The 57,671-nt window shown below is 71.0% G+C and carries 47 protein-coding genes and 1 pseudogene (1 of these 48 only partly in view); 28 read left to right on the plus strand and 20 right to left on the minus strand.

What is annotated here, in order from left to right:
- The 5 genes from ABGB18_RS17200 to ABGB18_RS17220 form a co-directional block, all read left to right on the plus strand.
- Positions 1-172, plus strand: the 3' portion of a protein-coding gene (locus ABGB18_RS17200; protein WP_347696501.1) for an acylphosphatase. The gene continues 116 nt to the left of window position 1, outside the view; the window shows 172 of its 288 coding nt (coding positions 117-288); its start codon lies beyond the left edge, outside the window; the stop codon is at positions 170-172.
- A 190-nt stretch (positions 173-362) separates the two neighbouring features.
- Positions 363-557 (plus strand): hypothetical protein, encoded by a 195-nt coding sequence (locus ABGB18_RS17205; protein WP_090938435.1) that lies wholly within the window; start codon positions 363-365, stop codon positions 555-557.
- A 178-nt stretch (positions 558-735) separates the two neighbouring features.
- On the plus strand, positions 736-4,503 hold the full coding sequence (locus ABGB18_RS17210) for an AAA family ATPase (protein WP_347696502.1): 3,768 nt from the start codon (positions 736-738) through the stop codon (positions 4,501-4,503).
- 144 nt (positions 4,504-4,647) lie between these two features.
- Positions 4,648-5,820 (plus strand): signal recognition particle-docking protein FtsY, encoded by a 1,173-nt coding sequence (gene ftsY, locus ABGB18_RS17215; protein WP_347696503.1) that lies wholly within the window; start codon positions 4,648-4,650, stop codon positions 5,818-5,820.
- 290 nt (positions 5,821-6,110) lie between these two features.
- On the plus strand, positions 6,111-7,787 hold the full coding sequence (locus ABGB18_RS17220; protein ID WP_347696504.1) for a tetratricopeptide repeat protein: 1,677 nt from the start codon (positions 6,111-6,113) through the stop codon (positions 7,785-7,787).
- On the opposite strand, the gene ABGB18_RS17225 is transcribed toward ABGB18_RS17220, so the two are convergent.
- From ABGB18_RS17225 to ABGB18_RS17235, 3 genes are read right to left on the minus strand one after another with little or no spacing between them, the layout of a single operon-like run.
- Complete coding sequence (locus ABGB18_RS17225) at positions 7,754-8,572, minus strand: ABC transporter ATP-binding protein (protein WP_347696505.1); 819 nt, start codon at positions 8,570-8,572, stop codon at positions 7,754-7,756. The genes ABGB18_RS17220 and ABGB18_RS17225 overlap by 34 nt on opposite strands.
- Positions 8,569-9,615 (minus strand): iron chelate uptake ABC transporter family permease subunit, encoded by a 1,047-nt coding sequence (locus tag ABGB18_RS17230; RefSeq protein ID WP_347696506.1) that lies wholly within the window; start codon positions 9,613-9,615, stop codon positions 8,569-8,571. The genes ABGB18_RS17225 and ABGB18_RS17230 overlap by 4 nt, the downstream gene beginning before the upstream one ends.
- Positions 9,612-10,646, minus strand: a complete 1,035-nt coding sequence (locus ABGB18_RS17235) for an iron ABC transporter permease (protein WP_347696507.1) — start codon at positions 10,644-10,646, stop codon at positions 9,612-9,614. The genes ABGB18_RS17230 and ABGB18_RS17235 overlap by 4 nt, the downstream gene beginning before the upstream one ends.
- A gap of 92 nt (positions 10,647-10,738) precedes the next feature.
- Between ABGB18_RS17235 and ABGB18_RS17240 the strand changes: the two genes are divergently transcribed.
- The 6 genes and pseudogenes from ABGB18_RS17240 (at position 10,739) to ABGB18_RS17265 (ending at position 14,973) form a co-directional block, all read left to right on the plus strand.
- Positions 10,739-11,704, plus strand: a complete 966-nt coding sequence (locus ABGB18_RS17240; RefSeq protein ID WP_347696508.1) for an iron-siderophore ABC transporter substrate-binding protein — start codon at positions 10,739-10,741, stop codon at positions 11,702-11,704.
- Positions 11,705-12,154: 450 nt separating this feature from the next.
- Positions 12,155-12,739, plus strand: coding sequence for a sigma-70 family RNA polymerase sigma factor (locus ABGB18_RS17245; protein WP_347696509.1), 585 nt, complete (start codon positions 12,155-12,157; stop codon positions 12,737-12,739).
- Between the two features lie 68 nt (positions 12,740-12,807).
- Positions 12,808-13,032, plus strand: a pseudogene (locus ABGB18_RS17250) (cupin domain-containing protein); the annotation flags it as partial.
- A 120-nt stretch (positions 13,033-13,152) separates the two neighbouring features.
- On the plus strand, positions 13,153-13,458 hold the full coding sequence (locus tag ABGB18_RS17255) for a hypothetical protein (RefSeq protein WP_347696510.1): 306 nt from the start codon (positions 13,153-13,155) through the stop codon (positions 13,456-13,458).
- 29 nt (positions 13,459-13,487) lie between these two features.
- Positions 13,488-14,267 carry a polysaccharide deacetylase family protein gene (locus ABGB18_RS17260; RefSeq protein ID WP_347696511.1) on the plus strand — a complete coding sequence of 260 codons (780 nt, stop codon included), beginning with the start codon at positions 13,488-13,490 and terminating at the stop codon, positions 14,265-14,267.
- Between the two features lie 55 nt (positions 14,268-14,322).
- A complete protein-coding gene (locus ABGB18_RS17265) occupies positions 14,323-14,973 on the plus strand; it encodes a DUF2461 domain-containing protein (RefSeq protein ID WP_347696512.1) in 651 nt (216 codons plus the stop codon).
- A 478-nt stretch (positions 14,974-15,451) separates the two neighbouring features.
- Here the strand turns inward: ABGB18_RS17265 and typA are convergent, their stop codons facing one another.
- Together typA and ABGB18_RS17275 are read right to left on the minus strand one after the other, a co-directional pair.
- Positions 15,452-17,302: a translational GTPase TypA gene (gene typA / locus ABGB18_RS17270; protein WP_347696513.1), complete on the minus strand. Its 1,851-nt coding sequence runs from the start codon at positions 17,300-17,302 to the stop codon at positions 15,452-15,454.
- Positions 17,303-17,360: 58 nt separating this feature from the next.
- Positions 17,361-17,909 (minus strand): TetR family transcriptional regulator, encoded by a 549-nt coding sequence (locus tag ABGB18_RS17275; RefSeq protein ID WP_347696514.1) that lies wholly within the window; start codon positions 17,907-17,909, stop codon positions 17,361-17,363.
- 239 nt (positions 17,910-18,148) lie between these two features.
- Here ABGB18_RS17275 and ABGB18_RS17280 point away from each other — a divergent pair, with 239 nt between their 5' ends.
- The 5 genes from ABGB18_RS17280 (at position 18,149) to ABGB18_RS17300 (ending at position 25,128) form a co-directional block, all read left to right on the plus strand.
- Positions 18,149-18,871 (plus strand): AMP-binding protein, encoded by a 723-nt coding sequence (locus tag ABGB18_RS17280; RefSeq protein ID WP_347696610.1) that lies wholly within the window; start codon positions 18,149-18,151, stop codon positions 18,869-18,871.
- Between the two features lie 52 nt (positions 18,872-18,923).
- On the plus strand, positions 18,924-21,362 hold the full coding sequence (locus ABGB18_RS17285; RefSeq protein ID WP_347696515.1) for a LuxR C-terminal-related transcriptional regulator: 2,439 nt from the start codon (positions 18,924-18,926) through the stop codon (positions 21,360-21,362).
- A gap of 88 nt (positions 21,363-21,450) precedes the next feature.
- Entirely contained in the window at positions 21,451-21,831 is a 381-nt protein-coding gene (locus tag ABGB18_RS17290) for an AMP-binding protein (protein WP_347696516.1), read from the plus strand.
- 146 nt (positions 21,832-21,977) lie between these two features.
- Positions 21,978-24,365 (plus strand): LuxR C-terminal-related transcriptional regulator, encoded by a 2,388-nt coding sequence (locus ABGB18_RS17295; protein WP_347696517.1) that lies wholly within the window; start codon positions 21,978-21,980, stop codon positions 24,363-24,365.
- 10 nt (positions 24,366-24,375) lie between these two features.
- Positions 24,376-25,128 carry an alpha/beta fold hydrolase gene (locus tag ABGB18_RS17300; RefSeq protein ID WP_347696518.1) on the plus strand — a complete coding sequence of 251 codons (753 nt, stop codon included), beginning with the start codon at positions 24,376-24,378 and terminating at the stop codon, positions 25,126-25,128.
- 186 nt (positions 25,129-25,314) lie between these two features.
- Here the strand turns inward: ABGB18_RS17300 and ABGB18_RS17305 are convergent, their stop codons facing one another.
- Positions 25,315-26,748, minus strand: a complete 1,434-nt coding sequence (locus tag ABGB18_RS17305) for an aldehyde dehydrogenase (protein ID WP_347696519.1) — start codon at positions 26,746-26,748, stop codon at positions 25,315-25,317.
- Between the two features lie 121 nt (positions 26,749-26,869).
- Positions 26,870-29,836, minus strand: a complete 2,967-nt coding sequence (locus tag ABGB18_RS17310) for a M14 family zinc carboxypeptidase (protein ID WP_347696520.1) — start codon at positions 29,834-29,836, stop codon at positions 26,870-26,872.
- 260 nt (positions 29,837-30,096) lie between these two features.
- On the opposite strand from ABGB18_RS17310, the gene ABGB18_RS17315 reads away from it, so the two are divergent.
- Positions 30,097-30,993, plus strand: a complete 897-nt coding sequence (locus tag ABGB18_RS17315; RefSeq protein ID WP_347696521.1) for a hypothetical protein — start codon at positions 30,097-30,099, stop codon at positions 30,991-30,993.
- Between the two features lie 151 nt (positions 30,994-31,144).
- The gene (locus ABGB18_RS17320; RefSeq protein WP_347696522.1) at positions 31,145-31,783 is read left to right on the plus strand and encodes a TetR/AcrR family transcriptional regulator; all 639 of its coding nucleotides are present in this window, start codon (positions 31,145-31,147) and stop codon (positions 31,781-31,783) included.
- Between the two features lie 103 nt (positions 31,784-31,886).
- Here the strand turns inward: ABGB18_RS17320 and ABGB18_RS17325 are convergent, their stop codons facing one another.
- Entirely contained in the window at positions 31,887-32,810 is a 924-nt protein-coding gene (locus tag ABGB18_RS17325; protein ID WP_347696523.1) for an aldo/keto reductase, read from the minus strand.
- A gap of 80 nt (positions 32,811-32,890) precedes the next feature.
- Between ABGB18_RS17325 and ABGB18_RS17330 the strand changes: the two genes are divergently transcribed.
- The 4 genes from ABGB18_RS17330 to ABGB18_RS17345 all read left to right on the plus strand — a co-directional run bounded on the left by ABGB18_RS17330 (position 32,891) and on the right by ABGB18_RS17345 (position 38,446).
- The gene (locus tag ABGB18_RS17330) at positions 32,891-33,250 is read left to right on the plus strand and encodes a MerR family transcriptional regulator (RefSeq protein ID WP_347696524.1); all 360 of its coding nucleotides are present in this window, start codon (positions 32,891-32,893) and stop codon (positions 33,248-33,250) included.
- 35 nt (positions 33,251-33,285) lie between these two features.
- On the plus strand, positions 33,286-34,737 hold the full coding sequence (locus ABGB18_RS17335; RefSeq protein ID WP_347696525.1) for a penicillin-binding transpeptidase domain-containing protein: 1,452 nt from the start codon (positions 33,286-33,288) through the stop codon (positions 34,735-34,737).
- A gap of 162 nt (positions 34,738-34,899) precedes the next feature.
- The gene (locus ABGB18_RS17340) at positions 34,900-37,254 is read left to right on the plus strand and encodes a tetratricopeptide repeat protein (RefSeq protein WP_347696526.1); all 2,355 of its coding nucleotides are present in this window, start codon (positions 34,900-34,902) and stop codon (positions 37,252-37,254) included.
- A gap of 421 nt (positions 37,255-37,675) precedes the next feature.
- Positions 37,676-38,446, plus strand: a complete 771-nt coding sequence (locus tag ABGB18_RS17345; protein ID WP_347696527.1) for an AMP-binding protein — start codon at positions 37,676-37,678, stop codon at positions 38,444-38,446.
- Positions 38,447-38,492: 46 nt separating this feature from the next.
- Here the strand turns inward: ABGB18_RS17345 and ABGB18_RS17350 are convergent, their stop codons facing one another.
- The 8 genes from ABGB18_RS17350 to ABGB18_RS17385 all read right to left on the minus strand — a co-directional run bounded on the left by ABGB18_RS17350 (position 38,493) and on the right by ABGB18_RS17385 (position 47,313).
- Positions 38,493-39,500, minus strand: a complete 1,008-nt coding sequence (locus ABGB18_RS17350) for a 2-hydroxyacid dehydrogenase (protein ID WP_347696528.1) — start codon at positions 39,498-39,500, stop codon at positions 38,493-38,495.
- Positions 39,497-40,120 carry a histidine phosphatase family protein gene (locus ABGB18_RS17355; RefSeq protein ID WP_347696529.1) on the minus strand — a complete coding sequence of 208 codons (624 nt, stop codon included), beginning with the start codon at positions 40,118-40,120 and terminating at the stop codon, positions 39,497-39,499. Before ABGB18_RS17355 ends, ABGB18_RS17350 begins: the two co-directional genes overlap by 4 nt.
- On the minus strand, positions 40,117-41,544 hold the full coding sequence (locus ABGB18_RS17360) for an FGGY family carbohydrate kinase (protein ID WP_347696530.1): 1,428 nt from the start codon (positions 41,542-41,544) through the stop codon (positions 40,117-40,119). Before ABGB18_RS17360 ends, ABGB18_RS17355 begins: the two co-directional genes overlap by 4 nt.
- Positions 41,541-43,016, minus strand: coding sequence for an FGGY-family carbohydrate kinase (locus tag ABGB18_RS17365; RefSeq protein ID WP_347696531.1), 1,476 nt, complete (start codon positions 43,014-43,016; stop codon positions 41,541-41,543). The genes ABGB18_RS17360 and ABGB18_RS17365 overlap by 4 nt, the downstream gene beginning before the upstream one ends.
- Positions 43,016-44,257 carry a sugar ABC transporter permease gene (locus ABGB18_RS17370; RefSeq protein WP_347696532.1) on the minus strand — a complete coding sequence of 414 codons (1,242 nt, stop codon included), beginning with the start codon at positions 44,255-44,257 and terminating at the stop codon, positions 43,016-43,018. The genes ABGB18_RS17365 and ABGB18_RS17370 overlap by 1 nt, the downstream gene beginning before the upstream one ends.
- A 46-nt stretch (positions 44,258-44,303) precedes the next feature.
- Positions 44,304-45,113 (minus strand): ATP-binding cassette domain-containing protein, encoded by an 810-nt coding sequence (locus ABGB18_RS17375; RefSeq protein WP_347696533.1) that lies wholly within the window; start codon positions 45,111-45,113, stop codon positions 44,304-44,306.
- A gap of 10 nt (positions 45,114-45,123) precedes the next feature.
- Complete coding sequence (locus ABGB18_RS17380) at positions 45,124-46,212, minus strand: sugar ABC transporter substrate-binding protein (protein ID WP_347696534.1); 1,089 nt, start codon at positions 46,210-46,212, stop codon at positions 45,124-45,126.
- A 132-nt stretch (positions 46,213-46,344) separates the two neighbouring features.
- Entirely contained in the window at positions 46,345-47,313 is a 969-nt protein-coding gene (locus tag ABGB18_RS17385) for a sugar-binding domain-containing protein (RefSeq protein WP_347696535.1), read from the minus strand.
- Positions 47,314-47,512: 199 nt separating this feature from the next.
- Here ABGB18_RS17385 and ABGB18_RS17390 point away from each other — a divergent pair, with 199 nt between their 5' ends.
- On the plus strand, positions 47,513-48,310 hold the full coding sequence (locus ABGB18_RS17390) for a hypothetical protein (protein WP_347696536.1): 798 nt from the start codon (positions 47,513-47,515) through the stop codon (positions 48,308-48,310).
- An 88-nt stretch (positions 48,311-48,398) separates the two neighbouring features.
- Entirely contained in the window at positions 48,399-49,679 is a 1,281-nt protein-coding gene (locus tag ABGB18_RS17395; protein WP_347696537.1) for a TniQ family protein, read from the plus strand.
- Positions 49,680-49,931: 252 nt separating this feature from the next.
- Here ABGB18_RS17395 and ABGB18_RS17400 read toward each other — a convergent pair whose 3' ends face one another.
- Together ABGB18_RS17400 and ABGB18_RS17405 are read right to left on the minus strand one after the other, a co-directional pair.
- Complete coding sequence (locus ABGB18_RS17400; protein WP_347696538.1) at positions 49,932-50,399, minus strand: hemerythrin domain-containing protein; 468 nt, start codon at positions 50,397-50,399, stop codon at positions 49,932-49,934.
- A 559-nt stretch (positions 50,400-50,958) separates the two neighbouring features.
- On the minus strand, positions 50,959-51,930 hold the full coding sequence (locus ABGB18_RS17405) for a winged helix-turn-helix domain-containing protein (RefSeq protein ID WP_347696539.1): 972 nt from the start codon (positions 51,928-51,930) through the stop codon (positions 50,959-50,961).
- Between the two features lie 64 nt (positions 51,931-51,994).
- Between ABGB18_RS17405 and ABGB18_RS17410 the strand changes: the two genes are divergently transcribed.
- From ABGB18_RS17410 to ABGB18_RS17420, 3 genes are all read left to right on the plus strand, one after another.
- The gene (locus tag ABGB18_RS17410) at positions 51,995-53,197 is read left to right on the plus strand and encodes an MFS transporter (protein ID WP_347696540.1); all 1,203 of its coding nucleotides are present in this window, start codon (positions 51,995-51,997) and stop codon (positions 53,195-53,197) included.
- Positions 53,198-53,297: 100 nt separating this feature from the next.
- Entirely contained in the window at positions 53,298-54,446 is a 1,149-nt protein-coding gene (locus tag ABGB18_RS17415) for an MFS transporter (RefSeq protein ID WP_347696541.1), read from the plus strand.
- A gap of 18 nt (positions 54,447-54,464) precedes the next feature.
- Positions 54,465-55,133, plus strand: coding sequence for a hypothetical protein (locus ABGB18_RS17420; protein ID WP_347696542.1), 669 nt, complete (start codon positions 54,465-54,467; stop codon positions 55,131-55,133).
- On the opposite strand, the gene ABGB18_RS17425 is transcribed toward ABGB18_RS17420, so the two are convergent.
- Both ABGB18_RS17425 and ABGB18_RS17430 read right to left on the minus strand, forming a co-directional pair.
- Positions 55,102-55,635 (minus strand): cysteine dioxygenase family protein, encoded by a 534-nt coding sequence (locus ABGB18_RS17425; protein WP_347696543.1) that lies wholly within the window; start codon positions 55,633-55,635, stop codon positions 55,102-55,104. The two genes, ABGB18_RS17420 and ABGB18_RS17425, sit on opposite strands and share 32 nt — an antisense overlap.
- A complete protein-coding gene (locus ABGB18_RS17430; protein ID WP_347696544.1) occupies positions 55,632-56,501 on the minus strand; it encodes an amidohydrolase in 870 nt (289 codons plus the stop codon). The genes ABGB18_RS17425 and ABGB18_RS17430 overlap by 4 nt, the downstream gene beginning before the upstream one ends.
- Before the next feature lie 178 nt (positions 56,502-56,679).
- Between ABGB18_RS17430 and ABGB18_RS17435 the strand changes: the two genes are divergently transcribed.
- Entirely contained in the window at positions 56,680-57,669 is a 990-nt protein-coding gene (locus ABGB18_RS17435) for a LacI family DNA-binding transcriptional regulator (protein WP_347696545.1), read from the plus strand.
- The last annotated feature ends 2 nt before the right edge of the window (positions 57,670-57,671 follow it).

Here is a 57,671-nt window from a genome sequence, read left to right on the forward strand (position 1 = left end):
GGCGCGAAACACCGAGGACGGCCGGGTCGAGGTGGTCGCCGAGGGCTCGCGCGAAGGGTGCGTCAAGCTGCTGGAGCTGCTCAGAGGTTGCGACACGCCGGGAAGGGTGGATGGAGTAGTGGAACGGTGGAGCGAACCCCGAGGTAGTTTGGGCGGGTTTGTGGAGAGGTAGCGCCTTCCGTTAAACCGCCCAAATAGGGTATAGTTGTATGTCGGGAGTGCCCATCAGTAGGGCTCAGCGGTTCGTTCGACTTGACCGCCCACACTGCCGGTGCGACTCTTGTTAGGTACCACGCGCACCCCTCCCGCGGAATAGAAGTGCGCGAACCAGTCTGGTCACTCAGCGTGGAGGACCCTTTACCATGGCGAAGGCTCTACTCGGCCACGTCGGCGGTCCTGACCCTCGAATGGTCTCGGAGATGCGCCGCCTGCAGCAGCGTATCCGGGACTTGGAGGCAGAACTCATCCGACTTCAGGCCACGAATGACGCTCTTGCGGCGCAAACCCGCGACGAGGCACTAAGCCGCATGCAGGAGCGCGAGCCGGCACTCACCTGAGAGTGATCGGAGCGCAAGACCCCAGGGACGTCTCGGTGAGGGGCGTCCCTCGCTATTTGCCCACTTCGCAAAACCTTCCTTTGCCCTGCTCGGCGTGGTCCGGCCTCGACGTGCCCGCGCCGGGCAGCCGGTACCAGTAGGCTTTTCCGAAGGTCTTCGGGCGGGAAGGGGGTCGCTGTTGTACTTGAAGACCCTCACCCTGCGCGGATTCAAGTCCTTCGCCTCGGCCACCGCCCTGCGTTTCGAGCCCGGCATCACCTGCGTCGTCGGCCCCAACGGCTCCGGCAAGTCCAACGTCGTCGACGCCCTAGCCTGGGTCATGGGCGAGCACAGCGCCAAGTCGCTGCGTGGCGGCAAGATGGAGGACGTCATCTTCGCCGGCACCTCCTCCAGGCCGCCGCTCGGGCGCGCCGAGGTGACGCTGACCATCGACAACTCCGACGGCGCGCTGCCGATCGACTACACCGAGGTCACGATCAGCCGGCTGATGTTCAGGTCCGGGCAGAGCGAATACGCGATCAACGGCGACACCTGCCGCCTGCTCGACATCCAGGAGCTGCTGTCCGACTCGGGCATCGGCCGCGAGATGCACGTGATCGTCGGTCAGGGCCAGCTCGACGCCGTGCTGCACGCGGGGCCCGAGGACCGCCGGGCGTTCATCGAAGAGGCCGCGGGCGTGCTCAAGCACCGCAAGCGCAAAGAGAAGGCGCTGCGCAAGCTCGACGCCATGCAGGCCAACCTGACCCGGGTCCAGGATCTCGCCACCGAGCTGCGCCGCCAGCTCAAGCCGCTGGGCAGGCAGGCCGAGATCGCCCGCAAGGCCGCCGTCATCCAGGCCGACCTGCGCGACGCCAGGCTCCGGCTGCTGGCCGACGACGTGTGCATCCTGCGCACCACGCTGGAGCGCGAGGCCGCCGACGAGGCCGCGATCACGGCCAGGCGCACCCAGGTCGAGACCGAGCTGGCCGAGGGCCAGCGGCGCGAGAGCGCGCTGGAGGCCGCCGAGGCCGAGGCGCAGCCGCGGCTGAGCGCGGCGCAGGAGACCTATTTCAGGCTCTCGTCCCTGCGCGAGCGCATCACCGGCCTGGAGCAGCTCGCCGCCGAGCGGCACCGGCACGCGCTCGACGCCGCCGCCATCGAGCGCCGCGGCCGCGACCCCGAAGACCTCGAACGCGAGGCCGCCGAGGTGCGCGAGCGCGAGCTGATCCTCAAGGCCGAGCTCGAACAGGCGCAGGAGCTGCTGGAGGCGGCGATAGAGCGGCGGACCGAGACCGAGTCCGAGCTGGGCGCCGAGGAGCGGCGGCTCGCGCTGGCCGCCAGGGCCGCCGCCGACCGCCGCGAGGGCCTGGCCAAGCTGCGCGGCCAGGTGGACTCCGTACGCAGCCGCTCCCGCGCCGCCGAGGAGGAGATCGGCCGGCTCCGGCAGGCCGTCGCCGGCGCGGCCGAGCGCGAGCGGCAGTCCCGGGAGGAGCTGGAGGAGGAGCGGCTGGCCGAGCCCGCCGTCGATCCCGCCCTCGCCGAGGAGCTGTCCACCGCGCAGGCCCTGGTCGAGGAGGCCAGGGCGGCCGCCGACGAGGCGCGTGCGGCGGCGGAGGAGGCCAAGTCGGATTTGGCGGGACCGCGTGCCGCGCTGCAGGCCGCCAAGGCGGCGATGAGCACGGCCCGCGCCGCCGACCAGGAGGCCCAGCGCGCGGTGGCGGCCCTGGCCGCCCGGCGCGACGCGCTGGAGCTGGGCCTGGCCAAGGGCGACGGCGGCGCGGCCCTGCTGGAGGTCGACCTGGACGGGGTGCTCGGCCCGCTCGCGGCCTCGATGCAGGTCACGCCGGGGGCCGAGCTGGCGGTGGCCGCCGTGCTGGGCCCCGTCGCCGAGGCGATCATGGTCAAGACCCTGGACACGGCCGTCGAGGGCCTCGACCTGCTGCGCGCCCGTGGTGCGGGCCGGGCGACGCTCCTGGTGGCGCTGGCGGGTGGCGCCGAGGACGAGGGTCATGGGGACGGCGGGCCGGGCGTCGACAGGGGCGTCGCGCCTGACGACAGGCCCACCGAGCGCCGCGTCGGCGGGGCCCGGCGCCCGCGTGCGGCGGCCCCCGAGGGCGGCCGGTGGGCGGCGGACCTGGTCACCGTCCCCGACCATCTGCGGCCCGCCCTGGACCACGTGCTGGCGGACGTCGCGGTGGTGGACGACCTGGAGGTCGCGCGGGGGCTGGTCGCACGCCGCCCGGATCTGCGGGTGGTCACCAAGCAGGGCGACCTGCTCGCCGCACACCTGGTCAGCGGCGGGTCCGAAGGTGGCGCATCCGTGCTCCAGGTGCGGGCCGCGCTCGACGAGGCCATCGCGGACCTGGAGGCGGCCGAGACCCGGGCCGGGGAGAACGCCGCGGCCCTGGAGGAGGCGGCCGCCCAGGAGCAGGCCGCGCAGACGGCCCTGGAGGCCGCGCAGGCCCACGTCAACGAGGCGCAGACCGCCGTCACCACCGCCCAGGCAGGGGTGAGCGCCGCCCAGGGGGCGCTCGACCAGGTCAGGAGCCGCCAGCGGGAGGCCGACCAGCGCACCGCCGCGGCCGCCAAGCGCCTGGCCCAGCTCGAAGCCGCCGCCAACGCCGCCCGCGACGAGGCCGAACGCCTGTCCGGCAGCGTGACCAAGGCCGAGGAGGCCCGCACGGAGGGTCAGGAGGAGCTGGCCGAGCTGGAGATCCGGCTGGCCGAGGCCGAATACGCCCAGGAGCTGGAGTCCGAGCCGACCACCGACCGCCGCGACGACCTGGCGAGCGACTGCGAGGCCGCCAGGCAGCGCGAGATGGACACCCGCCTCCAGGTGCGCACCGCCGAGGAGCGCGTGAAGGGCATCGAGGGCCGCGCCGACGGCCTCCTGCGGGCCGCCTCCCGCGAGCGCCAGGAACGCGCTCAGGCGGCCGCTCAGCGCGCCAGGCGCCGCCGGCAGGCCGCTGTCGCCGAGGCCGTCAGCAAGGGCGCCAAGCAGGTGCTCAGGGCGCTCGCGACGTCCATCGAGCTCGCCGCCAGGGAGCGCGACGAGGCCGACCTGGCCAGGGTCGCGGTGGACGCCGAGCTCAAGCAGGTACGCCTGCGCGTCCGCGAGCTCGGCCAGGAGCTGGACAAACTGGTCAACCGCGTGCACGGGAGCGAGGTCGCCCGCACCGAGCAGCGGCTGCGGCTGGAGCAGTTGGAGCAGCGGGCCCTGGAGGAGTTCGGGGTCGAGGTCGAGGCCCTGATCTCCGAATACGGCCCCGACGCCCCCGTGCCGGGCGACCCGCCCATCCCCTTCGTGCGCGAGGAGCAGGAAAAGCGGGCCAGGGCCGCCGAACGCCAGATGAACCAGCTGGGCAAGGTCAACCCGCTGGCGCTGGAGGAGTTCGCGGCGCTGGAGGAGCGGCACGCGTTCCTCAACTCGCAGCTGGAGGACCTCAAGAAGACCCGGCGCGACCTGCTGACCGTGGTCAAGGAGGTGGACGACCGGGTCGAGCAGATGTTCGCCTCGGCCTACGAGGACGTGGCCCGCGAGTTCGAGCAGATCTTCACCAGGGTCTTCCCCGGCGGCGACGGCCGGCTGGTGCTCACCGAGCCCGCCGACATGCTGACCACCGGCATCGAGGTCGAGGCCAGGCCGCCGGGCAAGAAGGTCAAGCGGCTGTCGCTGCTGTCGGGTGGCGAGCGCTCGCTGACCGCGGTGGCGTTCCTGATCTCCATCTTCAAGGCGCGGCCGTCGCCGTTCTACGTGATGGACGAGGTCGAGGCGGCGCTCGACGACACGAACACGCAGCGGCTGCTGACCTTGTTCGAGGAGCTGCGGCAGAGCTCGCAGCTCATCGTGATCACCCACAACAAGCGCACGATGGAGATCGCCGACGCGCTCTACGGCGTGTCGATGCGCGGTGACGGGGTGACACAGGTGGTCAGCCAGCGGTTGCGGGAGCGCGAGTCCGCCTGATCGGCCCGTGTCTGCGGGATGCGAACCGTCTGATCGGCTCGTGCGTGCGGGGCCCGAGCCAATCTGTATCGCGGGACGCGACTCGGGCTGATCGGTGTGGCCTTGGGCATGACCATGCCGGTCGATCTGGAAAACTGACATCTTGTGGATGGTTACCTCGGCGTCATCGTGATCGTGGCCGTCGTCGCCCTGCTGGCGGCCGGCGGTCTCCTCCTGCTATTCCGGCCGGGTCGCAAGGCGCCCCCACCGGTCAAGCCGCCCGAGACGCCCACGCTTCCCGAGGAGAAGCGGCCCGCGGGGGCGGGTGAGGAGGGCGAGGGCGCGACCACAACGCTGCCGCCGCCCGCGGCGCCCGTCACGCCGGTCGAGGTGGCGCCCGAGATCGAGGTTCCGCCGCCGTCCGCGGGCCGGATGGTGCGGCTGCGCTCGCGGCTGGCGCGCTCCCAGAGCGCGTTCGGGCGCGGGCTGCTGGAGCTGCTGTCCCGCGACCGGCTCGACGACGAGGTGTGGGACGAGATCGAGGAAAGCCTGATCACCGCCGACGTGGGCGTCTCGCCGACCCGCGCCATGGTCGAGGAGCTGCGCACCAAGGTCAAGGTGCTCGGCACCCGCACCCCCGACGAGGTGCGCAAGCTGCTGCGCGAGCAGTTGCTCGCCCAGGTCAACCCCGACCTCGACCGTACGCTGCGGGTGCAGAAGCACGGCGACCGGCCCGCGGTGGTGCTCGTCGTGGGCGTCAACGGCACCGGCAAGACCACCACCACCGGCAAGCTCGCCCGCTCGCTCGTGGGCGACGGCAAGAAGGTCGTGCTCGGGGCGGCCGACACCTTCCGCGCGGCCGCCGCGGACCAGCTCCAGACCTGGGGCGAGCGGGTGGGCGCCGACGTGGTGCGCGGCCCCGAGGGCAGCGACCCGGCCTCCGTGGCGTTCGACGCGACCGCCCGGGGCATCGAGGAGAAGGTCGACGCGGTCATCGTCGACACGGCGGGCCGGCTGCACACCAAGACCGGGCTGATGGACGAGCTGGGCAAGGTCAAGCGGGTCATCGAGAAGAAGGCCACGGTCGACGAGGTGCTGCTCGTCCTCGACGCCACCACCGGCCAGAACGGCATGCGCCAGGCCCAGGTGTTCGGTGAGGTGGTCAACATCACCGGCATCGCGCTGACCAAGCTCGACGGCACCGCGAAGGGCGGCATCGTGATCTCGGTGCAGCGGGAGCTGGGTGTGCCGGTCAAGCTCGTGGGGCTGGGCGAGGGACCCGACGATCTGGCGCCGTTCGACCCCGAGGTTTTCGTGGACGCGATTCTGGGTGACTGACGTTTTGAGGGGTTGTCGGCTTATTACGGACTAGGCCGAATTCTTATGTAATAGATCCCTTACCGGGTTGGAACTTGATCGACGACTTCGCCATGTGCTGCCATGTATCGGTCATTCGAGATCGCCTAGTCACCGAAGTATACGAAGGGATGCCGATGAAGAAGATCGTCGTACACCGGCCGGGAACTGTGCGCCCGGCGGCGGCGGCCGCTCCGCGACACACTCCCTGACCCTTGAGGCGGCCGGCGTCTCACGCCGAGACGTCGGCCACGGAAGGAGGGTTTCCCGGAGTGAAGTCGATCGTCCTTGACGCCGACCGCCGGATCGGCGGACCCTACACGCTCGCCGCCGGCCTGCTCCACCACCTCGTCCCCGAGGCGCTGGAGCACCGGCCCGAGCTCGTCGCCGCCCACGACATCGAGCTCCGCGTCGCCGCGCCCGGGCTGCGCGAGGTCGTGCCCGTGCGCAGGAGGTCGCTGGCCGACGAGCTGCCCAGGGCGCAGCGCATCCTGATCCCCGGGGTGCGGCGCAGCCTGCGGATCGCCAACGGGCTGGCCGAGTTCGTCCACGAGCACCTGAGCCGCACCGCGCCGCTGGCCGTGACCGTGACGAACCTGGCCGAGGCCGACCACACCGACGCCGAGCTGGTCGAGGTGCTGCGCAGGCGGGTCGGCCCCGGCCTGCTGGAGATCGTCGAAGGGCCGTCGGCGCCCCGTTGCGGGCCGCCGGTAGCGGACTTCGACCGGTTCCGCGACGAGGGGTTCCACCACGCCATGGCGGAGTCGGGGCTGGAGGCGCTGCGCGGGCTGGCGTACGAGGCTGATCCTGAGAGGTGGCGGCTGCTCGTGCAGCGGGTCGCGGCCGCGCTGGAGGCCGTCGAGCGCGAGGACGAGGCCCGCGAGCTCTACGACAGGGCGCGGCGGGAGAGCACCGACCCCAAGCACCGAGCGACCATCGCCTACGGCACGGCCATGCTCCTCGTACGCCACCACGACCCGGCCCGGCGCGACCCCGACCAGGCCCTGGCCTGGATCAACGAGGCGGTCACCATCGCCGGCCTGCTGCCCGACCCCCGCGAGCGCGCCTTCCACCTGGGCTTCGACCTCAACGGCAAGGCCCTGGTCGAGCTGCGCAGAGGCCGCCCCGAGGCCGCCCTGGAGCTCGTCCAGCAGGCCATCGACCTGGCCGAGCGCCACCTGGGCGACGAGCACCCCGTGCACCGGCTGGTCCTGTACGCCAACCGGGCCCAGCTCCTGGCCGGCGCCGGGGACCCGCGGCAGGCGCTGGCCGACTACACCACCGCGATCGGGCTGGATCCCGGCTATCCCGACTACTACCTCGAACGCGGCAACCTGCTCAACCAGCTCGGCCGCAGGGAGGAGGCGCGGGCCGACTACGAGAGCGTGATGCGGCTCAGCCCGCCGTTCCCCGAGGCGTACTACAACCGGGCCGAGCTGCGCTTCGCCGAGGGGGACGTCGCGGGCGCGCGCGTCGACCTGGACCACACGCTGGAGCTGGACCCGGAGTTCGTGCCCGCCTACGTCAATCGCTCCGGCATCCTGGTGGCCCTCGGCGAGCACGCCGCGGCCAGGCTGGACGTGGAGCGAGGCATGCGGGTCGAGTCGCGCAACCCCTATTTGCTGTGCGTACTGGGGCAGGTGGAGCTGGCCGAGGGGCACCATCCGGAGGCGCGGAATGCCTTCGACGCGGCCCTGGAGCTGGCCCCCGAGCTGGCCCCGGCCTGGGCCGGCCGGGGCGAGCTGGCGTTCGAGCTCGGCGACCACGGGAGTGCCGCGGCCGACCTGACCCGGGCGATCAAGCTGGGGGAGACGGCCGAGCTGCTGTTCAACCGGTCGGTGGTGCACCGGGCGGCCGGGCGGCCGGAGAAGGCCAGGGAGGACCTGGTCAGGGCCGCGGAGCTGGCGCCCGGCGACTACGAGATCTCGGAGGCGCTGGCCGGGCTGTGAGTGTGGTGCGGGCGGCCGATCGGCACGACCAGCGGCGTGCCCGCCACCGGGTCCGCGATGACCTTGGCGTCCAGCTCGAACACCTCGCGCAGCAGCTCCTCCGTCAGCACCTCGTGCGGGGTGCCCGCGGCGATCACCCGCCCGCCGCGCATGGCCACCAGCCGGTCGGCGTAGCGGGCGGCGAGGTTGAGGTCGTGCAGCACCATGACGACCGTGCGGCCCGCCTCCTGGTGCAGGTGCCGTACGAGCTCCAGCACCTCCACCTGGTGCGCCAGGTCGAGGAACGTCGTCGGCTCGTCGAGCAGCAGCAGGTCCGTGCCCTGGGCGAGAGCCATGGAGATCCACGCCCGCTGCCGCTGCCCGCCCGACAGCTCGTCCAGCGGCCGCTCCGCCAGGTCGGCCAGGCCCGTCATGGCCAGGGCCTCGGCGACCGCGCCCTCGTCGTCCGAGGACCACTGCCGGTACCACGTCTGGTGCGGATGCCTGCCCCGGCACACCAGGTCGGCCACGGTGAGGCCCTCGGGGGCGACGGGCGCCTGGGGGAGCACGCCGAGGATCTTGGCCACCTCGCGGGTGGGGATCCGGTCGATGCGCTTGCCGTCCAGCAGCACCTCACCGCCCTGGGGCTTGAGCAGGCGGCCCAGGGCGCGCAGGAGGGTGGACTTGCCGCAGCCGTTCGGCCCGATGATGGTGGTCACCGTGCCCGCCTCGATGGTCAGGTCGAGGCCGTCGACGATGACGTTGTCCCCGTACCCGAGCTTGACCCCGGCGGCCTGCAGCCTCATTTGCGGGACCTCCAGATCAGGTGGATCAGGTATGGCGCGCCCAGTACGGCGGTGACGATGCCGACGGGCAGTTCGATGGGGGAGAACGCGGTCCTGGCGATCAGGTCGGCGGCGGTGGTGAGCACGGCGCCGATGATCGCCGAGCACAGCAGCGGCGGGTGGGCGGAGCGGGCCAGCCGGAGCGCGATCTGGGGCGAGGCGAGCGCCACGAACGCGATCGGGCCCGCCGCCGCGGTGGCCACGGCGGCCAGCAGCACGGCGGCGAGGATCATCAGGGCGCGGGCCGGGTTCACCCGCACGCCGAGCGCGGTGACCGTGTCGTCGCCGAAGCGCAGGGCGTCGAGCGAGCGGGTGCCGAGCAGGGCCAGCGGCACCAGCACGGCCAGGGCCAGCGCCGTGGGCACCACGTGCTCCCAGCCTCGGCTGTTGAGCGAGCCGCTGATCCAGACCATGGCGCGGCCGGTGTCGTTGACGTCGCCGACGGTCAGCAGCCAGAACTTGATGTTGGTGAACACGGCGGACACGCCGATGCCGACCAGCACCAGGCGGTAGCCGTCCAGGCCGCGCCGCCAGGCCAGGCCGTAGACGATGGCCGCGCCGGCCAGGCCGCCGAGCAGGGCCAGCGCGGGGATGCCGAGGCTGGTGAGCAGGCCGCTCGTGCCGCCGTTCGCGGTGCCGGTGAGCACCACGCCGGCCACGACCGTGACGGAGGCGCCGGTGGTGACGCCGAGGATCTCGGGGCTGGCCAAGGGGTTGCGGGCGATGGACTGGATGATCGCGCCGGACAGTGCGAGCGCGGCCCCGACCAGCGCGCCGGTGAGGGCGCGGGGCAGGCGCAGCTCCATGACGACGAAGTGGGCGGGGCTGTTGACGTCGATGGCGCCCGAGATCACGTCCGCCAGGCTCATCTGGATGTCGCCGATGCGCATGTTCAGGGCCATGAGCAGGCCGAGCAGGACGACGCCGATCAGGGCGACGACGACGGCGCGTACGCGTACCCGCCAGGACAGGACACGGGTGCGGAGGGGGAGGGTTGTGGTCACAGGCGTACCGGCTTCCTGCGCCGTACCAGGGCGACGAAGAACGGGGCGCCCATGAGCGCGAGCACCACGCCGACCTCCAGCTCTCCCGGCGGGGCCACCACGCGGCCGATCACGTCGGCGATCAGCAGCAGCCCGGCGCCGATCAGCCCCGAGTACGGCAGCAGCCACCGGTGGTCGGCCCCCGACAGCGGGCGGGCCAGGTGCGGCACGATGAGCCCGATGAAGGCCAGCGAGCCGCAGGCGGCCACGGCGGCGCCCGAGAGCAGGGTGACCGCGGCGACGCCGATGGTGCGGGTCAACATGATGTTCTGGCCGAGGCTGCGGGCGACGTCCTCGCCGAGGGACAGGGCGTTGAGCCCGGGCGCGTTCATCATGGCCAGGACCAGCCCGACCAGGATGAACGGCGTCACCTGCCACACCACGTCGCCGTTCCTGCCGGAGATCGAGCCCGCCTGCCAGAAGCGGAACACGTCCATCGCCTGCTCGTCCAGCAGCACGACGGCGGAGGTGAGGGCGGCCAGCAGAGCGCTCACGGCCGTGCCGGCCAGCGCCAGCGTGACCGGGGTCGGCCCGCCGCGGCCGCCCACCATGCCGAGCGCGAACACCGCCACGCTCGCCACCAGCGCCCCCGCCAGCCCGAACCAGATGTAGGCGAGCAGGTTGGAGACGCCGAGCAGGATGATCGAGGACACCATCGCGAACGCCGCCCCCTGCGTGACGCCGAGCAGCCCGGGGTCGGCGAGCGGGTTGCGGGTGTGGCCCTGCATGAGGGCGCCGGCCACGCCGAGAGCGATCCCGGCGAGCACGCCGAGGACGGTCCTGGGCACGCGCAGGGAGCGGATGACGAGGTCGTTCTCGGTGCCCGTGGGCGCGGTGAGGGCGTGCCAGGCGTCGCCGAGCGGTACGGGCTTGGAGCCGATCGTCACGCTCAGCACGATCGCCACCAGGACGACGGCGAGCAGCGCTAACAGGGTGGTGAGCCGGCGGTGACGGATGCCGTGGAGGCGCGGCGCCACAGCGGTTGCGCTCACCCGTATCCTCCTCACGTTGCCGGACCACGCTGCAGTATGCCAGCTTAGGCAGGGCTAACCTAATTAAGGGTTGCCTTACCGAAAGGGATCCGATGAGACCGTTGCGCGTGCTGACCGGGGTTCTTCTCGTGGCGGGACTCACCGCCTGTGGCTCGCCCGCCGCCGGACCGGAATCCGGCGCCGCCCCCTTCAGGACCGTCAAGCACGCGATGGGCACGACGGTGATCCCGGCCCAGCCCAAGCGTGTCGTGGCGCTCGACCAGAGCTTCGTGGACGCGGTGCTCACGCTGGAGACGCCCGTGGTGGGATACACGACATACCGGTCGATCGAGACCAAGCTGCCCGACTACCTGGGCCCGGTGGCCGCACAGTACGGCAAGGAGGCCACCCCCGTCGGAACGCTGGAGGAGCCGAGCCTGGAGAGCGTCGCGGCGCTCAAGCCGGACCTGATCGTCTCGGCCAAGGTCCGCCACGAGGCCCTGTACGACAGGCTCTCGAAGATCGCGCCCACCGTCTTCAGCGAGACCACCGGGGCGATCTGGAAGGAGAACCTCCGGCTCATGGGGCAGGCCCTGGGCAAGGAGCGGCTCGCGGACACCAAGATCAAGGAGTTTGAGGAGCGGGCGGCCAGGATCGGCGCGGAGATCAAGGAGAAGGACGGGAAGCTGCCGACGGTCTCGGTCGTGCGCTTCGCGGGCGAGCCGACGACGCGGCTGTACGTGGAGAACTCCTACTCGGGTGTGGTGCTCAAGGACGTGGGCTTCCCGCGCCCCGCGGATCAGCCGACCGACCCCGAGGCCATCGCGGTGGACGTGAGCCAGGAACGCATCGCGTCCCTGGACGCCGACCAGATCTTCGTCGCGACATATCCGGACCCGACCACCGACGGTCCCAAGGAGAAGTTCGTGAACAACCCGCTCTGGGCCCGCCTCAAGGGGGAGAAGCGCGAAGTGAGCGATCTGACGTGGATGAGCGCGGTGGGCATCCAGGGGGCGCACGCGATGCTGGACGACCTGGCCGGCTTCTTCTCCGTGGACCCGGCCAGGTCAGCCTCCTGACGACCGGCGGGGACGCCGTGCGGGAACAAACGGGCATGGAACCGATGTTGTAGTGAACCCGCAGGGTGCGTCCGCACGTCTTCCAGGTGAGGTTTACTCCCCAGTACGAGGGCAGCGGAAAAGACGTGCAGGTGCTGGCGCGGCTGCGGATCCGACGGCGTTCCCGCGTCTGCGACGGTCCAGGGAATCTCGATCCTTTACGCCATTGTGTGTGACTCTCGCCACTATTACTACAAAATTGGGTGGTTAGTGTTATGATACTGAGACTTGTCCGGCCGTGGACGTGACCATAGGCATGCACGCCGCGAGCAGATGGACGACGCCCTCCCTTCTGGCCAAGGTGGACCACCTAACGCGTCCCTTACCTGGGACTTGCCAAGATGGAACCGCCGTGAGGCGGCTTTGTGCCGAAACGGGGGGCAAGCGCAAGGGGGAAATGAATTGATCACTATGACCGATGAGCAGCGTCAGGACTGGTTCGAGCGCGACGTCGTGCCCGTGACGTCGCAGCTTTTCGCTTCCGCCATGCGCCTCACCCGTAACGCCGCCGACGCGGAGGACCTGGTGCAGGAGACTGTGGCGAAGGCATATACGTCTTACCACCAGTTCCGTGAGGGCACCAACCTCAAGGCCTGGCTGCACCGGATCCTCACCAACAACTTCATCAACGACTACCGCAAGAAGCAGCGCTCGCCCAAACTGTCCACCGCTGAGGACATCGAGGACTGGCAGTTGCACGCCGCCGAGTCGCACAGCTCGACCGGTCTGCGGTCGGCCGAGACCGAGGCGCTCGACCGGCTGCCCGACAACATCGTCATGAACGCCCTCCGGTCTCTCCCCGAGGACTTCCGCGTGGCCGTCTACCTGGCCGACGTCGAGGGCTTCGCCTACAAGGAGATCGCCGAGCGGATGGGCACCCCCATCGGCACGGTTATGTCCCGGCTGCACCGCGGCCGCCGCCAACTGCGCGGCATGCTGGAGGAATACGCCCTTGAGGAGGGCGCCGTGCGCCTGCCCGCCCAGCGCGCGGCCTGAGCGCTCAGGATCCTGTTCGCGGCGATCTCGGACACGCTGATCACGAGTGACGTGATGAGGTTGCGGTCGGCGAGCACCACGACGGTGACGCGCACCCCGCCGGCACCCGCGAGATGGCGACCGTGCTGGCCGGGGAGCTGACGCTCACGGTCTACGGCAAGACGTACAAGGTGGGGCAGGACGATGCGGCGCTCTTCACCGCCGATCGCCCTCACCGCTACGCCAACCAGGGCGAGGGGGACCTCAGGTTCATCATGGTCGTCGCCGAGCCGCGCGAGCCGCACGAGCAATAACCCGGAACGCCCTCCTGATCACGCCGTGGGGTTTCATGCTTACCCCATGTCTTGGACGGCTCTTGCCCGTTGGTGGGTACATCCCTTGTGTACGTCCGAACGTCGGCAGGGGGGTGGCGCGTGACGGAAGCCAGAGCGGCGACAGAGAAGCTCCAGGCGGAGCTTCATGGTCTGGGCGTCACCACCGCCTACGAAGTCGGCGACGATGCCACCATCTCGGTGTGGATAGGACTGGTAGTCCGTTACAGGGATGGTTTTTACCGTTGGCAGGAAGGACCGGTGAAACGTCGGCATCTGGGTACGGATCCGGTCGGATGTGCCATGCGCGTGGCGCGCCGCTACAAGGAACTTCAGGCGGATATCCCACTCTGGTGGGATGACCTGGCCAGGGAGTTGCGGGGGAAACCGGCCCAGGAGTATCCGTAGGCCCCGCATGCGGCGCTTCAGGGGGAAGCATGCGCATCTGGGCCTTGCCGCTGGTCCTGCTTGCCCTGGGGGGCTGCGTCACCCAGCCGGAGCAGGACGACGGGCCGGTCGTGCCGTTCAAACCGTTCGTGCTCGACCCGCCGGCACTGGCCAGGCGGCTGGCGTCGATACAGCCGGGCTGGCCGCGCAGCCGCAGGTTCGACTGCGCGCGGATCAAGTGCGTGGCCCTGACCTTCGACGACGGCCCCGGCCGGTATACCGGCAAGCTGCTCGACCTGCTGAGGAAGCGTGACGTCCGGGCCACGTTCTTCGTCGTCGGGCAGATGGTGGCCGAGGACCGGGGCGGGCGCATCACGCGCCGGATCGCGGAGGAAGGTCACGAGCTCGGCAACCACTCCTGGAGCCATCCGTCGCTGCCCGGGCTCCCGCAGGAACAGGTCAGACGCCAGCTCCAGCGCACCCAGGACATCGTGCAGCGGCTGACCGGGGTCCGGATGCGGATGATGCGGCCGCCGTACGGGGCCACGGACGACAAGGTCGCGGCGGAGTCGCGGCACGCGGGGCTGGCCCAGATCCTCTGGAACGTCGACACCCTCGACTGGCTCGACCGGGTGGCCTCGACCGTGACCAAGCGGGCCATCAAGGCCACCCCTGGATCGATCATCCTGTTGCACGACATCCATGGCAGCACCGTGGACGCCGTGCCGGAGACGCTCGACGTGCTCAGCAAGAAGGGGTTCACGTTCGTCACGGTCTCGGAGCTGTACGGGCGGCGGCCCGAGCCGGGCCGGATGTACACCGAGCGGTGACCGGGCGGGTCGCTCGTTTCGTCGCCTGCCGGTGCGGCATGGCACCCTTGTCGGCATGAGTTTCACCGGTTTCCCCGACGAGGCTTTCCTCTTCTACGAGGGGCTGGAGGCGGACAACTCGAAGGCCTACTTCACCCGGCACAAGCAGCTCTACGAGGAGGCCGTGCGCGCGCCCATGCTCGCGCTCACCGAGGAGCTGGCCGCCGAGTTCGGGGCCGCCCACCTCTTCCGGCCCTATCGGGACGTGCGCTTCGCCAAGGACAAGTCGCCGTACAAGACCCACCAGGGTGCTTTCGTGGAGGTGCTTCGCGGGATCGGGCTCTACGTGGAGGTCAGCGCGGAAGGGCTGTTCGCGGCCGGCGGCTGCTACTCGCAGGCCCCCGACCAGGTGGCGCGCTTCCGGGCGGCGGTGGACGAGGACCTCACGGGCAAGCCGCTGGCCTCGATCGTCCAGGAGCTGATGGCGGCGGGATACACGCTGGCGGGGGAGCGGCTCAAGACCAGGCCGCGCGGGTTCACCGAGGAGCATCCGCGCATCGCCCTGCTGCGGCACAAGTCGCTCTACGCCGGGACGAGCTTCGAGCCGGCGCCGTGGGTGCACACGGCGGAGGTCCGCGAGCGCGTGGCCGCCGCCTGGCGCGCCTTCGCCCCCCTGGTCGAATGGCAACGCACCCACGTGCGAGGCAGCGAACGGCCAGGTGCATGATGCGCCACTCCCAGAACAACCCCGGCCCGACGCACACCATGGTCACCTGACCCACCACGATCCCCGCCACCCGGGCCTTGTCGATCGCTCCAATGTCCGGCTCGACCAGCGTCGAGAGATAGCCCGACAGCTCGGTCAGCAGCGCGGCAGCGGTGGGGTGCGGGGCCTTGGCCATCGGCTGGGCGACGCGGATGCGCGGGTAGAAGTAGCCGAACATGAACCCCGAAGGAGGGCAGCGTGATCAGATAGCGGGCGTCGCGGAGCTTTCCCACAAATTGGATGATTCACGCGGTCGCGCGAATGTTCTGTGTCGTGAGGTCACCGTGTGATTACAGCTGTTCCCATGACCGTGTTTCTATACGGCGTGACCTGGGAGAGTTCATTCATCGCACATGGCCGGATGCGATTACTTACTCCGCTTACTTACCGGGGCCGCGCTTTGTCCGCAAAATGCGAAGCAAAGCGCGGCCGGTCCAGATCAGGCGCGCTTGGCGCGGGCCGCGGCCCGGCCGCGGGTGGCGGCGTCGAGCACGACCTTGCGGATGCGGACCGCCTCCGGGGTGATCTCCACGCACTCGTCCTCGCGGATGAACTCCAGCGCCTGCTCCAGCGACAGCACCCGCGGCGGGATCACCTTCTCCGTCTCCTCGCTGGTGGAGGAGCGCATGTTGGTGAGCTTCTTCTCCTTGGTGATGTTGACGTCCATGTCGTCGGACCTGGAGTTCTCGCCGATGATCATGCCTTCGTAGACCTCGGTCGTCGGCGAGACGAACAGCGTGCCGCGCTCCTGAAGGTTGAGCATCGCGAACGCGGTCACCGGGCCGGACCGGTCGGCCACCAGGGAGCCGTTGTTGCGGGTGCGCAGCTCGCCGAACCACGGCTCGTAGGAGTCGAACACGTGGTGCACCAGGCCGGTGCCGCGCGTCTCGGTCAGGAACTCCGTACGGAACCCGATCAGCCCCCGGGCGGGCACCACGAACTCCATCCTGATCCAGCCGGTGCCGTGGTTGGTCATGTGCTCCATGCGGCCCTTGCGCACGGCCAGGAGCTGGGTGACCGCACCCAGGTATTCCTCCGGGCAGTCGACCGTCAGGCGCTCGACGGGCTCGTGCACCTTGCCGTCGATGGTCTTGGTGACCACCTGCGGCTTGCCCACGGTCAGCTCGTAGCCCTCGCGGCGCATCTGCTCGACCAGGATGGCCAGCGCCAGCTCGCCGCGGCCCTGCACCTCCCAGGCGTCGGGCCGGTCGGTGGGCAGCACGCGCAGCGACACGTTGCCGACCAGTTCGCGCTCCAGCCGGTCCTTGACCATGCGGGCGGTGACCTTGGCCCCCTTGACCTTGCCGACCAGGGGCGAGGTGTTGGTGCCGATGGTCATGGAGATGGCCGGCTCGTCGACGGTGATCAGCGGCAGCGGGCGCGGGTCGTCGGGGTCGGCCAGCGTCTCGCCGATCATGATGTCGGGGATGCCGGCGATGGCGATGATGTCGCCGGGGCCCGCCTCCTCGGCCGGCTTGCGCTCCAGGGCCTCGGTCATGAGCAGCTCGGTCACCTTGACCCGCTGGATCGTGCCATCCGTGCGGCACCAGGCCACCTGCTGGCCCTTGCGCATGACGCCCTGGTGGATCCGGCACAGCGCGATCCTGCCCAGGTAGGAGGAGGCGTCGAGGTTGGTGACGTGTGCCTGGAGCGGCGCGTTCGGGTCGTAGGTCGGCGCGGGGATGGTCGACTTGATGATGTCGAACAGCGGCTCGAGGTCCTCCGAGTCGGGCATTCCGCCGTCCTGCGGGCGCTCCATGGAGGCCCGGCCGGCCTTGGCGGAGGCGTAGACGATCGGGAAGTCGATCTGCTCCTCGGTGGCGTCGAGGTCCATGAAGAGCTCGTAGACCTCGTCCACGACCTCCCTGATGCGGGCGTCGGGGCGGTCGACCTTGTTGATGCACAGGATGACCGGCATCTTCGCGGACAGCGCCTTGCGCAGCACGAAACGGGTCTGCGGCAGCGGCCCCTCCGAGGCGTCGACCAGCAGCACCACTCCGTCCACCATGGACAGCCCGCGCTCGACCTCGCCGCCGAAGTCGGCGTGGCCTGGCGTGTCGATGATGTTGATGGTCATGCCGCCGTGCTTGACGGCGGTGTTCTTCGCGAGAATGGTGATGCCCTTCTCGCGTTCCAGGTCGTTGGAGTCCATGACCCGGTCGTCGACATCCTGGTTTGCGCGGAACGCCCCGGACTGCCAGAGCATGGCGTCGACGAGCGTGGTCTTGCCGTGGTCGACGTGCGCGATGATCGCGATGTTCCGCAGGTCGTCGCGGCTGTTCAAGGGCATGATGACGTCTCGCTCTGTGGTCGGTGGGGGCGGCCGCGGAAGTCGCGGCCTTATAAGTCTAGTTGATCCCTTCTGGTGGCAGGAGCGGGACAAGATGGCGGCGAGCGTACGCGCGGGCGTCCTCGTAGTTACGAAGGGGGGTCGAGCTTTCGGGGATGAGCACGAACGACAGCGCGACGCGTACGAACAGCTCGGCCACCTCGGCGTCCCCGACGTGGGCCGTCAGATAGTCCCGGGCCGCCGCGAGGTACGGGCCCGCCTCCAGGGTGAGCTGCGGCAGGATCGTCTCGGGTTCGGTCGCGAGCAGCCTGCGGAGCAGCGGATGCGCGCGCACCAGCCGCACCGTGATCGCGAACCCCTCCGCCACCTGGTCCGCGGGCGTCGGCAGCGCCGTCATCGCCTGCTCGAACGCCTTCAGGAACCGCCTCAGCTCGCGCAGGATCACGGCCTGGATCAGATCCGACTTGCGGGAGAAGCGCCGGTAGACGGTGACGCGGGCCAGCCCCGCGTGCCTGGCGACGTCGTCCATGGTGAGCCGGCGCAGGCCCCGCTCCAGCATCCGTGCGTAGGCGGCGTCGAGGATGCGATCGAGGGAGTGGTCCCGCATGGATCAAGCGTAGGCGTGCCCGCCCCGGCGCGGGCCGCGTTCGCCCGGCTGTGGCATGCGATGAAATGTGTACTCATGGCGGGCGCCACATGTAGCGGTGGTGCGGTGGCCATGTGGTTACTCTCCGTGTCTATCGCAGGTCGCGGAGTATGCACCTACATAGGTGGTTGCACAATTGTGCGCATGGCAATCATGGTCGCGATCCTTAGATTGGCGGCATGACGTGGACTGAGCTGGTGATGGCCGCGGCACCGATTCAGGGAGACCAGACGGCTGTGAGCGATGTCAGAACCGGCGAGGTGCTGTCTTACTCGCAGTTCATGAGACGAGTCACCCGTGCCGCGGCGGGGCTGCGCCGCCAGGGTCTGCGCTACGGCGAGCACGTGCTCGTCGACGTCCCGCTCGGTGCGACGCTGCCGGTCGCGGTCCACTCGGTCGCCTGGGCGGGCGGGGTGGCGGTGCTCGGCCACACCGGTCCGGCCCGGATGATGATCACGCAGCGGCACGATCGCGCCGCCGGGGCGGACGTGGAGCAGGTCTTCTCCTTCCAGCCCGCGCCGGGCGCCAAGCCGTTCGGCGAGTTGCTCAATGACCGCACCGTCGAGTTCGGCCCGCTGGCGGGCCCGGCGATCACCCTCGACGGCGAGCGCGTGTACGACCACGACGAGCTGGCGACCGACCTGCGCAGGCTGGCCGCGCGGCTGGTGATCAGCAAGGACGACGTGGTGATCAGCGCGGTCAGCGAGCCGTTCAGGGGCCTGCGGGTGGTCGATCTCGCGATGATGTCCGGCGCCCACGTCGTGATCGCCCACGAGCCCAGCCTGGTGGGCTGCCGCGTGCTGGCCGCGGAGCGCCGGGCGACCATCGTGGTGGCACCGTATGAGCTGGCCAGAAGACTGCTCGGCGATCCCATCCTGCGTGTCGTCGACGAAAGAGCGGTCGTAAGCTCGCTTGGCCTGTGAAAAGTGCGACACTGTGGGAGAGTGTGATCTATCCGCGACGCAGGGTGACCACATGGCAGAGCCCCCACGGCACAACCTTCCAGCAGAGCCCAACCGGTTCGTGGGTCGCGAGCGCGACCTCGACGACCTGCACGGGTTGTTCGGCGAGACCCGCGTGGTGACCCTCTGCGGGGTCGGCGGCATCGGCAAGACCCGGTTGGCGCTGCGGGTGGCGGCGGGGCTGACGAGCGCCTATCCCGACGGCGTCTGGCTCGTGGAGCTGGCCAGGATCGGCCGTCCCGAGCTCGTCCCGCAGGAGATCGCCCGCGTGCTCGGCGTGCGTGAGGAGACCAACCGCCCGCTGCTCGACACCGTGACGGCCAGGCTGCGCGAGACGCACTGCCTGCTGCTGCTCGACAACTGTGAGCACCTGATCGACCGGTGCGCGGAGGTGGCGGCGGCGCTGATCGCGGCCTGCCCGCGGCTGAGCATCCTGGCCACCAGCAGGGAGCCGTTGCGCATCGCCAGCGAGCTGATCTGGCGGGTGCCGCCGCTCGACCTGCCCGACGCGGGGCCGCCCGTCGAGGCCGGTGACGCCGAGTCCGTGCAGTTGTTCATGGACCGGGCGGCCGCGGCGGGCACCAGGCTGGGCCCCGGCAGCCTGCCCGACGTGATCCGCCTGTGCCGGGCGCTCGACGGGTTGCCGCTGGCGCTGGAGCTGGCCGCGGCCCGCACCAGCCTGCTCAGCCCGGGGCAGATCGCCGACCGCATAGACGACCGGTTCTCGCTGCTCACCACCGGCGGCCGCACGGCCCCCGCCAGGCAGCGCACGCTGCTCGCGGCGGTCGAGTGGAGTTACGACCTGCTGGCGGCCAAGGAGCAGGTGCTGCTGCGCCGGTTGTCGGTGTTCGCCGGTGATTTCGACCTCGAACTGGCCGAGCGGGTGTGCGCCGAGCGGCCCATCTCCGAGGCGGAGATCGTCGATCTGCTCGGCGGCCTGGTCGACAAGTCCCTCGTGTCGTGCGACGAGAGCCGCCGGCGCTACTGGCTGCTGGAGACCATCAAGCGCTACGCGTTCGAGCGCCTCGAACAGGCCGGGGAGGTCGAGGTGCTGCGCGAGCGCCACCTCGACGTGCTGTGCGCGCTGCAGGAGCGCCATTTCGCGGCCGAGATGGTGGAGCCGGGCGTGCCCTGGCCGCGCCGGCTGGCGGCGGTGACCATGAGCAAGCAACTGCTCGACGACCAGCGGGTCGCGCTCGACTGGGCTGTCCAGTCCGGCAACGTGGCGCAGGGGCTGCGCCTGTGCGCGACCAGCACCTCGTTGCTGCCCATCGGCGGCAACCTGACGGAGATCGTCGGCTGGATCGAGCGGCTGCTCTCGCTGGACCTGACGCACGTGCCCGCCGAGCAGGTCGCGCACGCCAAGGCCTACCTGGCCTACGGGCTGGAGGCCCGCGACGAGCTGAGCCGGTCGCTGGACTTGGCCGAGCAGAGCCTGGCGGGACTGGCGCCGGACAACGTGTTCCCGCGCTGCGTCATGCACAGCCTCACCGTTGTGGTGCTGCTGCGCGTGGGTCGGGCCGACGACGCCGTGCCGCACGCGGAGCAGGGCCTGGCCCTGGCCACCCGCTCCGGCGACGCGTGGAACCAGGCGGCCGGGCTGCTCGGGCTGTCGGCGCTGGCCCTGACCCGGGGCCGGCTGCGCGAGGCGCAGCGGCACGGCGAGGAGGCGCTGGCGCGGGCCCGGGAGCACGGCCACCGCTGGATCATGGCCAGGACCGCCGCGCAACTCGGCGCCGTGGCCGAGGCCAGGGGCGACCTGGTGACCGCCAAATCCCAGTACGAGATGGCCGTGCCCTGGCTGCGCGAGCTGGGCAGCGACCTGGACCTGGCGCGCTGCCTGGCCAGGATCGGCCGGGTGGCGGCGATGCTGCACGAGTTCGGCACGGCCAGGGAACGCCTGGCGGCGAGCCTCGCGCTGGGCAGGGCGACCGGGCAGCGCCAAGGGGTGGCCAGATGCCTGGTGGGGCTGTCCGTGCTGGCCGAATACGAAGGCGACCTGGAGGGCGCCGTGCTGGCCGCGGCGGCGGCGGCCACCCTGCGCGAGTCGATCGGCCAGCACTCGGCCACCATCAGGATCGAGGAGCTGCTCACCCGCGCCCGCACCAAGCTCGGCGACGGCCGCACGACCTCGCTGTGGGCGCAGGGCCGCGCGATGAGTCCCGACGACGCCGCCCGCCAGGTGCTGGAGGGCAAGCGGCTGGTGCCCAGGGCCCGTACGGCGACCACGGCGACGGCCGAGACCGTCAGGCACTCGCTGCTGACGACCCGCGAGCTGGAGATCGCCAACCTGCTCACCCGCGGGCTGTCCAACCGGGGCATCGCCGAGGAGCTGGTGATCAGCCCGGCGACGGTCGCGCGGCACATCGCCAACATCATGGAGAAGCTCGGCTACACCTCGCGGGCGCAGATCGCGGTATGGGCCGCCGAGCATCCCGATGCCCCTGGATAGTAGGTACGGGCGCGCGTACTCTTCTGCATAGGGATCTGCATATTCCGCCCCATGTATGCATGAGATGCCCTTCCTTACCGTGGGCCCCATGGATGAGCGCATCGTCATGGTGGATTCGGGCACTGGTCTGAAGCTCACCGAGGAGCAGCTGGATGAGCGGTCTGCCGTCGCGACCGTCCAGCTGCGGCGCAGAGGAGTACGCGCGGGTGACACCGTGCTCATCTGCCTGCCCGTGGGTCCCGACCTGATGGTGGCGACCGACGCGGTGATCGCGGCGGGTGGCGTGGCCTGGCCGGTGCCGGCCGATCTGGATGCGGCCGCGCTCAGCGACCGGATCATGGCCAGCCGCGCCCGCGTGATGATCTCCGACCTTCCGCAGGCGGTGGAGGCGGCGGACGAATCACGCGTAAGGATCGTCATGAGCGTCGCCGACCTGGGCGCCCTGCATTCATATCCAGGCAGTCGCTAGATGTGCACGGAAAGTGATCCCATCGGCTGCGGAAGCAGTGGAGACTAGGCGAGGATGTGATCCTCCTCCCGCGACCCGTTGGGCTCCACATGACCGCGCATCTCCTGCACAACCTCCCGGCAGAGCCGAACCGTTTCGTCGGACGCGTGAGAGACGTGGCCGAGTTGAGCGCGCTGGTTCACGAGGAGCGGGTGATCACACTCAGCGGGGTGGGCGGCATCGGCAAGACCCGCCTGGCGTGGCGGGTGGCGGCCAGGGTCGCGCCCCGGTTCGCCGACGGCGTGTGGCTGGTCGACCTGGCCCGTGTCGGCGACCCCGCGCTGATCGTCAATGAGCTGGCCGAGGTGCTCGGCGTGCGCGAGGAGCTCCCCGGGCGCCTGCTGGACGGGTTGCGCGTGCGCCTGGGCGGGGCCAGGACGCTGGTGCTGCTGGACAACTGCGAGCACCTGGTCGAGCGCTGCGCCGAGCTGGTGGCGACGCTCACCGCCGACTGCCCCGAGCTGCGCTTCCTGCTCACCAGCCGGGAGCCGCTGCACATCCCCGGCGAGCTGATCTGGCGGGTGCCGCCGCTGGAGCTGCCCGACGACCACCATCCGGACGCCGAGTCCGTGCTGCTCTTCGTCGAGCGGGCGCTCGCGGCCGGGGCGCGCGGGGTCACCGACGGCATGGACGACGTCGTACGCCTGTGCCGCGCCCTCGACGGCCTGCCGCTCGCGCTGGAGCTGGCGGCGGCCCGGACGGGCCCGCTGAGCCCCGGGCGCATCGCCGATCGGTTCGGCGTGCTCACGACCGGCGACCGCACGGCCCTCCCCAGGCAGCGCACGCTGCTGGCCACCATCGAGTGGAGTCATGACCTGCTCCGGCCGAAGGAGCGGGTGCTGCTGCGCCGGCTGTCGGTGTTCGCCGGGCTGTTCGACCTCGGGCTGGCCGAGCAGGTGTGCGCCGACGGCGGCATCCTGCGCCGGGCCGACCTGCTCGACCTGCTCAGCGGCCTGGTGGACAAGTCTCTGGTGCTGTATCAGGGCGCGGTGGGCCGTTACCGCCTGCTGGAGACCATCCGTCAGTACGCGGCCGAGCGGCTGGCCGAGGCCGGCGAGGACGCGCGCCTGCGCGACCGGCACCTGCGGGTGGTCTGCGAGGAGATGGAGAGCTGTCACGAGGGTGGCTCGCTGGGGACCACGACGCCGTGGCCGGCCCGGCTCGCGCACTTCACCAGGGGTCGTGGCCTGCTGGAGGACTGCAGGATCGCGGTCGACTGGGCGGTGGAGTCGCGGGAGCCGGTGCTGGGGCTGCGGCTGGCCCGGGCGGCGCTGGCGGTCCTGGCGGTGCGGGGCGACCTGGGCGAGAGCATCGGCTGGCACGAGCGGCTGCTGGCGCTCGACCTGACCGGCGTGCCCGCCGACCTGGTCGCGGTGGCCAGGAGCGGGCTGGCCCACGGGCTGGAGCTCGGCGACGAGCCGGCCCGCGCGGAGGAGCTCATCGTGCAGGGCGTCGAGGAGCAGAAGCGGCATCCGTACACGCACTGGCTCGGCATCTCCTACGGCGTGGCGCTGACCGTGTTCCTCCGCACCGGCCAGTACGACCGGGCGCTGTGTCACCTCGAAGAGCTGGAGGCCGCGGCCGGCGCCCACGGCGACCTGTTCAACCTGGCCACCGCCCGGCTCGCCCGGCTCGACCTGGCGCTCTCCCACGGCCGGCTGCGGGTGGCGCGCCGACGCGGTGAGGAGGCGCTGGATCTGGCCAGGGAGGTCGGTCGCCACTGGATGCTGGCCAGGGCGCTGACCCACCTGGGCACGGTGGCCGAGGCGGCGGGCGACCTGGAGGGCGCCATGTCCCACCACGCCTCCGCGCTGCCGTTGCTGGAGGAGCTGGACAACCGGATCGAGCTGGCCCGCTGCCATGCCCGGATCGCCAGGGTGGCGGCCGGGCTGCACGACTACGCCACGGCCCGCGACCACGTGGCCGCCGGGCTGGAGCTGAGCAGGCGGACCGGCCAGCGCCGGGGGATCGTGCGCGCGCTCACGGCCCTGTCCCTGCTCGCCCAGGCGTGCGACGATCTTGAGGGCGCGGTGCTGGCCGCCGCGTGCGCCACGGCGCTGCGCGAGGCCATCGGCCGGTTCGGCGCCCCGGGCCGGGTCCAGGAGGTGCTCTCGCTCGCCCGGAGCAAGCTCGGTGACGGCCGGGTGGAGCTGTTGTGGGCCAGGGGCGCCGGGCAGTCGCCCGAGGAGGTGGCCGGGCGGGTGTTCGACGGCGAGCACGCCCCCGCCCCCGCCCTCGCGCCCGCCCCCGTCCTCGCGCAGCCGCCCCCCGCGGTGCCGGAGTCCCCCCGTGCGCGGCTGACCGCCCGGGAGCATGAGATCGCCGCGCTGCTGGCGCGCGGGCTGAGCAACCGGGCCATCGCGCTGGAGCTGGTCATCAACTCGGCGACCGTGGCCCGGCACGTCGCCAACATCATGGAGAAGCTGGGCTTCGACTCGCGCGCGCAGATCGCGGTATGGGTGGCCGAACACGGGACGGATTCCAGGCGGACATAAGCTCATATCCATGCCCTTTGCGCCCAATTTCCCCGTGATGCTCAGGACCGACGACGGGGTCCGCCTCGACGCCGCGCACACCCCCTCCGCGAACACCGACATCGGGATCGTGCTGGCGCACGGCTTCACCGGGTCATGGCGGGAGCGCCCGACGCGCCGCATCGTGCACGTGCTGAGCGCGTACGGCGGGGTCATCGCGTTCGATTTCCGCGGCCACGGCCGCTCAGGAGGCGAGACCACGGTGGGCGACCTGGAGATCCACGACGTGGCGGCCGCCGTGCGGCATGCCCGGGTGGTGGGCTACTCCAAGGTCGCGGTGGTGGGGTTCTCCATGGGGGCGGCGGTGGCCGTCCGGTACGCGGGGCTGCGCGGCGGGGTGGACGCGGTGGTGGCGGTGAGCGGACCGGCCCGCTGGTACTACCGGGGCACCAGGCCGATGCGCCAGGTGCACTGGGCCATCGAGCGGCCGTTCGGCCGGTGGGCGGCCAGGATGGTCAAGCGCACGCGGATCACCCGTGTGCCGTGGGATCCGATCCCGATGCCGCCGCACGAGGCGGCCGCGCTGATCTCGCCGACCCCGCTGCTGGTCGTGCACGGGGACGCCGACACGTTCTTCCCGCTCGAACACGCCCGTCAACTCCATGCCGGCGCGCGGGAGCCGAAGGAGCTCTGGATCGAGCCCGGATACGGTCACGCCGAGGCGGCGGCCACCCCGGACCTGATCCGCAGAATCGGCAAATGGATCTCCATGAACCTTTCGTGAGTAATACACGTCTACCTAGGGCGGATAGGAGAAAACCGCCGGGAGAAAGTCTCTGGGTAACGAAACCGTCGAGACGGTGGACGTGGGACATACTTTCAGTAGTTCGGTGGTTCACTTCAGGTAGCGGGATGCGCACCTAGCGTTGCGGGGGCGCGCTGGGTGCGCATCCCGTCACCGTCGGGGGCGTCAGCCGAGCCGGGCGATGGACTTGTACTCCAGATAGCCGTTCAGCCCCTCGGGGCCGAGCTCGCGGCCCACGCCGCTGGCCTTGTAGCCGCCGAAGGGCGCGCCGGTCTCCAGCATGAAACAGTTGACGCCGTAGGTGCCGGTGCGGACCTGACGGGCCACGTCCATGCCGTGGTCGGCGTCGGCCGTCCACACCGTGCCGGCCAGGCCGTAGTCGCTGTCGTTGGCGATGCGGATGGCGTCGGCCTCGTCGGTGTACGGGATCACCGACAGGACCGGGCCGAAGATCTCCTCGCGGGCGATGCGCATGTCGTTGGTGACCTCGGCGAACACGGTGGGCGCGACGTACCAGCCCCGGTCGTACGGCCGGTCGAGGCCGCCCACCACGACCTTGGCGCCCTCCTCCATGCCGATCTTGATGTAGCCCTCGACCCGGTCCCGCTGCCGCTTGGCCACCAGCGGGCCGATGCCGGTCGCCGGGTCGGCGGGGTCGCCGACGGGCTGGGACTCGACCATGTTCGCGACGGCGCCGACGACCTCGTCGTAGCGGTTGCGGGAGGCCAGGATGCGGGTCTGGGCCACGCACGCCTGTCCGTTGTTCATGAGGGTGGCCATGGTCAGGAAGCCCAGGGCCGCGCCCAGGTCGGCGTCGTCCAGGACGATGGCGGCGGACTTGCCGCCCAGCTCCAGGCTGACCCGCTTGAGTTGCTCGCCGCAGATGGCGCCGATGCGCCGCCCGGCCGCGGTCGAGCCGGTGAAGGCCACCTTGTCCACGCCGGGGTGCGAGATCAGGTGCTCGCCGACCTCGCGGCCCGCGGCCACGATGTTGAGCACGCCCGCCGGCAGGCCGGCCTCGACCGCCATCTCGGCCAGCAGGTACGCGTCCAGCGGCGTCTCGGGCGCCGGCTTGAGCACGATCGTGCACCCGGCCAGCAGCGCGGGCGCGACCTTGGTCATCGTGACGAACTGCGGGACGTTCCACGGCACCACGGCCGCCACCACGCCGACCGGCTCCCTGCGCACGATGACCGGCCCGAACAGCCCTGGCCGCTCCTCCTCCTGGACGAACGACCTGCCCAGCTCGGCGTAGTACTGCAGCATGCCGAGCGGCTGGGGCGCCTGCGCCAGGTTGGAGAACGTGATGGGTGAGCCCATCTCCTCCGTGATGAGCCGGGCCATCTCGCCCTGGCGGGCGTTGTAGATCCCGGCCAGCCTGCCGATCACCTCGGCCCGCTCGGCGAACGTCATCCGCGGCCACGGCCCGTGGTCGAACGCCTCGCGGGCGGCGGCGACCGCGCGATCCATGTCCGCGGCCGTGCCGTCGGGCACCCGGCCGACGACCTCCTCGGTGTGCGGCGAGACGACGTCTATGGTCGCGGTGCCCGCTGGGGTCACCCATTCGCCCCCGATGAACAGCGTGTCGTGCTGGCGCATGTCGTGAGCCTCCTGATCGACCGGATGACGGGTGGTGGGCGCGACGCCCCAAGGCGACCGAACCATGTTCTGTCCGGACACGCAAGGGGCGCGGCGCCGGGCGCCGCGCCCCTCCGAGCCCTCAGCGGGGTTCGATGAGCAGGTGCCTCAGTGACCTCTTGACCAGGTCGGCACGGGTGGCCGGATCGGCGATGCCCTCCACGCCGAAGCCCAGGTAGACGGTGTCCTTGGTGACGATGCCGCCGCCTTCCTCGAAGACCTGGTCGGTGCGGAACCAGTTGTTGACCGAGGCGGAGGTGCCCTCGGGCGGTGCCCCGACGGTCCAGCCGCCGAGGTCCGACTCGAACGAGGTCTGCTCGGCCGTCGCGCCGTCCAGCGTGACCGCGAAGTCGTCGAGGAAGACGCCCGCGCCCTGGGTCGCCCAGTCGCTGAGGTAGGAGATGGACAGCTCGACCTGCTTGCCCGCGTACGGGGTCAGATCGATCTTCCACTGCTGCCAGCCGGCCGAGTTGCCCGAGGCCGCGTGCCACGCGCCGGAGGTGCCGCTCGGCTCGCAGTTCACGCCCTGGTAGCGCTGGGTGAACGGATGGATCACGCGCCAGCCGCCGCTGTTCTCCGTCTTGCAGCTCTCACCGGTGTCCTGGGTGGTGTGCCCGTTGAGGTCGGGCAGCGTGGTCCAGTCGTCGCCGCCCGCAGTCCTGGCCTCGACCGTCAGGAAGTCCCAGCTCGCCTCGGTGTCGAACGAGGTCCAGAACGTCAGGTCGCCGCTGCTCCTGCCGGTCAGGTCGATGGTCTTGGTCAGCCGCTTCCACGAGACGTCGGCGATGCCGCTGTAGACGTCCCAGGCGCCGGTGTGCGGGTCGAAGGGTCCGCCGGGGCGTACCCACTTGACCTGGGCCGAGCTCTGGAACAGCGGGAACTGCTGCGCGGGCAGGATCGCCGAGGTGGCCACGAACGAGTTGGTGTGGCCCGGCTCCAGGGTGGCGTTGAAGCCCTGGAACTGGCCGCCGTTGCCCTGCAGCGCGAACGGCTGACCGGTGTCGTGGTCGGTGCCGGCGTCGTCGAAGTACACGAACGCGCCCAGCCAGTACTGCTGGAAGTCGTTGAACACGGGGATGCACGGCGGGTCGTCCGGCACCGTGCACTCCTGCTGCGCCGGTTGGTCCGGCTGGTAGAAGTACAGGCCGTTGTTGTTGGCCGCGTACGACGGGTACTTGCCGGCGTGCAGAAGCTTGCCGCCCTCGTTCAGGTAGTCGCGGACCGCCAGTTCGGTGTCCACGCCGCCCTTGGAGGTGGTGCCCGCCACCTGCCCGTCGGACCTGGGGATGACGTCGTCGCCGGTCTCCCAGACCACCGCCTGGTAGTGGCTGAGCACGCCGAGCGGGTGCGGGGCCTTGCGTCCCATCTTGTCCATGTCGTACACGTCCGAGGTGAAGCCGGCGGCGGTGATCGCGGCGGCGTACTCGTCGGCGTACTTGGCCTCGGTCACGCCCTGCGCCGGGCTGAGGCCGGTCACGTCCTCGGTGGCCAGGACCAGCACCCGGCCCCCGATGTCGGTGGCGACGGTGTAGGTGAAGCTCTCGCTCTTCCCGCCGATCGAGCTGAACCAGACCTTGACCTTGTCACCGGGCCTGGTGCCGGTGATCTTGCCGCGGAGCCGGTGGTAGTAGCGGTCGTAGCCCTTGCCGTAGCGCTCGCCGCCCTTCCACTCGCTCGTCGTGGCGAGCTTGGTACGACCCCCGTTGACCTGGTAGTTCAGGAAGACTGGGCCGAGCTTGCGCTTGGCGTTGACCTGGACGACCTGGTCCCTGCCGTGGCTCACCTCGAACGGGTCGATCTCGAAGTCCGGGGTCTTGTTGCCCAGGTGGCTCACGGGCTCGACGGGGTTGACCGCGGACCTGGCCACGTCCAGGGCGAACGGCAGGTTCTTCTCGAACTCCGCCTGCACCAGCGCCTCGTCGTCGGGGAAGACGAAACCGCAGCCGTCGCAGCCCTCGTCCAGCTCCGGCGTCCACGACAGCGTGCCGTACTGGGAGTGCGCCTGGTCGTTGGTGTCGCCGTTGGTGGTGTACAGCTCGGCGCCGAGGTCCGGGTCGAAGCCGGGGATGGCCGGGTCGGCGTCGTCGCCGCTGAGCGCCTCGTAGATCGGGTTGTCGGCGGTCTCCGTGGCGATCTGCACGCCCATCGGGTAGAGCAGCAGCGGGCCGAAGGAGTGGTAGTTGAGCTGCATCTCGAACTTCACCCGGCTGAGCAGGCCGATCATGGCCTTGGTCTCCGGCTCGCTGGCCGGGCCCTTGCCGCGGTAGGTGTCGCTGCTCGGGATGCTCGACGAGCCTTCCTCGTCGTAGTGGAAGTTCGTGGGGAAGTTCCGGTTCAGGTCGACGCCGTCGCCGATCGTGATCTGGCTGTCGCCGTCGATGTCACGCAGGTTCTTGCGCCACAGGCGGTTGCCCTCGGTGAAGGTGAAGTCGTACCCGTCGGGGTTGGCCACCGGGACGAACCACAGCTCGGTCCTGTTGAGCAGGTCCCGCAGCGTGCGCTTGTTCGCGACCACGTGCTTCAGCAGCCGCATGTCCACCTCGGTGGCGATCCACTCGCGGGCGTGCTGGGTGGCCGAGTAGAGGGTGGCGGGCTTGAGGCCGTCGGGCAGCAGCCGGGCGCCGGTGCTCACCTTGACCGCCAGGATGTCCTGGCCGCGCAGCGTCTTGCCGATCGACTGGAGCTTGACGATGTCCTTGTTGGCGTTGGCGATGGCCCTGAGCTGGTCGGCGATGCCGCCGGGCTCCGAGTAGGACTTGTAGACGGTGTAGCCGCCCGCGGCCTGCGCCCTGGCGGCCTCAAGCTGGGTCTGGCCCTGCGGGTTGCGCACGGGCCGCGGTTCGAAGCCGAGTTTCCTCAGCGCGTCGAGGTCCGTCTGCGCGGCGGTCAGCTCGACGTGTTCCTTACCGCCCTGGTTCTGCTGCTGGACGACGTCGAAGCCCTTCTCCCTGAGGGCCTGCCCGGTGCCCGGCGGGCTGTCGAGCTCGTACAGCTCGATGCGGTCGCGGAGCCGCAGCGGGTCGACGGAGGCGTGGGCCGGGAGGGCCACCAAGGATGTGCATAAGCCGAGGATGACGGCGCCGGCGAGGGTGAGTGATCGAGACAACGTCTGCCCCCTTGAAGAGACGAGTTCGTAGGCCATCTCAGACCGTTGGAGCGATCTAGACAAGGCCCAACTTTTTAGAACCCCCTTACTGCGGACAAAAGCCTCGGAAACTCACCAAAGGTGCAGCAGTTCGGTCGTTCGGATGACAGGAATCAAGATCATCTTCTATAGTTTCGGTCCGTCTACGAGGGGAGGGGACGGGTGTGAGAATCTGGCGGCTCGCCTTTCTTGTCGCCGTCCTCGCCGGGCTGCTCGGACTTCCCCGCCCGCAACCGGCCGCCGCCGACCCCAGCCCCGCTGAGCTGCGCAAACTCACCAAGCAGGCCGCCAAGCTCAACAACCTCTACCGCGGCCAGATCCAGAGCCTGGAGGAGCTGAGGATCCAGGCCAAGAAGGCCACCGACACCTCCGGCGGCCTCGAGGCCCGGCTGAAGGCCGCGGAGGCGGAGGTGGGGCGCATCGCGCAGACCGCCTACATCGTCGGCCCGCTCGACAACGTCCAGCTCTTCGCCCCGCGCGCCGATCCCAGCCTGATGCTGGGCCAGGCCGCCAACATGACCTACATGGCGACCGAGCGCGCCGAGCGCGTCGCGGCCATCAAGAAGCTGATCGAGAAGTCGAAAGAGGCGAAGCTCAACGCCAACGAGAAGATCGAGAAGATGCGTAAGGAGATCAAGACGCTGCAGGGCAAGCGGCGCGAGATGGAGCGCCTGCTCGCCAAGTACGGGTTCCAGCAGCCCGGCGGCGCCGAGGGGCTGACCCCGCGCATGATCTCCGTACGTGCCGAGATCATGCAGAACTTCCCCATGAAGTACGGCGTCGGCTGCCTGCGTCCCGGCGACCCCGGCGAACACGGCAAGGGCCGGGCCTGCGACTTCATGATGTCCAGCGGCGGCTCCATGGCCTCGGGAGAGGACGCCGACCGCGGCGACGCGCTGGCCGAGTGGATCATCAAGAACGGGTCCCGGCTGGGGGTCATGTACATCATCTGGAAGCAGCGCTACTACGACATCCGCTCCGGGGGCGGCTGGGATCCCATGTCGGATCGCGGCGGGGTGACGGCCAACCACTACGACCACGTTCACGTGTCGGTGTTCTGAGCCTCATATCGCCGGCCCCGGCACCCTCGATCTGGTACGCGGACGTCGACCCACCCCACAGGAACATGCCGGGGCTCCCTGCGGCCGGCTCATGTTAACCGAACGTCAAGTGCCCGGATTTACCTGCTGGTTATGCGCAAGGATGGACGTCATGACGAGTACCTTGCGCCGCCGTCCCGCCCAGCGCCGCAGCGTGGAGCGGGTGGAGCGGATGCTCGACGAGTGCGCGCTCCTGCTCGACGAGGTCGGTTACGAGGCGTTGACCACCAAGGAGGTCGCGCGCCGGGCAGAGGTGCCGATCGGCACGTTCTACCAGTTCTTCCATGACAAACAGGGGTTGGTGCGGGCGCTGGCCAGGCGCAACCTGGAGGCGTTCCTGCAGCGGGTCACCGAGCGCATCGCCGTGGCCGATCTGGAGCACTGGACGGACCTGGTCGATCTGGCCATCGACGAGTTCGTCGGGATGAAGCGCACCACGCCCGGGTTCGCGGTGGTCGACTTCGGCGAGGTGCTTCCCACGCCCGGCGGGAGTCCCGTCGAGGGCAGCAAACAAGCCCTCGACGGGACCCACGACAACAACACCGTGGTGGCCGAGCGGCTGCGCGGCCTGACGGTCGAGCTCCTGGGCGCCCCCGCGGCACCGGAGCTCGACCGGGCGCTGCTGGTCGCGGTGGAGGCCACGGACGCGGTGCTCAAGCTGGCCTTCCGGGCCGACCCCGCGGGCGACCCGGCGCTGATCGACGAGTGCAAGCAGCTCGTCCGCCGCTACCTGGCCGGCCACCTCGCCTGACCTGGGGTCGGCCTGACCTGGGGTCGGCCTGACCTGGGGTCGGCCTGACCTGGGGTCGGCCTGGTCCGGGGCCGGCTTGATCCGGGGCCGACTTGATCCGAGGTCAGGAGGCCGAGTCCATGCGGGCGCGGAGCTCGGTGTCCAGCTTGAGGTCCGCGGCGCCGATGGCCTCGTCGAGCTGCGCCATCGTGGAGACGCCCACGATGGGTACGATCCCGTCGGCCATCAGCCAGGCCAGCACGACCTGGTTCGGGGTCGCGCCCAGCTCCTTCGCGACCTCGCGCAGGACGGCCAGGCGGCGGGTCGTGCCCGGGTGGTCGTACACATCGTGGATCGGCCGCTCGGGACGGGTATAGGCGCCGAACATCAGTGTGTTGTACGCCCACAACGTCAGGTCCGGCTCGGCGGCGAGGTAGTCGAGCAGCTCGTCCGTGACGAGCCGGTGACCCATCTCGGGAAGCTGGGCCAGCGGCCGCGGCCTCAGGTATGTGTGGCGCATCTGCACATATGTGTAGGGCAGCCAGCCCCGGGTGGCGGAGACGTTCCTGGCCCTTTCCAGGCGCCAGGTGGCTATGTTGCTCGCGCCGATACTGCGGACCTTGCCCTGCTGAGCCAGCTCGTTGAATGCCCCCAAAGTCTCCTCGAACGGTACAGAACGATCCTCGATGTGCGCCCAATACACATCGATGTAGTCCGTCCCCAACCTCCGCAGGCTGCCTTCGGCCGCCTTGGCGACGGCGGGCGCGGACAGCCCTTCGGCGGAGTCCAGCGTGGTGTCGCCGGGCACGGTGGGCCGGGCGCCGGCCTTCGTGCTGATGAAGATCTCGTCCCGGTTGCCGCGGGCGGCCAGCCACGCGCCGATGGCCAGCTCGCTCTCGTCGCCCGACCGGCCTTCGACCCAGAACGGGTAGTTGTTGGCCGTGTCGAGCATCGTGCCGCCGGCCTCGTGGAACCGGTCCAGGATGGCGAAGGTGTCCTGCTGGCCGACGGTCGTGCCGAACGGAATCGTGCCGAGTGCGATGTTCATGTGCCCGACTGTGCGACCTGGAGTGCACTCCAGGTCAACCCGTTGACCTGGAGTGCACTCCAGGTGGGATACTGGGCCGCGTGAGCGTCTACACTCCTGCGGAAGTGGTGGAGGAGACCGGCTTCAGCCTCGACACCCTGCGTTACTACGAGAAGATCGGGTTGCTCGAGCGCGTGGGCAGAAACGCGGCCGGGCAGCGCAGGTTCAGCGAGGAGGACGTGGGCTGGCTCGGCATGGTGCGCTGCCTGCGCGACACGGGCATGCCCATCGCCACGATGCTGCGCTTCGCCGAGCTCGTACGCGCGGGCGACCACACCATCCCCGACCGCATCAAACTGCTGGAAGAGCACGACCAGCAGGTCCAGGCGCAGATCGAGAATCTCGCCGAGCGGCAGCGCTACATCCACCACAAGATCTCCTACTACCGCAGCGTCGGCTAGCCCCGCCTTTGCGGTCCGGCTGTTAAACCAAGATCATGGCCGGATCGAGGGTGCGGGCCGCCAACCTGCCGCTGCGCCGCGTCGCCAAGCTCTGCGGGGCGATGTTGTTCGTCCTGCTGGGGCACATCACGGTCATCCAGGCGTTCGGCACGACCCGGCTGAACTCCGACCCCAGGAACGAACGCCCGCTCATCGCCAGGTTCGGCCATCCGCGTGGCGACATCCTCACCTATGACGGCACCGCCCTGGCCACGAGCCGCCCGACCCGGGATGGACCGTACCTGTATCGGCGGGTCTATCCGGGTGGCGCGCCGTACGCGCCCGTCACCGGATACGTCTCGCTGCACCGCGCCACCGGCATCGAGCGGGCGCAGAACGCGGTGCTGTCCGGGGACGACACCAAGGTCAAGGTCCGTTCGCTGGTCAGGGAGGCGCCGGTCGAGGGGGCCGACGTGCGGCTGACGATCAGGGAGCGCGCGCAGCGGGCCGCGTACCGGGGGCTCGCGGAGGCGGGGCTGCCGGGGGCCGCGGTGGCGTTGGACCCGGCCACCGGGGCGGTCCTGGCGCTGGCCTCCTATCCGTCCTTCGACCCGAACGCCTTCACCACCTTCGACCCCGCCCGGCTCGCCGAGGCGACCCGGCAGCTCCGGCAGGCCCCCTCACAGCCCCTGCTGAACCGGGCGCTGAACCGGCCGTATCCACCGGGCGCCACGTTCGACCTGGTCACCACGGCCGCGGCGCTGGCGTCCGGCGAGTACACGCCCTCAGCCGTGGTGCCGGCGTCCGCGCGGTCGCGGCCGCCCGGCCCGTCCCCCTCTCTCGCCAACCCGGCCACCTGCGGCTCCGCCCGTCCCACGCTCCTGCACGCCTTCCAGGTGTCCTGCACCACCGCCTTCGCCAACATCGGGCTCCAGCTCGGGCCGGACCTGCTGCGGGACCACGCGGAGGCGTTCGGGTTCAACGCGCCGAGCCTGAAGATCCCGCTGGCCGTCACGTCGAGCCGGTTTCCGCTGGTCATGGACCGGCCGCGGTCCGCCCTGGCGGCCGTCGGGCACCACGAGGGCCGGGCCACGCCGCTGATGATCGCCATGCTGTCCGCGGCGGTGGCCAACGACGGGGTGCTGATGCGGCCGTACCTGGTGCACGAGGTACGCCTGCCGGACGGCTCCGTCATCAACCGCGCCGACCCCGCGCCGTACCGGACGGCCGTGCCGAGGACGCTGGCCAAGCACCTGGCGGCGATGATGACGACGGTGACGCACGGCAAGGGGACGGGGACGAAGGCGGCCATCCCCGGGGTCGCGGTGGCCGCCAAGACCGCCGTCCTGGAGACCCCGGCGGGTTCGGAGGACCACGCCCTGGTGACGGCCTTCGCCCCGGCGGAACTGCCCGAGGTGGCGGTGGGCGTGGTCCTGGAACACCCAGGCGCCCGCGCCACCACCGTCACCCCCATAGCCCGCGCCATCCTCAAGGCCGCCCTGCCCTGACGAACCCCGCCCTGCGCGCCGCCGGTCTCCGTGTCGCTCGCCCTCGCATGCCGCTCACCCTCTCCGTGTGCGCCGCCCGCCCCTTGGTCCGCCCGGGTACATGGCCGGGGTGCGCGAGTTTGCGTCTGGGCGCGTGGCGTAGTTGGTGACACGCTCACAGTGATGCTGCGATCTTCCGAATTCAGCAACCTCCCGGCGGAGCCGAACACGTTCGTGGGCCGGGAGGCCGATGTGGACGAGCTCCTTCACCTGATGCGTGTCTCGCGTGCCGTGACTCTGTGCGGGGCGGGCGGCATCGGGAAGACCCGGCTGGCGCTGCGGCTGGCCACCCGGGTCGAGCCCGACCATCCGGACGGCGTGTGCCTGGTCGAGCTGGCCGATCTGGAGAAGGGCGAGCTCAGAGGGCACGTCTCCAGCACGTTGGGCATCGCCGGCGAGCTGGCCGAGACGATCGGCGGGCGGCGGGTGCTGCTGCTGCTCGACAACTGCGAGCCGGTGATCGGCGAGTGCGCCGAGTTGTGCCAGGATCTGCTGGGCGCCTGTCCCGGGCTGACCGTGCTGGCCACCAGCCGGGAGCCGCTGCGGGTGCCGGGCGAGACGGTGTGGCGGGTGCCGCCGCTGTCCGTGGACGGCGTGGAGAGCGAGGCCGTGCGGCTGTTCGTGGCCAGGGCCGGCGCCGCCAGGCCCGGCTTCGAGCTGACCGACGAGACGTGGCCGCTGGTCGTGGAGCTGTGCCAGGCGCTCGACGGGTTGCCGCTGGCGATCGAGCTGGCCGCCGCGATGGTCAGGGTCCTGTCCGTGGGGCAGCTCGTCGAGCGGCTGGACGACCGGTTCAGGCTGCTGGCGGGCGGCGCCCGTACGGCCCCCGCCCGGCACCGCACCCTCCGGGCCGCGGTCGACTGGAGCTACCGGCTGCTCAGCCCGCAGGAGCGGCTGTTGCTGCGCCGTACGGCCGCCTTCCGCTCCTTCTGGACGCTGGACCTGGCCGAAGGGGTGTGCTCGGGCCCGGGGCTGCCGGAGGAGGAGGTGCTGCCCAGGCTCTGCGACCTGGTCGACAAGTCGCTGGTCGCGGTCGACGGCGAGATCGCGGGGCAGGCGCGCTACCGACTGCTGGAGACCGTACGCGAATACGCCCTGGAACAGCTCGCCGACTCGGGCGAGGAGGCCGAGCTGCGGCGCCGGCACCTGAAGGCGCTGGCCGGGCTGGCGGCCGGGTTCAGACGGGGGCTGGCGCCGGGCGTGCGCACGCCGTGGCCGGTGGTCGAGCGGTTCATCAACCTGCTGGACGGGCTCAAGGTCGAGGTCGGCTCGGCCTGCGACTGGGCGATCGCCATCGGGCTGCCGGAGACCGCGCTCAGCCTGCTGACCGACACGCGCTTCCTGCTGATCGGCAGCGGCAGCAAGCTCGACATGGCCGAGCGGCTGGACCGGCTGCTGGCCCTCGACGCCCCGCAGGTGCGGCCGGGCCTGCGCGGGCAGGCCACGATCCTGCGGGGAGAGCTGGCCGCGGCGGCCGGCGATCTGAAGCCGGCGCTGCGGTGGGCCAGGGCCGGGCTGGAGCTGTGCCGCACCGCGGACGACCCGCACGGTGAGGCCGTCGCCCTCATCCTGCTGGCCCGGCTCACCGGCGAGCAGGACAACCTCGACCGCGCCCTGGAGCTGGCCGGGCGATCCGGCGACCTCATCCTTGAGTCGCAGGCCCAGGGCGCCAAGGCCGGGTTCGGCCTGTATCAGGGCCGCCTGCGCGAGGCGCGGCGCGCGTTCGAGAAGGTCCTGTCGATCAGCGAGGAGCTCGACAACCACTACGGTCAGACCATCGGCCACATCGGTCTGGCCCAGGTGGCCAGGCGCTCGGGCGACCCCGCGACGGCCAGGCGGCACTACGAGTCGGGGCTGCGGCTGATGCGCGGCGTGGACGCCCGGCAGCAGATCGTGCGCTGCCTGGCCGGTCTCGGCTCGGTGGCGCTGGACCAGGGCGATCTGGCGGAGGCCAGGGCGAGGTTCACCGAGGCGCTGGTGCTCAGCCGCGACGCCGGGTTGCGCGCCGGCATCGCCAGGCGGCTGGAGGCGTGGGCGAGCCTGGTCACGGCCGAGGGCGACCACCGGCGCGCGGTCCTGCTGGCCGCCGCGGCGGTCGCGCTGCGCGGCCGCCAGCCGGACGCGCGCACCGAGGACGTCCTGCGCCCGGCGCGGGACAGGCTGGGCGAGGCCGTGGTGGGGGTGCTCTGGGCGGAGGGCAGGTCCATGACCGCCGACCAGGCGATGGCCTGCGCGCTCGACGGCGCCCTGCCCGACCCGCCGGCCGAGCCGGTCGTCCCGGCCAGCCAGGAGAGCAGGCTCACGGCCCGGGAACGCGAGATCGCCGACCTGGTCTCCAGAGGGCTGAGCAACCGGGCCATCGCCGACGAGCTGGTCATCAGCCCGGCGACGGCCGCCCGCCACGTGGCCAACATCCTGGCAAAGCTGGGGTTCTCCACGCGTACACAGATTGCCGCATGGGTGATCGGCAGCCGATGAATCCGCCAACGCCTCTACACATGTCGGCGCCTGGCCGCGTACACCTTCGAATGGCCATGTCAGAGCATGTGCCGCCACCCCCTGCAGATCTACGGTTGCTTCATGTGATCGACCGCACCGCGAGTTCCTCACCCCTCGTGGCGGGGTCCTGGTCGATCGATCGGGGACGTCACGCGTCCACACGGGGTTCGGACCCCCTCGGAGGGGTGGGGGTCCGGCTCCGGGCGCGTGACAGCGGGCTCGAGTCGCGCAGGGCTCGGGCCCGCCCACATTCGGGGCGGGCCGCGGAACCGCACCGCACGTACGGGACGAGCCCAGGTGAAGGCACCTGGCAGGGCCTGGAACGGCGACCACGAATGCACATCGGCCTACATACATCGGTGGATGCTGTGCCCGGCTCGCCGGTCGTACGTTGTCGGGCATGAAACCCACCGCCTCGACCACCGGCACCGTGATCCACGAGGTGTTCCGCCGGGCCTACGAGCGCGGCGACCGGCCCGCCCTCATCGACCTGCGCGGCGGTCACGTCTACGGCTACCGCAGGCTGGTGACCGAGGTGACCAGGGCGGCCTCCGGGCTGGTGCGCCGGGGCGCCCGGCGGGACCAGGTGGTCGGCGTGCACGTCTCCACGGCGGGCGCGCAGACGCTGGCCGTGCACACCGTGCTGGCGGCGGGCGGGGTGGCGGCGCCGATCGATCCCGGGCTCGGGGCGGAGGAGATGGCCGCGTGGTTGCGGGCGTGCGACGCCCGTACTCTGATCACCACGCCGGATCTGGCCGAGACGGCGATCCTGGCGGCGGAGGGGTCGCGGGTGCGCCAGGTCGTCTCGCTGGGCTCGGCGCTCGACGCGATCGACTTCCGCAGCCTGCTCACGCTGGAGCCCACCGCGCTGCCCGCGATCGACGCCAAGCGCCAGGACGCCCTGGTGCTGGCCGGCGGGCGCATGTCACACGCGGGGCTGCTGGCCCGGATGGCCGAGCTCGACCTGCCCGTACGCCTGGCCGAGTCCGACGTGGTGCTGGCCACCTGGCTCCCCGACGGCGGTTGCGAGCTGCCCGCCCTGGTGGGGCTGGGCGTGTCGAAGGGGGCTCTGGTGGTCGCCGCGGGCGGCGGCGACCTGTCCGGCACCAGCCACGACTTCAGCGTCACCGTGGTCACGAGCTCCCGGGGCACGCTGGAGCGCGTCCGCTGAACGAGGGGAGCGGTGGCCGCTCAGGGGGGTGCTCAAGCGGTGGCGCTCAGGGGGTGGCCACGTGGGCGAGGGGTTCGCCGCGGACATAGCGGGCCACGTCGGCGGCCACGATCGCGGCCGCCTTCATCGCGGTCTCCTTGCTGGCGCCCGCCAGGTGCGGGGTCATCACCAGGTTCGGCGTGGTGAGCAGACGCGATCCCGCCGGGATGGGCTCTTCGGGGAAGACGTCCACCGCGGCGCCGAACAGGTGGCCCGAGTCCAGCGCGTCGCACAGGGCGTCGTAGTCGAGCAGCGCCCCCCGGGCGCAGTTGACCAGGACCGAGCCGCGCGGCATGGAGGCGATCTCGGCCGCGCCGATCATGCCGGCGGTCTCGGCGGTGGCACGGGCGTGCAGGGAGACGAAGCTCGCGCGTTCCAGCAGCTCGGCCAGGCCCACTCCGCGTCCGGGCACGTCCACGTACGGGTCGTAGGCGAGCACGTCCGCCCCGAAGCCCTCGAGCATGCGGGCGACGCGGCGGCCGATGGCACCGTACCCGATCAGGCCGACCGTGCCGCCCTCCAGCTCGGGGCCGACGTTGTCGTACATGTAGTAGTCGCCCCGCCACACGCCCCCGGCCAGGTCGGCGTGCGTCTGGGGGATCCGGCGGGTGGCGGCCAGCAGCATGGCCAGGGTGTGCTCGGCGGTGGCCACCGCGTTGCGGCCCGGCGCGAACGTCACCGCCACCCCGGCCCGCGCGGCCGCCTCCAGGTTGGCGTTCACCGGCCCACCCCGGCTCACGCAGAACAGCCGCAGGTCGGGGGAGGCATCCAGGACGCGCTTGGTCAGCGGGGCCATCTGGGTCACGCAGACCTCGACGCCGCGCAGCGCCTCGATCAGCTCGTCCTCCACGTCGGAGGCCTCGTCCACCTCGCCCACCCGGCCGAACGGCTCCACCGGCCACGGCAACGTCAGCTCGCTGATGTCCACCTCACCGGGCACCTCGCGTCTGAGCGCGTCGATGAGCAGGCGGTTCTGGACGAAATGATCGCCCGCGGCGAGGACTCGGATGCTCAACGAACGGCTCCAATCGGGGAGTTGTACTGCAATATCGCGACCCGCCCGGTGCCGGGCCCCGGCAGGCGTAGCTCTGTCAGGGCACAGTTGTCCAGGCGCGGGAACAACCGCCGGTATTCTCCGAGCGGCACTCCGATGAGCCGGCACAGGGCGAGCCTGATGGCGGTCGTGTGGGCGACCACCAGCACGCGCCCGCCGGGATGCGCGGCGGTGATGTCGCGCAACGCGGCGATGAACCGGTCGGCGGCCGCGTGCGGATCCTCGCCGCCGGGCAGCGGGTGCCGGGCTGGGTCGGCCTCGAACGCGGCACGCGCCTGCGGGAACCGCTCGGCCATCTCCGCCGAGGTCAGGCCGTCGCCCTCGCCGAAGTCCAGCTCGCGTAGCCGGGCGTCCACCCGGAGCGGCAGGCCCGCCTGCTCAGCGCTGGCGGCCGCGGTGACCCTGGCCCGGCTGAGGGTGGAGGCCCACACGCCCGCCAGGCCGGCGCCCGCGGCCCAACCGGCGAGCTCAGCGGCCTGGTCGAGGCCGCGGGGGGTGAGGTCGATGTCGCTGAGCCCGGCGTAGCGGTTCTCGGCGTGCCAGACGGTCTCGCCGTGGCGGACCAGGACGAGGTCGGTCATGCGGGGGTCCTCTCGCGGGCGTGTCGCGCGGCGGCCGGGTCGAGCCAGCCGCGCCGTTCCAGCTCGGCGACGAAACGCAGGTACGGCTCGCGCAGGTCGGCCCCGGACGGCTCGACGACCGCCCGGGTCCTGATCATGCCGCCGGGGTCGCCGCCCGCGAGCACCGCCATGCCCAGGGCGGGCTCGGCGTTCTCACGCAGCGTGACAGGACGCCCCAGGACGTCGGCCCGCAGCCGGGTCCAGTACGCGCTGCGGGTGGCGCCGCCGGTCAGGATGACCTCTCCGTCCACGGGGGCGCCGAGCAGGTCGAGGTAGTCGAAGCAGAGGCGCTCCACGAAGGCCGCGCCGAGCAGGATCGCGGCGTAGCGCTCGACGTCGTCGGCGGGCTCGCCGAGGGTGAACGCCTCGGCCTCCGGCGCGGCGAACGGGAACCGCTCACCACGGGACACCAGCGGATACGTGACGGGCCTCTCCCCGCCGGCCGGGAGGGTGGCGGCCCGCACGCTCAGGGCGTCCAGGTCGCGGCCCGGCAGGTCGCGGGACAGCGCGCCAGCGCCGGTGCTCGACGCCCCGCCAGGCAGCCACGAGCCGTCGGGCGCCCGGTGCGAGTACACGACTCCCAGCGGGTCGTGGATCAGCTCCTTCGTCACGCCCTTCAGTACCAGCGTCGTGCCCAGCACCGAGTTCCAGCTCCCGACCCGCAGGGCGCCCGCGCCGAGCTGGGCCGCGCACCCGTCCGTGGTGCCCGCGACCACCGGGGTGCCGGCCGGGATGCCGGTCTCCTCGGCGGCCTGCGCGCCGACCACGCCCAGCCGGGTGCCGGGCCGCACGACCGCGGGGAGGATCTCCGCGGGCACGCCGAGCGCGTCGAACACCTCCGCCGGCCAGCGCTCCTCGATCAGGTCCACGCCGGTCTTGAGTGCGTTGCTCAGGTCGGTGGCCACCTCGTGCCCGACCAGCCGCCGGTTGACGAAGTCGCTCTGGTGGGCCGGCCGGGCTCCCGCAGGCGCGTCCCCGAGCAGCCACAGGAGCTTCGGCAGCGCCCAGTTGGGCTGCATGCGCCGGTAGCCGAGTCGCTCCCAGACGGGCGCGCCCACCTCGTTGACCCGGTCGGCGGAGGCCCGCCGGTCGTCGTACATGAGCGCGGGCGTCAGCGCCCGCCCCTGGGCGTCGGTGAGCAGGATCGTTCCAGAGGTCGCGGCCACGGCCACGCCCTCGATCCGGCCGGGCGGCACGTCGCGCAGCGCCTCCCGGGTGGCGGCGGCGAGCTCGCGCCACCACTGCTCGGGGTCCTGCTCGTGCCGGGGCCCGTCGCGGTGGCTGGTCAGCGGGCGGCTCGCGGTGCCGAGCACCTGGCCGTCCCCGCTGACGGCCAGCGCGCGCACGCTCTGCGTGCCGAGATCGATGCCGATCCACCCGCTCATGTACGGTCCCTCATCTCGGCCAGCAGCGGCCACGTGCCCGCGCTGGTCCCGCGCAGGCTCAGGAAATCGTCGAACAGCCTGGCATAGAGCCGGTGGCGGGCGGGGTCGGGCTCGACCGCGTCGCGGAGCCGTACGTGCTTGGCGGCGGCGGCCGGGACGGACGCCGCGGCACCGGTGGCCGCCAGCCCCACCAGGTACGCCCCCCGCGCCCCCACCTCGGCGTCGGCCGGCCGGCGTACGGGCAGCCCGGTGATGTCGGCGATCAGCGAGAGCCAGGGAGCGCTGGCCGCGCCGCCCCCGCACGCCCGCAACTCCGTCGGCGCGGCCCCGGTGGCCGCCAGGCAGTCGCGGATGACCATGCTGAGTCCTTCGAGGGCGGCCCGGGCGACGTGCTCGCGGCCGTGCTCGAACGACATGCCCAGCAACGAGCCCCTGGCCAGCGGGTCGGAGAAGGGGGCCCGCTCACCGGCGGGCGACAGGTACGGCAGCAACGTCAGCCCGCCCGCGCCCGGCGGGCTCTGCGCGGCCAGCACGCCCAGCTCGGCGGGGTCGGCCAGGCCCAGCAGGCGGCACGTCCACTGCACCACCTCCGTGCCCGCGAACGTGGGGAAGGCCCGCAGGTAGCCGCCGGGCAGCGCGATCGTGATGCCGGTCGGCTCGCCCTCCAGGCCGGGCTCGTCGACGAGGACCTCGGTGCAGAGGGTGGTGCCGAGGATGCCGCACGCCTGCCCGGCCGTGACCGCGCCCGCGCCCAGGGCCGTCGCGGCGATGTCGTAGGGGGCCATGACGACCGGGGTCCCGGCGGCCAGGCCGAGTGCGGCGGCGGCGGCCGGGGTGAGCTCGGCGACCGGGCAGGAACGGATCGGGGGCAGCAGCCGCTCGGCCCACTCCAGGCCGAACATGGCCGCCAGCGCCGGCGAGTACGCCCGCGCCCGCAGGTCCATGAACGGCGCCGACGCGTCGGACTCCTCGGCCACCAGCTCCCCGGTCATCCGCGCGTAGATCCAGCCCCCGCAGGTCAGCAGGGCGCTCGACCGGTCGAGCCGGCCGGGGTCGTGCGCGCGCAGCCAGGTCAGGATGGCGTGCGGGAGCCCGGAGGCCGCCGAGGAGCCGTTGAGCCGGAACGCCGCCTCGGCCAGCCCGGCCCGCGTCCAGCCGTCCACGGTGGCGGCGGCCCTGGCGTCGTTCCACAGGATGGCCGGGCCGGTCGGCGCGCCGTGCTCGTCGACCAGCCAGCAGCCGTCGCCCTGTGCCGTGACCGCCACGAGCTCGACCCGGCCCACCCGGGCGGCGACCTCGCGCACGGTGTCCGCGACGGCGTCCCAGACGGCGCCCATGTCCTGCTCGGCATGGCCGGGGGCGGGCCTGGACACCGTGGTCTCCCGCCGGGCGACGGCCGACTCGGCGCCGGAGGCGTCGTACCCGACCGCCTTGATGACCGTGGTGCCGGCGTCCACGCAGATGACGGCCATCAGGCCCTGCCGTGGGAGGTCCTCGACCGGCGCGACACGGAGTCGACGATCACGGCGAGCAGCAGCACGGCCCCGGTCACCACGAATCTGATCGAGGAGTCCAGGTTCAGCAGCGTCAGGCCGCTGGAGATCGACTGGATGACGATGACCCCGAGCAGCGCGCCGAAGGCAGTGCCGCGCCCGCCGAACAGGCTCGTCCCGCCGATCACGGCCGCCGCGATGGCGTTGAGGTTGACGTCGCCCCCGCCGCTGCTCTGGTTGGCCGCCGCCAGCCGGGCCGCGGCCAGGATGCCGCCGACCGCGGCGAAGGTCGAGCAGAGCACGAACACGGAGGTGTAGATCGCCCTGACGTTGATGCCCGCCCGGCGCGCGGCCTCCACGTTGCCGCCGACCGCGTAGACGGACCTGCCCCACTTCGTCCGCGACAGCAGATAGTGCATGATCAGCACCAGCGCCACGAAGAAGACGAACATCCAGCCCACGCCGCGCGTCTGGCCCAGATACCAGACCACGAACGCCAGCACCACCAGCAGCGCCACGCTCCTGGCGGCCAGCGTGAGCGTGCCGCGGGCCGACAGCCCGGCCCGGCGCCGCTCCTGCGCGTGCAGGAACCCGCTGACGAACCACCCGGCCGCCGCGACCACCGCGAACGCGAACGACAACCAGGCCGGTACGAAGTCGAGCTGCGCGAAGTTCACCAGCCCCGAGTCGAACGGCAGGTTGATCGACCCCTTGGTGCCCAGCACGTAGAGCTGGAGCCCGAGGAAGGCCAGCAGCCCGGCCAGCGTGATGACGAAGCTCGGCACCCCGAACCGGTTGAAGAGCTGCCCGTACAGCCAGCCGATGACGGCGCCCATGATCACCGAGGCCAGGATCGCCAGCCAGACCGGCAGCCCCTCGCTCACGAACAGCACCGCGAGCACGGCCCCCGACAACCCGCTGACCGAGCCGACGGACAGGTCGATCTGCCCCACCAGCAGCACGCACACGATGCCGAGCGCGATGATGCCGACGGCGGCGGACTCCAGCGTGAGGTTCACCAGGTTGGCGCTGGACAGGAAGATCGGGTTGAGGACCTGCAGCACGGTCCAGATGACCACGAGGCCGACCACGACGGGGATCACCCCGAGGTCGCCGCCCCTGGCCCGGGCGACCACGTCGGCCAGTGCGCCGCGCAGCCCGCCGCGGTCCTGGAGCCGCTCGTCCTGGCGGTCGGCCGGCTCGCTCGTCACTGCGCTCACGACCGGGCTCCCCTCTGTATTCATGGCCTCACTCCGTGAGGCGCGCTCAGTCGCCATGTGCCTTCCCCCGCTCCGCTCCCGCCGCTCCTCCAGACGACGGCACTCCTTCGCGGGCTGCACGACGGGACACCACGTTGTCGGTGGCGCCGGTGATGGCGGCGATGATCTCCTCCGTGGAGACCTGCCCCACGTCGAAGACTCCGTTGTTGCGGCCGAGCCGCAGCACCGCGACCTTGTCGGCCACGGCCTGCACGTCCGCCATGTTGTGGCTGATCATGATGACGCCCAGGCCGTTCTCGCGCAGCCGCTCGACCAGGTTGAGTACCTCGGCCGTCTGTGCCACGCCGAGCGCGGCTGTGGGCTCGTCGAGGATGATGACCTTGGGGTCGCCGAGCAGCGACCTGGCGATGGCCACCGTCTGCCGCTGACCGCCCGACAGCGCCGCGACCGGCACCCGTACGCTCGGGATCTTGGCGGAGAGCTGGCGGAGCAGCTCCCACGAGCGGGTCTCCATGGCCACGTCGTTCAGCCGCAGCGGGCGGATCTCGTGGCCGAGGAACAGGTTCTGGATCACGTTGAGGTTCTCGCACAGCGCCAGGTCCTGGAAGACCGTGGCGATGCCGAGCTTGTGGGCGGCGGCCGGGCTGGGGATCTCGACCGCGTTCCCCTCGAACGTGATCGTGCCCGCGTCCGCCGGGTGCACGCCCGAAAGGATCTTGACCAGCGTCGACTTGCCCGCGCCGTTGTCACCCACGACGGCCACGACCTGGCCCGCAGCCACGTCGAGCTCGATGTCGGTGAGCGCGGCCACCGCGCCGAAGGTCTTGCTGATCCCGCGCAGGGACAGGACGGTCATCGGGGGTCTCCTACTTGATGCCGAGCTCGTCGCAGCCCTTGGCGTACTCGCCCGTGCACACGTCGGCGGCCTTCATGATGCCGCTGTCGAACAGCACTTCCTTGACGTTCTCCTTGGTCACGACCGTGGGGACGAAGAGCTGGGACGGCGTGTTGTACAGGGTGGCCTTGCCGGCCGGCTTCTTGCCCCGCATGAAGTCGTAGGCCACGGTCGCGGACGCCTCGGCCACGATCTTGATCGGCTTGGAGATCGTGTTGTACTGGTCGCCGGCGATGATGCGCTGCGCCGCGGCCACCTCGGCGTCGTTGCCGGTGACCGGCGGCACCTTCACGCCCGCGGCCTTGAAGGCGGCGATCGAGCCGCCACCGGTGCCGTCGTTGGCCGCGACCACGCCCACGATCTGGTCCTTGAACTGGGTGATCTGGCCGCTGACCCAGGTCTGTGCCTTCTCCGGCTGCCAGTCGGGGGTGTCGTACTCGGCCAGCAGCTTGAAGCCGCTCGGGTCGACCGCGCTGTGGATGCCCTTCTTGATCAGCCCGGCCGCCGCGTCCGTGGGGGAGCCGTTGACCTGGAGGATGCCGCCCTCGGCCTTCTCCGCCTTGAGGTGGTCGACCAGGGACTGGGCGATCATCGAGCCGATCTTCTCGTTGTCGAACGAGATGTAGTAGTCGGCCGGCGTGGCCGGGATCGGCCGGTCGTAGGCGATGACCGCGACCTGCTGCGACTGGGCCGTCTTGACGATCGTGGCCGCGGCGGCGGAGTCGACCGGGTCGAGCACGATCGCCTTGACGCCCTGGGCGAGCGCCGAGTTGGCCTGTTGCTGCTGCTTGGCGGCGTCGGAGTCGGCGTTCTGGTAGATGACCTGGCAGCTCGCGCAGAGCTGCTTCATCTTGGCCTCGAACAGCGGCTTGTCCTGCAGCTCGTAGCGCGTCGAGGCGAGGTCGGGCATGAGGAAGGCGACCTTGGCGTTCTCGGCGCCGCCGCCGTCACCGGTGCTCGCGCCGGTGGAGCCGGAGCCTGAGCCGCACGCGGCCAGTATCGAGCCGGCGAGCACCGCCACGGCGGCGAACGTGGTGGTCCGCATCTGAGCTCTGTTCACTGGTTCATTCCTCACTCGCTGGTCTCTGACGCTCGCTGGCCCCCGAGAAAGGGACATGCACCTGCAGACGGGCACATCCGTTGGTGCGGCTCACGTTAGCGCGCGTTCAGAATAATTGTCCAGCAAAAGTGTTCAGAGTTGGCGGGCGGCCGCCACCAGGCCCTCCGCGGTGGGGGTGTCGGTGACGAGCTGGTTGAAGTAGCCGCCGCGGGCGCCCGCGATGATCGACAGCACCTTCTCGGCGCCCACCGCGACCGCGATCGTGGCGGGGATGCGGCGCAGTTCCTCCGGCTTGGGGGCCACCAGCCGCTCGCTGCCCGGGTAGGTGACCGGCTCGCCGTCGCGGTCGTAGATGCGCATGCAGACGTCGCCCACGGCCTGGCGCAGGCTCTCGGCGTCGCGCGGCATCAGGGAGGGCATCAGCTGCCGCATCAGCGGTGCCGAGCCGACGCCGACGATGGCGCACTTGGCGTGCGCCCACAGGTCCATGACCCTGCGCACGGACGGCTCGTGCTGCAACGAGTAGAACAGCTCGGGCCCGGGCAGCGCCGGCGCGTAGAGGTAGGCCGGCACGCCGCCGATGCGTTCCGCCAGGATGCGGGTGGTCTCGTTGGTCTGGAACCAGGGCTGCGGCTCCTCCTGGCCGCCCACCGCGGGCGCGATCGTGACCCCGGGATACTGGCCGAGGCCCTCGCGGGCGCACTCGTAGACGGTGGTGCCCGACGAGACGAGCACGACGTCGCCCGACTCCAGGCCGACCTCCGCCAGCGCGCGGGACACCCCCGGCGCCAGCCACGGGCCCAGCGCGGGGCCGCTGACCTTGGGCACGATGTAGACGCGCCGCAGGCCGAGCGCGCGCGCCACCTCCGCGGCCAGCGGGCCGTCGGTCAGCCCGGCCGGGCGGTGCACCCTGATCTCGACGATGCCCTGCTTGCGGGCCTCGGTGAGCAGCCTGCTCACGGTCGCCCTGCTGACGCCCAGCCGCTTGGCGATGTCGGCCTGGGTCGCGTCCTCCATGTAGTACTGCTGCGCGGCCGCGTACATCAGCTCATGCGGGAACCTGGCCTGCTGCGCCTCGGGTGCGACATCGGCGGCATTCATGTGCCCACTCCTGGGTCGTGAACATATTTGCTGAACTGATGCGCAACAACTATAACCTCGTGCTGTCCGAGGACGAGGCTAGCTGTGCCGAACGTCCGAACTTGGCAGTGGACGCCTATTTGTGTCAGGGCACTTGGCAGTGACCTGATCTTTCTGGCAGTAAGATCATTTAGTTGCGACCCGCACGCTCTGCGCGGCGGTGCTGCGGCCGAAGGGGACCAAGGCGGTCGACGCGTCCATCCTGCCGGCCCGGACCCTGATCCCCGAGCCGATGCGGCCGGGCTGGGCCGAGGCGTTGCGGATGACTGCGTCGCGGATTCCGCACGCCCGGCTGGTGGATATCGACACCCGGATGGAGTTGGCCGCCGCGAAGCCGGTGATCATCCCAGAGATGATCGTCTGTGACCGGGGCAGCGTGTTCATCTCCGACACCTTCCAGCGGGCCTGCCAAAGCCTGGGCATTTCCCTGCAGCCCACCCACCCGCGGAGCCCGGCCGAAAAGGGATCTATTGAGCGGACCTTCGGATCGATCAATACCTTGTTCGGCCAGCACGTCGCAGGTTACGTCGGCTCGAACCCCACCCGGCGGGGCGAGGCCGTCGAGGTCGTCTGGACCCTGATGGAACTTCAAGATCTCTTGGATGAGTGGGTCGTCGCCGGGTGGCAGGCCAGGCCACATGAGGGGCTGCGGCACCCGTGGTCGCCCAAGCTGATGCTGTCGCCGAACGAGATGTTCGCGGCGCTCCTGCCGGTGACCGGGTATCTCCCGGTCACGCTGACCGGCGAGGAGAAGGACGAGTACGAGCGCGACAAGCTCGACTACCATGCACAGCTCGTCGTTGTCGCGACCCCGGCAGACCGGCAGATCGTTCACAGCGGACGACGGCTCACCCTGCTCAACCGCGGCCAGATCAGCGCCCGCCGTGGGCTGATGGTCACCGGCGGCGCCGGGACCGGCAAGACCACCGCCATCACGCAGCTCTGGCAAACACCATGACCTGCAGTCGCGCCGCAAGCTGGGAGGCGCCGGCAAGAACCTCCTGCCGGTCGTCTACGTCACCATCCCGCCGGCCGCCACCGCCAAGATGGTCGCCGCTGAGTTCGCCAGGTTCCTCGGGATCCCGCTGACCAAGAGCTTCAACCAGATCAACATCACCAACGCGGTCTGCGACGTTCTCTGCGACCTGGGCACCAGCCTGGTACTCATCGACGAAATCCACAATGTAACGCTCAACACCAGAAACGGCGCGGAAGTCTCAGACCAGCTCAAATACCTCGCGGAGCGGATCCCCGCGACGTTCGTCTACTCCGGCATCGACGTCGATACCGTCGGCCTGTTCAACGGAGTACGCGGCAAACAGCTCGCCGGCCGCTTCACCACCATCACCACCTCCAGCTTCGCCTATGGAGCCAAGGAACAACGCGAAGACTGGACCGCCCTGGTCGCCACCCTGGAAGACGCACTCCGCCTTGATCACCACAAACCCGGCAGCTTGGTCCGTCTCGCCGGCTACCTCCACGAACGCACCGGCGGAATGATCGGAAGTCTCTCCCACCTCATCCGGGAAGCCGCCATCGAGTCCATCCTCACCGGCACCCGAGAAGATCACCAAGAAGGTCCTCGACCAGATCAAACTCGATCACGCCGCAGAGACCAACCGCAGGCAGGACCGGCTGAAACCCAAACGCCCGACCCGCAACGACCAACTCGACGACTCCGGCGAAGCCGCATGAGCCCTGGGAAGAACCGAGGTCAGATGAACTTCGCCTGGCCCGAGCCTCCCCGGCAACTACCGATCCCCCAACGCCCCCTGCCCGGCGAGTCCACCCTGTCCTTCATCCAAAGGCTCGCACACGTCAACCACCTGGAACGCGAGCTCGTACTCCGTGACCTCACCCAGACCATGCCCGTCAACGAGTACTTCTTCGAAGGCGGACACGACGTCTCCCTCAACCCGCACGCCCTGATCCGTCTCGCCGGCCGCAGTGGGACACCACTGGAATCCTTGCGCCACGCACTGAGAACGTCCCGGGCGGATTCCCCCGGCCGCGAACCGGTCAGGACTGCCACCACACGCGACCACCCTCACGGCAGTTGGCGGGCGATTCCCCGGAACCGCTACCACGTGCCGGCCTGCCCAGGCTGCCTCGCCTCGCGATCGATAGCCCGACGAGCATTCATCTACCTGGACCGCCACCAGCATCTCTGCCCCGGCCACTGCTACTGGCTCGACGTCCCGCCCTCCGCCGAACAGCCGATCAGCGTCACGACCCTGCCAGAGATACTTCGCGCCCACCGGCGGCACTCCAGGCTTCGCCTATCGCCCTCGCCGAGTTCCTTGCCACCCGCCGATCAGCCGACCTGATCACCAACGGGGACCCCCAAGCCTGCCTCCACGAGACCGAAGCCCGACTCGGAGCCCCCCACCCGACCCCGCTCCGACCACGAGACGCGATCCTCTGGTGGACCACCAGGCCACACCCCACGCACGGCATTCAGGATCACTGAGGCCCCCGCATCGTGCTTGCCAACGGAAGGAACCCAAGCAACGAAGCAAGTGCCGTTCCCGGACAACACCAGATAATCCACCGCAATACGACGGGATGGAAAGCCGCGATCAGAGCGGTCCGAGGAGGTCATGCGGATCGGCGTCGAGGTCCAGCGTTGACAGGACGCTCAGGATTTCGCGCTCCTCGTACCGGAAATGGGACTCCATGATCGCGGAGAGGCCGTCCAGGTGCATGGCCAGCTCGCTCGGCGTGGCGTCCGAGGTGATCGCGCGGTCGAACCGCCCGAGCAGCATCGCGATCATCTCGTGGTCCTGCTGGAGCTTGGCGATCGTGGGCCGCAGCGACGGATGGCGCGCGGACAGTTCGGGAAAGAGCCCGACGTCTTCGCGCACGTGATGCCCGTCCAGGGCGGCACAGAATCCCTTGCAGTACAGCAGGAGGTCTGCCCGTGCCGAGGCGGTGTCCCCGGCTTCCAGGGATTGGCGCGCGAGGCGCAGTGCTCGATGCAGGCGTTGATGCGCCGCCTGCAGTTCAAGGTTCCAGGCTATGAGCCTGTTCTTCTCGCTCTCACCCACGGGTGGGGAACGGGGAAAGGGTCATCATGACCACCTTCCGGATCCGACGCCTCCATGCCTGACGCAGTCCGCCACCGACACGCGACGCTGCCTGGAACTCTAAACCGACGGCCCCCAGACGATCAACTCAGGCCGGCCGTCCCACAACATCGGAGTTCGCTTTCACCTTCACTGCCGCCGCCCAGGTCCCGGCCGCGGTCACCATCGCGTTGCTGGGCGCTTCGGCTTCGCCATCGCACCGACTTCGACCTCTGTCCGGCGTCGCGGGTCGGGCGAAGCCCCTGGACACGCGTGCGATGCAACGTCCCTTGGGCGCTAGCCAACGTGGCTGACAAGATCATATCGCTCTGACCTGCGAGAAGACGGCAACAACCCCAGATAACAATGGTGCTCAGCCAATGGCTCGACGCGTCTGCCGCATCCGAACTCCTCTGACACTTGATCTTCGGCTGCATACTGCCAACTTCGATGATGCGAATGCCGGTATTTCGACACCCGCCGAAATGGCAGTGCCCAGGTCAGCCGCAGGCCCCGCTGTCATGTTCAGCGGCGCCGGACACTAGCCGTTCGCCAGCGCGTCGCCGAGAGAGGTGCGGGCGTACAGGACGCTGCGGCCGGTGCGGGTGCCCGCGATCAGGCCCGTCCTGCGCAGCGCCGCCAGGTGGCCGCCGGTCGTGCCCAGGCTCTGCCCGAGCAGGGCCGCGAGCTGTGTGGTGGTGGCCGGTTCGGCGAGCTCGGCGAGGATGCGGGCGCGGCTGCGGCCGATCAGCGCCGCCAGGCCGGCATCCGGTACGGGCGGCGCGACCGCCACGCCCCGGGCCGGGTAGATCATCGCGTACGGCCAGGCGTCCTCCAGGTAGACGGCGATGTTGTTCATGAACACCGAGGGCAGGAACAACAGCCCCTTGCCGTCGAGCCGGTGCGCCTTCTCGGCGCTGATCATCTCGATCTCGATGGTGTGGCCGCGCCGCCAGTGCACCTGGGGGCTGAGGTCCTCCAGCGCCGCCTGCCAGCCGTAGGCCGCCAGCCGCCCGGCCCGCTGCGCCACGTCCCGCTGCAGCACCGCCCGGAACCGCGGCCAGTCATGGGAAAGGATCTCCGTCCAGAACGCTTGGTAAGCCTGCGCGATCCGGTCGACCACCCGCGGCCCGAGCAGCAGCTCCCTGACCCAGCCGGGCACCGGCGGGCGCCGGGCCAGCGCCCGGTGGATCTCCGCGTGCGCCTGCGCGGGCGGTGTCGCGCGCATGGCGGCCAGTTCGGCCTCGAAGGGCACGTTCACCGCCGTGGGAGGCGGGGCGATGAAGTCGACGTTGCCGTCACCCTTGTTGCCACTGATCGCGGCGGCGGCCCGCAGCACGGGGTGCTCCCGCGCGAGCCTGCGATACGTCTCCCGCCACCGCGCCACCCACGGCGCGTTCACCCCGGCGTCGTAGCGGCCCGCCAGCGTCCACTGGGCGTGCATGCTCTCGATCAGCGGGGAGATCGCGAACCTGCTGGCCATCAGATCCTGCGGGACCACCTCGATCGTCACGCGCACCTTTCGGTTATATCCGAATGCATCGCCATCCGGTGGGGGCGCGGGCAGCATCGGGGCCGTGAAAGGCGCGACGTTCGGCGAGGTGTTCGCCGTCAGGGAGTTCCGGGTGCTGTTCGGCGGCTTCGCGCTGCTCGTGGTCGGGGACTCGATCAAGATGCTGGCCCTGTCCGTGCTGGTGTTCGCCAGGACCGGGTCTCCGGGGCTCTCTGCGGCGGCGTACATGGCCGGGTGGCTGCCGTACATCGTGGGCGGGTTGTTCCTGCTCTCGCTGGCCGACCGGTTGCCCGCGCGGGGGCTGATGGTGGCCGGCGAGCTGGTCAGGGCGGTGGTGTGCGTGCTGCTGGCGTTCGCGGGGCTCCCGGTGTGGGCGATGCTGGCGCTGGTGCTGGTCACGGGGCTGTGCTCGCCGGTGTTCGGGGCGGCGCGGTCGGCGTTGCTGCCGGATGTGCTGCCCGGGGACGCGTTCGTGCTGGGGCGGTCGTTGCTCGGCGTCACCTCCGCGAGCGCGCAGATCGCGGGGCTGGCGGTGGGGGGCGTGTTCCTGGCCGTCACCGGGCCGGCCGGCGCGCTGGCCGTGACCGGGGCGTTGTCGCTGGTGGCCGCCGTGGTGCTGCGGTTCGGGCTGCCCGACCGGCCGGCCCGGGGCGGTTCCGGGCGAGGGGCCGTGCGGGAGACGTTGCGGGTCAACCGGCGGCTGCTGTCCGACCGGCCGGTGCGCGGGCTGCTGCTGGCCGGGTGGCTGCCGTGCGTGTGCCTGGCGGGGGCGGAGGCGATGGTGGTGCCCTACCTCGGCGGACAGGGGCAGGCGGGGGTGGTGCTGGCCATGGCCGCGGCCGGGATGGCGGCCGGGGAGTTCGCGGTGGGCCGGTTCGCGGCGCCCGGCCTGCGCGAGCGGCTCTCGCTTCCGCTGGCGGTGCTGCTCGGGGTGCCCTGGCTGGGCTTCACGGCCGGGCCGGGGATCGGGTGGGCCGCCGTACTGGCCGCGGTGGCGGCGGCGGGGCTGTCGTACCAGCTCGGGTTGCAGCGGCGGTTCGTGGACGCGGTGCCGGAGGAGGTGCGCGGGCAGGCGTTCGGGCTGCAGTCGGCGGGGCTGATGACCGGGCAGGCGGTCGGCGCGGCGCTGGTCGGGGCGCTGGGGGAGTGGATCACGCCCGCGTACGCGATCGCCGTGGCGGGCGGGGCGGGAGTGCTGGTTGCGCTGGCGCTTTCCCGCGATCTGCGGCCGTCGCCCGCTCGGGGCCCGAGCCCGGCGGACGTCTGACCTGCCGTTCCACCGACGATCACTGTTCGGCAGGCGTGGACAACGTTGTCATACGGTTGTGCGAGAGTTGTCCTCTATGTCGTTGAGATCCGCTTTGTTGGTGGTTGGGGTGGTACTGGCCGCCCTCAACCTGCGCCCGGCCATCGCGGGTTTGTCTCCCCTCCTCGATGAGATCATGCGCGACGTCGGCCTCTCGCCCGCGGGCGGCGGCGCGATCACCACCGTCATGGTGGTCTGCCTGGGCATCTTCGGGCCGCTCACGCCGCTGCTGGCCCGGCGCCTGGGGCTCGACCGCACGCTGCTCGCGGGCCTGCTCGTCATCGCCGCGGGCGTGGTGCTGCGCGGCCTCGACGGCGTGCCCATGCTCTATCTCGGCTCCGCGCTGGCCGCCACCGCCATCGCGGTCATGAACGTCTCCATGCCCGGCATCGTCAAGCAGCACTTCCCCACCCGCGTCAACGTCCTGACCGGCGTCTACGTCGCCGCGGTGGTGGGCGGCGCCGCCATCTCCTCGGCCCTGGTGGTCCCGATCGAGCACGGCACGGGCTTCGGCTGGCGCGGCGTCTCCGCGCTGCTGGCCCTGCCCGCGCTGCTGGCGGCGCTGATCTGGCTCCCGCAGGCGCTGCGCAAGCAGCAGGAGGTGCAGAACGGGCCGCGGCCGTTCGGCCAGGTGCTGCGCAGCCGCGTCACCTGGTACGTGACGGCGCTCATGGGCCTGCAGTCCCTCACCTTCTACGTCATGCTGGCCTGGCTGCCGACGATCTTCATCGAGGCCGGCCTGCCCGCCGACCAGGCCGGCTACCTGCTCAGCCTGACGAACCTGGTCCAGGTGGGCACCTCGCTGGCGGTCCCCGTGCTGGCCGGGCGGCGGGCCTCGCAGGTGCCGTACGTGGTCGGGGCCGGGGTGCTGACCGTATTCGGGTACCTGGGCATGCTGCTGGCCCCGACCGCCGTGCCGTGGTTGTGGATGATCGTGCTGGGTATCGGCCAGGGGGCGTCGTTCGCGCTGGCGCTGCTGATCATCGCGCTGCGGCCGGCCGACCCCACCGCGGTGACGGCGCTGTCGGCCGTGGCCCAGTCCGTGGGTTACGCGGTGGCCGCGCTGGGGCCGCTGGCCTTCGGGTTTCTCCGGCAGGTCTCCGGCGGCTGGTCGGTGCCGCTGGTGGCCGGGCTGGCGGTCCTGGCGGTTCAGCTCATGGCTGGTTGGCTGGCCGGGCGTCCTGCTACCTTAGGTAAGGCTAACCTTTAGATTTCGGGAGTTGCGAGCGTGCTGACCGAGGTGCTCCAGCGGGTGGCCGACGAGCGCGACGGGATCCTGGGCGTGGAGCCCGGCCTCGTCATCGAGCCCGACGAGAGCTGGACGCCGGCCGCCGAGCTGGTGCGGGTGCCGTACACGCGGCTGGACGAGCTGATCCGGCAGACGGCCGAGCGCTGGAAGGCGCCCTACCACGTGGGGGCGGCGCTGTTCTGGAAGACCTACGGTTACTGGCACACCCTGCCGATGGCGCTCGGGTGGGCGCACGACGGGCGGGTGCCGATCATGCGGCTGGCGGAGACGTACTTCAAGGTGTCGGAGGCCGGGGTGACGATCGCGGCCTCCCGGGTGCGCTGGGACGCGGGCGGCCGGGCCATCGGCGACGCGCTGGCCGAGTCGCAGCAGCCGCTGGTCACCGCCATCGGCTCCCTGGCCAAGGTGGGCGAGCGCACGCTGTGGGGTTCCACGGCGGAGGCGTTCGCCCACCCGCTGACGCAGATCATGCCCGGCGACTACATGCGGCTGCTGAAGGAGATCGGCCCGCCGGTGGACGGGCTCGTCGAGCCCGCCGGTGACGGCTACTTCCGCAGGACCTGCTGCCTGTGGATCGTGCTGCCGGACGTGGAGCCGTGCGGGAGCTGCTGCGTGCTCAGGCCACCACGACCTCGTCCAGCGGCCTGAGCTCGTCGGCGTAGCTCACCGAGACGCGGCGCATGACGCCGGTGCCGTCGATCGAGTACTGGCCGAGCCGCCACAGCGGCGGCGAGTAGGCGTGGATCGAGACGCTGCTGCTCACCGCGCCGCTGAGCCGGTGGATGTGGTCGGGCCCGAAGGAGAACGACTGCCCCTCTGACACCACCGTCTCCAGGTGTTCGCCGCCGATGCGCGGATTGCACTCCTGCAGCGCGCCCCGCACCACGTGCACCGCTCCCGAGGAGATGTCGTGGTCGTGCCAGCCCGTGTCGTCCTCCGGACGCCAGCACAGGAGCCAGACGTCCACGTACGCGTCACGGTAGAGCGAGGCGTAGTGCCGGCCGCCGTCCGATGGGAAGTCCACCAGGTCGCGCCACTCTTCCGGGTGCGCGGCCAGCTCGTTGACCAGGTCGCGCAGCTCGCGCCGATCGAGCGTGCGTTCCGGCAGCCGGGCACAGGTGCCCCCGCCCTGGATTTGGTTCGTGCTCACGTACGGAACTCCCTTCTGTACTCATGCGCCAGTAGGCGACGGGGGTTGCTGACCCTGATGGCGTGGCCGGCGGCCGCGCCGAGTCCTGGATCGGGGGCGGTGGCGTAGGGGGCGTCCGAGCCGTTGACGACGACGTCGATGCCCAGCTCGCGGACGACGGCGTCGATCGCCCGCGGGCCGTAGGAGGAGGTCTCCACGAAGAAGTCCGGGTCGACCAGGCCGCGGCCGCCGCCGCCGCGGGCGAGCAGGCGCTCGGAGTGCAGCGGCGCCAGGCCGGCGAGCAGGGCGAAGCAGACGCGCAGCCGGGGATGCCTGGGGCGGACGACCGCGTGGAAGTAGTGCCAGGAGGCGTGCATCTGCTGCACGTACGGCACGAGCGCGGGCCACCACGGCGGCGTGCCGGGCGTGGGCGCCGCCGGCCCCGGGTGCACGAACAGCGGCAGGTCCCTGGCCGTGAGCACGTCAAGCAGGTCGTCGCCGGGCACGGCCGTGGCGGGGATCTGCAGCCCGGCGAAGCCGCGGTCGAGGTCGGCGGCCAGCCGGCCGGGGTCGGGCGCGCTGTGGCAGGTGGCCGCCCAGGCCCCGAAGGGCGCGCCGAGCGCCAGGGCGCCGTCGTGGTAGGCGTCGATCAGCGGCCAGCTCTCCTCCGGCGGCAGGAACTCGATGCCCAGCGGGCTCGACAGCGACACCAGCACCAGCTCCAGGCCGGTGGTGTCGCGTTGCTCATGGTCCGCGGGATCCACCTCGTACGGCGGCTCGCCGTCAAGGATCAGCGTCCAGCCGTCCAGGCGGGGCGGGGAGGTGCGGGCACGCAGGGCTTCGACGAATGAACGGGTCCACAAATGCTGGTGCACATCGATGCTCACGGCTACCTCCTCCCCCTATTTCCTACTCACATTACATGTAAACCGCCTACGCTGCGAAGTCGTGGAGGTGAAACGCTTCAGTGATACGATTCAGTGAAACGCTTCACTTGGGAACTTGTCAACCTGCAGAGTGCTGTCCCGCCAGCCGTCTGTCGGTGACACGCAATAAGCTGGCGTAATGCCTCGCAAGAGAGCCACGATCCGTGAGGTGGCCCAGGCGACGGGCCTGTCGCCCGCGGCCGTCTCCTACGCGCTGCGCGGGCTGCAGGTGTCGGAGGAGACGATGGAGCGCGTGCGCGCCGCGGCGGCCGAGCTCGGCTACGAAGCCGATCCCATCGCCAGGGCCCTGGCCAGCGGGCGCAGCGGCATGATCGGCCTGCTCTGCGGCTCGCTGGAGGACCTGTGGCAGCAGTCGCTGGCCGTCGGCATCAGCAGGGGCCTGCGGGAGAAGGAGCGTTACGCGCTCATCCTCGACGCGGTCGGCGACCCGGCCAGGGAGCGGATCCTGGCCCAGCAGCTCCGCGACCAGCGGGTGGACGGGCTGATCGTGCAACCGATCGACCCGGCGGCCTCCTTCTGGCCGGAGCTGTGCGAGTCCGTGCCGGTGGTCGCGATCGGCGACTCGCTCGTGGGCACGGCAGGCGAGGTCGTCTTCGACAACCGGCGCGGGGTGACGCTGGCCCTGGAGCACCTGCGGACGCTGGGCCACCGCAAGGTCGCGATCCTCACCTCCACCCGGGCCAGCACGCCCGACCGCCCGGCCGACGTGCACGTCACGGCCGAGGCCGACCGGCTGGGCCTGGACATCGAGGTCACCACCGCGCCCCACGAGCTGGCGGGCGCCACCTCGGTCGCGCGCGACATCCTCGCCGCGAAGCGGCCGAGCGCGGTGTTCTGCTTCGCCGACTCCATCGCCTACGGGGTCTACGCGGCGGCGAAGGAGCTGGAGATGTCGATTCCCCGGGACGTCTCGGTCATGGGCTACGACGATCATCCGATGTCGGGGTTGCTCACGCCCGGGCTCACCACCGTCGACTGGGACATCGACGGGATCGTGCGGGCGGCGGTGCGGCTCATCGCGGCGGCGACCGACGGCGCCCCCCGCCGCCGCCGGGTCGTGCAGGCACCCACGCTCCGGGAGCGCGGCTCGGTCGCCCGGTTGCCGTGACG

This window comes from Nonomuraea sp. B12E4, from assembly GCF_039871825.1.
Lineage (GTDB): Bacteria > Actinomycetota > Actinomycetes > Streptosporangiales > Streptosporangiaceae > Nonomuraea.

Excerpts from the sequence above, each read along its gene's own strand:
- ABGB18_RS17205 (WP_090938435.1), top strand. The coding sequence starts at position 363 with ATGGCGAAGGCTCTACTCGGCCACGTCGGCGGTCCTGACCCTCGAATG.
- ABGB18_RS17225 (WP_347696505.1), bottom strand. The coding sequence starts at position 8,572 with ATGAGGCTGCAGGCCGCCGGGGTCAAGCTCGGGTACGGGGACAACGTC.
- ABGB18_RS17240 (WP_347696508.1), top strand. The coding sequence starts at position 10,739 with ATGAGACCGTTGCGCGTGCTGACCGGGGTTCTTCTCGTGGCGGGACTC.
- ABGB18_RS17245 (WP_347696509.1), top strand. The coding sequence starts at position 12,155 with ATGACCGATGAGCAGCGTCAGGACTGGTTCGAGCGCGACGTCGTGCCC.
- ABGB18_RS17260 (WP_347696511.1), top strand. The coding sequence starts at position 13,488 with ATGCGCATCTGGGCCTTGCCGCTGGTCCTGCTTGCCCTGGGGGGCTGC.
- ABGB18_RS17265 (WP_347696512.1), top strand. The coding sequence starts at position 14,323 with ATGAGTTTCACCGGTTTCCCCGACGAGGCTTTCCTCTTCTACGAGGGG.
- typA (WP_347696513.1), bottom strand. The coding sequence starts at position 17,302 with ATGCCCTTGAACAGCCGCGACGACCTGCGGAACATCGCGATCATCGCG.
- ABGB18_RS17275 (WP_347696514.1), bottom strand. The coding sequence starts at position 17,909 with ATGCGGGACCACTCCCTCGATCGCATCCTCGACGCCGCCTACGCACGG.
- ABGB18_RS17280 (WP_347696610.1), top strand. The coding sequence starts at position 18,149 with ATGGCCGCGGCACCGATTCAGGGAGACCAGACGGCTGTGAGCGATGTC.
- ABGB18_RS17285 (WP_347696515.1), top strand. The coding sequence starts at position 18,924 with ATGGCAGAGCCCCCACGGCACAACCTTCCAGCAGAGCCCAACCGGTTC.
- ABGB18_RS17290 (WP_347696516.1), top strand. The coding sequence starts at position 21,451 with ATGGATGAGCGCATCGTCATGGTGGATTCGGGCACTGGTCTGAAGCTC.
- ABGB18_RS17300 (WP_347696518.1), top strand. The coding sequence starts at position 24,376 with ATGCCCTTTGCGCCCAATTTCCCCGTGATGCTCAGGACCGACGACGGG.
- ABGB18_RS17305 (WP_347696519.1), bottom strand. The coding sequence starts at position 26,748 with ATGCGCCAGCACGACACGCTGTTCATCGGGGGCGAATGGGTGACCCCA.
- ABGB18_RS17320 (WP_347696522.1), top strand. The coding sequence starts at position 31,145 with ATGACGAGTACCTTGCGCCGCCGTCCCGCCCAGCGCCGCAGCGTGGAG.
- ABGB18_RS17325 (WP_347696523.1), bottom strand. The coding sequence starts at position 32,810 with ATGAACATCGCACTCGGCACGATTCCGTTCGGCACGACCGTCGGCCAG.
- ABGB18_RS17335 (WP_347696525.1), top strand. The coding sequence starts at position 33,286 with ATGGCCGGATCGAGGGTGCGGGCCGCCAACCTGCCGCTGCGCCGCGTC.
- ABGB18_RS17340 (WP_347696526.1), top strand. The coding sequence starts at position 34,900 with ATGCTGCGATCTTCCGAATTCAGCAACCTCCCGGCGGAGCCGAACACG.
- ABGB18_RS17345 (WP_347696527.1), top strand. The coding sequence starts at position 37,676 with ATGAAACCCACCGCCTCGACCACCGGCACCGTGATCCACGAGGTGTTC.
- ABGB18_RS17355 (WP_347696529.1), bottom strand. The coding sequence starts at position 40,120 with ATGACCGACCTCGTCCTGGTCCGCCACGGCGAGACCGTCTGGCACGCC.
- ABGB18_RS17360 (WP_347696530.1), bottom strand. The coding sequence starts at position 41,544 with ATGAGCGGGTGGATCGGCATCGATCTCGGCACGCAGAGCGTGCGCGCG.
- ABGB18_RS17365 (WP_347696531.1), bottom strand. The coding sequence starts at position 43,016 with ATGGCCGTCATCTGCGTGGACGCCGGCACCACGGTCATCAAGGCGGTC.
- ABGB18_RS17375 (WP_347696533.1), bottom strand. The coding sequence starts at position 45,113 with ATGACCGTCCTGTCCCTGCGCGGGATCAGCAAGACCTTCGGCGCGGTG.
- ABGB18_RS17385 (WP_347696535.1), bottom strand. The coding sequence starts at position 47,313 with ATGAATGCCGCCGATGTCGCACCCGAGGCGCAGCAGGCCAGGTTCCCG.
- ABGB18_RS17395 (WP_347696537.1), top strand. The coding sequence starts at position 48,399 with ATGGTCGCCGCTGAGTTCGCCAGGTTCCTCGGGATCCCGCTGACCAAG.
- ABGB18_RS17435 (WP_347696545.1), top strand. The coding sequence starts at position 56,680 with ATGCCTCGCAAGAGAGCCACGATCCGTGAGGTGGCCCAGGCGACGGGC.